The sequence below is a fragment of the Rhizobium sp. P28RR-XV genome, from assembly GCF_012641385.1.
Classification (GTDB): Bacteria; Pseudomonadota; Alphaproteobacteria; order Rhizobiales; family Rhizobiaceae; genus Rhizobium.
Window position 1 is genome coordinate 1 of record NZ_JABAIG010000026.1, and the last position, 42399, is coordinate 42399.

General features: G+C 60.4%; 45 protein-coding genes and 1 pseudogene. 12 read left to right on the forward strand and 34 right to left on the reverse strand.

The features are described 5' to 3' along the window. The first annotated feature begins 188 nt into the window (after window positions 1–188). Both HGP12_RS32310 and HGP12_RS32315 read left to right on the forward strand, forming a co-directional pair. The gene (locus HGP12_RS32310; protein ID WP_409526878.1) at window positions 189–902 is read left to right on the forward strand and encodes a HEPN domain-containing protein; all 714 of its coding nucleotides are present in this window, start codon (window positions 189–191) and stop codon (window positions 900–902) included. Between the two features lie 182 nt (window positions 903–1084). Further along, a complete protein-coding gene (locus HGP12_RS32315) occupies window positions 1085–1300 on the forward strand; it encodes a hypothetical protein (protein WP_168843994.1) in 216 nt (71 codons plus the stop codon). Here the strand turns inward: HGP12_RS32315 and HGP12_RS32320 are convergent. The 13 genes and pseudogenes from HGP12_RS32320 to HGP12_RS32380 form a co-directional block, all read right to left on the reverse strand. Beyond that, window positions 1284–1472: pseudogene (locus tag HGP12_RS32320) on the reverse strand (winged helix-turn-helix domain-containing protein); the annotation flags it as partial. The gene HGP12_RS32315 and the pseudogene HGP12_RS32320 sit on opposite strands and share 17 nt — an antisense overlap. 245 nt (window positions 1473–1717) lie before the next feature. After that, the gene (locus tag HGP12_RS32325; RefSeq protein WP_168843995.1) at window positions 1718–2797 is read right to left on the reverse strand and encodes an ABC transporter ATP-binding protein; all 1080 of its coding nucleotides are present in this window, start codon (window positions 2795–2797) and stop codon (window positions 1718–1720) included. Then, window positions 2794–3594 carry an ABC transporter permease gene (locus HGP12_RS32330; RefSeq protein ID WP_168843996.1) on the reverse strand — a complete coding sequence of 267 codons (801 nt, stop codon included), beginning with the start codon at window positions 3592–3594 and terminating at the stop codon, window positions 2794–2796. Before HGP12_RS32330 ends, HGP12_RS32325 begins: the two co-directional genes overlap by 4 nt. A gap of 1 nt (window position 3595) precedes the next feature. Next, entirely contained in the window at window positions 3596–4468 is an 873-nt protein-coding gene (locus HGP12_RS32335) for an ABC transporter permease (protein WP_168843997.1), read from the reverse strand. Window positions 4469–4575: 107 nt separating this feature from the next. Continuing rightward, window positions 4576–5586 carry an ABC transporter substrate-binding protein gene (locus tag HGP12_RS32340; RefSeq protein ID WP_168843998.1) on the reverse strand — a complete coding sequence of 337 codons (1011 nt, stop codon included), beginning with the start codon at window positions 5584–5586 and terminating at the stop codon, window positions 4576–4578. 54 nt (window positions 5587–5640) lie between these two features. Continuing rightward, window positions 5641–5955 carry an NIPSNAP family protein gene (locus tag HGP12_RS32345; RefSeq protein WP_168843999.1) on the reverse strand — a complete coding sequence of 105 codons (315 nt, stop codon included), beginning with the start codon at window positions 5953–5955 and terminating at the stop codon, window positions 5641–5643. A 5-nt stretch (window positions 5956–5960) separates the two neighbouring features. Continuing rightward, window positions 5961–7424, reverse strand: a complete 1464-nt coding sequence (locus HGP12_RS32350; RefSeq protein WP_168844000.1) for an aldehyde dehydrogenase — start codon at window positions 7422–7424, stop codon at window positions 5961–5963. A 5-nt stretch (window positions 7425–7429) separates the two neighbouring features. Next, window positions 7430–8470: an LLM class flavin-dependent oxidoreductase gene (locus HGP12_RS32355; RefSeq protein WP_168844001.1), complete on the reverse strand. Its 1041-nt coding sequence runs from the start codon at window positions 8468–8470 to the stop codon at window positions 7430–7432. Further along, on the reverse strand, window positions 8467–9402 hold the full coding sequence (locus HGP12_RS32360) for a flavin reductase family protein (protein ID WP_168844002.1): 936 nt from the start codon (window positions 9400–9402) through the stop codon (window positions 8467–8469). Before HGP12_RS32360 ends, HGP12_RS32355 begins: the two co-directional genes overlap by 4 nt. Continuing rightward, window positions 9399–10235, reverse strand: coding sequence for an alpha/beta fold hydrolase (locus tag HGP12_RS32365; protein WP_205926787.1), 837 nt, complete (start codon window positions 10233–10235; stop codon window positions 9399–9401). The genes HGP12_RS32360 and HGP12_RS32365 overlap by 4 nt, the downstream gene beginning before the upstream one ends. Before the next feature lie 25 nt (window positions 10236–10260). After that, the gene (locus HGP12_RS32370; protein ID WP_168844004.1) at window positions 10261–10863 is read right to left on the reverse strand and encodes an amino acid synthesis family protein; all 603 of its coding nucleotides are present in this window, start codon (window positions 10861–10863) and stop codon (window positions 10261–10263) included. A 441-nt stretch (window positions 10864–11304) separates the two neighbouring features. Further along, entirely contained in the window at window positions 11305–12216 is a 912-nt protein-coding gene (locus HGP12_RS32375; RefSeq protein ID WP_168844005.1) for an agmatinase, read from the reverse strand. A 55-nt stretch (window positions 12217–12271) separates the two neighbouring features. Next, window positions 12272–12967 carry a GntR family transcriptional regulator gene (locus HGP12_RS32380; RefSeq protein ID WP_168844006.1) on the reverse strand — a complete coding sequence of 232 codons (696 nt, stop codon included), beginning with the start codon at window positions 12965–12967 and terminating at the stop codon, window positions 12272–12274. Here HGP12_RS32380 and HGP12_RS32385 point away from each other — a divergent pair. Next, entirely contained in the window at window positions 12956–13357 is a 402-nt protein-coding gene (locus HGP12_RS32385; protein WP_168844007.1) for a hypothetical protein, read from the forward strand. The two genes, HGP12_RS32380 and HGP12_RS32385, sit on opposite strands and share 12 nt — an antisense overlap. An 80-nt stretch (window positions 13358–13437) precedes the next feature. Here the strand turns inward: HGP12_RS32385 and HGP12_RS32390 are convergent, their stop codons facing one another. Then, entirely contained in the window at window positions 13438–16512 is a 3075-nt protein-coding gene (locus HGP12_RS32390) for an efflux RND transporter permease subunit (protein ID WP_168880147.1), read from the reverse strand. A 9-nt stretch (window positions 16513–16521) separates the two neighbouring features. Further along, window positions 16522–17643 (reverse strand): efflux RND transporter periplasmic adaptor subunit, encoded by a 1122-nt coding sequence (locus HGP12_RS32395; RefSeq protein WP_246703636.1) that lies wholly within the window; start codon window positions 17641–17643, stop codon window positions 16522–16524. Between HGP12_RS32395 and HGP12_RS32400 the strand changes: the two genes are divergently transcribed. Further along, window positions 17621–17902, forward strand: a complete 282-nt coding sequence (locus HGP12_RS32400) for a hypothetical protein (RefSeq protein ID WP_168880146.1) — start codon at window positions 17621–17623, stop codon at window positions 17900–17902. The two genes, HGP12_RS32395 and HGP12_RS32400, sit on opposite strands and share 23 nt — an antisense overlap. A 266-nt stretch (window positions 17903–18168) precedes the next feature. Here the strand turns inward: HGP12_RS32400 and HGP12_RS32405 are convergent, their stop codons facing one another. From HGP12_RS32405 to HGP12_RS32415, 3 genes are all read right to left on the reverse strand, one after another. Continuing rightward, window positions 18169–18939: an autoinducer binding domain-containing protein gene (locus HGP12_RS32405; protein ID WP_168844011.1), complete on the reverse strand. Its 771-nt coding sequence runs from the start codon at window positions 18937–18939 to the stop codon at window positions 18169–18171. A 286-nt stretch (window positions 18940–19225) separates the two neighbouring features. Continuing rightward, window positions 19226–19825 (reverse strand): acyl-homoserine-lactone synthase, encoded by a 600-nt coding sequence (locus HGP12_RS32410; protein ID WP_168844012.1) that lies wholly within the window; start codon window positions 19823–19825, stop codon window positions 19226–19228. 75 nt (window positions 19826–19900) lie between these two features. Continuing rightward, complete coding sequence (locus tag HGP12_RS32415; protein ID WP_168880148.1) at window positions 19901–20671, reverse strand: LuxR family transcriptional regulator; 771 nt, start codon at window positions 20669–20671, stop codon at window positions 19901–19903. Between the two features lie 542 nt (window positions 20672–21213). Between HGP12_RS32415 and HGP12_RS32420 the strand changes: the two genes are divergently transcribed. Further along, on the forward strand, window positions 21214–21534 hold the full coding sequence (locus HGP12_RS32420) for a chemotaxis protein CheW (RefSeq protein WP_312862966.1): 321 nt from the start codon (window positions 21214–21216) through the stop codon (window positions 21532–21534). A gap of 18 nt (window positions 21535–21552) precedes the next feature. Here HGP12_RS32420 and HGP12_RS32425 read toward each other — a convergent pair whose 3' ends face one another. From HGP12_RS32425 to HGP12_RS32445, 5 genes are all read right to left on the reverse strand, one after another. Further along, entirely contained in the window at window positions 21553–22032 is a 480-nt protein-coding gene (locus HGP12_RS32425; RefSeq protein WP_409526879.1) for an MEKHLA domain-containing protein, read from the reverse strand. 107 nt (window positions 22033–22139) lie between these two features. Beyond that, on the reverse strand, window positions 22140–22739 hold the full coding sequence (locus HGP12_RS32430) for a TetR/AcrR family transcriptional regulator (protein ID WP_312862967.1): 600 nt from the start codon (window positions 22737–22739) through the stop codon (window positions 22140–22142). A 14-nt stretch (window positions 22740–22753) separates the two neighbouring features. Beyond that, on the reverse strand, window positions 22754–23182 hold the full coding sequence (locus HGP12_RS32435; protein ID WP_168844016.1) for a hypothetical protein: 429 nt from the start codon (window positions 23180–23182) through the stop codon (window positions 22754–22756). Further along, window positions 23179–23622 carry a hypothetical protein gene (locus tag HGP12_RS32440; protein ID WP_168880149.1) on the reverse strand — a complete coding sequence of 148 codons (444 nt, stop codon included), beginning with the start codon at window positions 23620–23622 and terminating at the stop codon, window positions 23179–23181. Before HGP12_RS32440 ends, HGP12_RS32435 begins: the two co-directional genes overlap by 4 nt. A 253-nt stretch (window positions 23623–23875) precedes the next feature. Next, the gene (locus HGP12_RS32445; RefSeq protein ID WP_168844018.1) at window positions 23876–24406 is read right to left on the reverse strand and encodes a dihydrofolate reductase family protein; all 531 of its coding nucleotides are present in this window, start codon (window positions 24404–24406) and stop codon (window positions 23876–23878) included. Between the two features lie 229 nt (window positions 24407–24635). Between HGP12_RS32445 and paaG the strand changes: the two genes are divergently transcribed. The 4 genes from paaG to HGP12_RS32465 all read left to right on the forward strand — a co-directional run bounded on the left by paaG (window position 24636) and on the right by HGP12_RS32465 (window position 28021). Beyond that, window positions 24636–25424: a 2-(1,2-epoxy-1,2-dihydrophenyl)acetyl-CoA isomerase PaaG gene (gene paaG / locus HGP12_RS32450; protein ID WP_168844019.1), complete on the forward strand. Its 789-nt coding sequence runs from the start codon at window positions 24636–24638 to the stop codon at window positions 25422–25424. Then, the gene (gene paaI, locus HGP12_RS32455; protein WP_168844020.1) at window positions 25421–25864 is read left to right on the forward strand and encodes a hydroxyphenylacetyl-CoA thioesterase PaaI; all 444 of its coding nucleotides are present in this window, start codon (window positions 25421–25423) and stop codon (window positions 25862–25864) included. The genes paaG and paaI overlap by 4 nt, the downstream gene beginning before the upstream one ends. Window positions 25865–25907: 43 nt before the next feature. Beyond that, window positions 25908–27218, forward strand: coding sequence for a phenylacetate--CoA ligase PaaK (paaK, locus tag HGP12_RS32460; protein ID WP_168844021.1), 1311 nt, complete (start codon window positions 25908–25910; stop codon window positions 27216–27218). A 206-nt stretch (window positions 27219–27424) separates the two neighbouring features. Then, window positions 27425–28021, forward strand: coding sequence for a TetR/AcrR family transcriptional regulator (locus HGP12_RS32465; protein ID WP_168844022.1), 597 nt, complete (start codon window positions 27425–27427; stop codon window positions 28019–28021). Window positions 28022–28041: 20 nt separating this feature from the next. On the opposite strand, the gene HGP12_RS32470 is transcribed toward HGP12_RS32465, so the two are convergent. The 11 genes from HGP12_RS32470 to HGP12_RS32520 form a co-directional block, all read right to left on the reverse strand. Continuing rightward, window positions 28042–28656, reverse strand: a complete 615-nt coding sequence (locus HGP12_RS32470) for a transferase hexapeptide repeat family protein (RefSeq protein WP_168844023.1) — start codon at window positions 28654–28656, stop codon at window positions 28042–28044. Next, window positions 28657–29175, reverse strand: coding sequence for an acyl-CoA thioesterase (locus HGP12_RS32475; protein WP_120668632.1), 519 nt, complete (start codon window positions 29173–29175; stop codon window positions 28657–28659). 4 nt (window positions 29176–29179) lie between these two features. After that, window positions 29180–31237, reverse strand: a complete 2058-nt coding sequence (gene paaZ / locus HGP12_RS32480; RefSeq protein WP_168844024.1) for a phenylacetic acid degradation bifunctional protein PaaZ — start codon at window positions 31235–31237, stop codon at window positions 29180–29182. 71 nt (window positions 31238–31308) lie between these two features. After that, window positions 31309–32064 (reverse strand): Phenylacetic acid catabolic protein, encoded by a 756-nt coding sequence (locus HGP12_RS32485; RefSeq protein WP_168844025.1) that lies wholly within the window; start codon window positions 32062–32064, stop codon window positions 31309–31311. 24 nt (window positions 32065–32088) lie between these two features. Then, complete coding sequence (gene paaE / locus HGP12_RS32490; protein WP_168844026.1) at window positions 32089–33165, reverse strand: 1,2-phenylacetyl-CoA epoxidase subunit PaaE; 1077 nt, start codon at window positions 33163–33165, stop codon at window positions 32089–32091. Window positions 33166–33191: 26 nt separating this feature from the next. Continuing rightward, window positions 33192–33716: a 1,2-phenylacetyl-CoA epoxidase subunit PaaD gene (gene paaD / locus HGP12_RS32495; RefSeq protein ID WP_168844027.1), complete on the reverse strand. Its 525-nt coding sequence runs from the start codon at window positions 33714–33716 to the stop codon at window positions 33192–33194. 9 nt (window positions 33717–33725) lie between these two features. After that, window positions 33726–34508 (reverse strand): 1,2-phenylacetyl-CoA epoxidase subunit PaaC, encoded by a 783-nt coding sequence (paaC, locus tag HGP12_RS32500; RefSeq protein WP_168844028.1) that lies wholly within the window; start codon window positions 34506–34508, stop codon window positions 33726–33728. Continuing rightward, a complete protein-coding gene (paaB, locus tag HGP12_RS32505) occupies window positions 34508–34792 on the reverse strand; it encodes a 1,2-phenylacetyl-CoA epoxidase subunit PaaB (protein WP_168844029.1) in 285 nt (94 codons plus the stop codon). Before paaB ends, paaC begins: the two co-directional genes overlap by 1 nt. Before the next feature lie 25 nt (window positions 34793–34817). Beyond that, window positions 34818–35822, reverse strand: coding sequence for a 1,2-phenylacetyl-CoA epoxidase subunit PaaA (gene paaA, locus HGP12_RS32510; RefSeq protein ID WP_168844030.1), 1005 nt, complete (start codon window positions 35820–35822; stop codon window positions 34818–34820). 294 nt (window positions 35823–36116) lie between these two features. After that, a complete protein-coding gene (gene paaX, locus HGP12_RS32515; RefSeq protein ID WP_246703638.1) occupies window positions 36117–37007 on the reverse strand; it encodes a phenylacetic acid degradation operon negative regulatory protein PaaX in 891 nt (296 codons plus the stop codon). An 85-nt stretch (window positions 37008–37092) separates the two neighbouring features. Then, the gene (locus HGP12_RS32520; protein WP_168844032.1) at window positions 37093–37572 is read right to left on the reverse strand and encodes an Lrp/AsnC family transcriptional regulator; all 480 of its coding nucleotides are present in this window, start codon (window positions 37570–37572) and stop codon (window positions 37093–37095) included. 118 nt (window positions 37573–37690) lie between these two features. Between HGP12_RS32520 and HGP12_RS32525 the strand changes: the two genes are divergently transcribed. From HGP12_RS32525 to HGP12_RS32535, 3 genes are read left to right on the forward strand one after another with little or no spacing between them, the layout of a single operon-like run. Beyond that, window positions 37691–39769: a transketolase C-terminal domain-containing protein gene (locus HGP12_RS32525; protein ID WP_168844033.1), complete on the forward strand. Its 2079-nt coding sequence runs from the start codon at window positions 37691–37693 to the stop codon at window positions 39767–39769. A 2-nt stretch (window positions 39770–39771) separates the two neighbouring features. Then, a complete protein-coding gene (locus HGP12_RS32530) occupies window positions 39772–40986 on the forward strand; it encodes a dihydrolipoamide acetyltransferase family protein (protein ID WP_168844034.1) in 1215 nt (404 codons plus the stop codon). A 16-nt stretch (window positions 40987–41002) separates the two neighbouring features. After that, the gene (locus HGP12_RS32535) at window positions 41003–42193 is read left to right on the forward strand and encodes an aromatic amino acid transaminase (protein WP_168844035.1); all 1191 of its coding nucleotides are present in this window, start codon (window positions 41003–41005) and stop codon (window positions 42191–42193) included. The last annotated feature ends 206 nt before the right edge of the window (window positions 42194–42399 follow it).

The window sequence follows — 42399 nt, forward strand, 5'->3', positions numbered from 1 at the left end:
ACTTGCCTGACTTTGCCACGTCTTCTGGAGAGCTGGATGCATAACGAAAGATGCACGTCCGGTTCGGTGAAAGGCGACTAGAAACCGACTGCCGTGAGGCAGCACGGCGCTAGTCGCCTATTCTACCCCGCGGCGGCTGGGTCGATGAACCCCATACGAAAAAGGGTTATCGTTCCGACTTCGACATATTGATCATCGTCAACGATAAGAGGCTGACCGATTTCGACCGCTACTGGCAAAGGGCGGCCAATCGATTCATGCACGAAGAGGAGTTCAAAACGCCGGTCAATTTCATCGTGCACTCGCTTCGTGAGGTGAATATTCTGCTGGAGCAAGGCCGGTATTTCTTCGTTGACCTGCGCCGCGATGGCATCGTTCTCTATGAATTTGACGACAAGCCGCTGGCCACGCCAGGACTGCTGCCCCCAGCCGACGCTTACAGATTTGCCAAGGAATATTTCGAGGATCGGCTGCCTCACGCGGAGACTTTCGCGGAGGGAGCTGAATTCTTTAAGGAGAAAGGTAGACTCAAAGAAGCGGCCTTCCTTTTGCATCAGTCGATCGAGCAGACCTATGCGACCTTGTTGCTGGTTCTGACCAACTACAGCCCCGCCGCCCACAATATCAAACATTTGCGCAGCCTCGCTGAAAGTCAGTCTCAGCAATTGATTGAGGTATGGCCACGTGATCAGCAGCGCTTCATTGCGTGGTTCAATATCCTTAACGAGGCCTATGTTAAGGCACGCTATTCAAAACACTTTGAAATCAGCCGAGAAGCGCTCGTTTGGCTGCAAGGGCGTACAGCGGACCTGATCGACCGCGTGGCAAAGGCTTGCCTGACGCATCTTGAAGCGTTGAGACAACAAATCGAAGACGCCGAGCGGCGCTCCGGTAACGCGTGAATTCGCCTTGATCGGGAAGGTTCCGAATCGCTTTTTTTCGAACAAGAATTTCTACTCTAAACTACCGCTTGCAAATGCCATGGACTGCCAGAAGTCAGTCGAAAATATCGACTGATGTGCCGCTGAGCACCAAAGTCCGGCTTCGATCTTTGTTCCCTGCGCCGGACGCAGGAGGCTTTTGCATGTCACGAAACTCAACAACCCGCCCGATCGGCGGCGACCATGGTGCCGCATTGGACGTCGCAGACAATAGTCATCAAATTGTCCAGGATATCATTGCACTCCACGGCGATCAGGCGCCGACCGCTGCAGCCTGGTGCGCTTTCACTGCCTGGTGCGAAGGCGACGATGAAGAGTATCGTTTTTGGTCGCGCATCTTCCTTAGACTGCGCAACTAACGTTGGCTTGCTCGCCCTTGATGACCAGAGCTATTTCACTTTCCGCAATCAGATTCGGACCCAAGGCATAGCCTTGCGAGCGAACAGTACGAATAAGATCAGGGCCAAACCTACGAAGCGCTCGGCGGATATGGCCCATATGGATATCGACGGTCCTGGGTTCCACATCCGCGACCGCCGAACGGGATCGAAAGGCCGCAAGAGAACAAAGTCAGCGCCAGTCCCGTCAAACCTGTGATCGGGAAGCACCCGCCGCCGACCAAACCCAAGGCCTGTCGTTATCGCAACGGTTCTGCGCGACACGCAAGAGCGTGATGCCGAAAAGTGTAGGCGGTTTTCGGACGACATCACGCTCTCCTTCTTTGATTCTAAAGCGAATTCAGATTTTAGGTCAATTCGACCTAAAATCGTCCGGCTCTAGCAAAAGACATGGGCAGCGTCTGGATCGAACTCCAGATGCACATTGTCGCCGCGGCTCAAGCCCGAGATGGCCTCGTGGCCGAAAGGCAGCCTAACGGACAGGGTTTCGCCGGCGGCGATCCGGGTCGTCACATGCACGTTGTTGCCGAGGAAGGTGATGTCGTTGACGGTCGCGCTGAGGCCCTTGTTCGCGCTCGCTTTGCGCCCGAGGCGGATGCGTTCCGGCCGCAACATCAATGCCGCTTTGCTGCCCGATGTCGGCCGGCCGTGAACCGGAATGCTTTCGAAGACGGTCTTGTCGCCGAGTGAGATCGTCGCCTGGCCATTGTCCGAAGACAGCAGATGGCAGGAGATGAAATCGCTGTCGCCAATGAATTCGGCCACGAAGCGGGTGCGCGGATTTGCGTAGAGCTCTGGTCCCGTTCCGATTTGGTCGATGACGCCCTTGGAGAAGACGGCGATGCGATCCGACAACCGCAGCGCCTCCTCCTGATCGTGCGTGACATAGAGGATTGTTACTTCCGTCTGCTGGTGGATGCGCCTGATCTCGTGCTGGATCTCCTCGCGCAGCTTCTTGTCAAGCGCCGACAGCGGCTCGTCCATCAGCAGCACCGGCGGATCGTAGGCCAAGGCTCTGGCAAGGGCGACGCGCTGCTGCTGGCCGCCCGACATCTGCGCGGGCTTGCGATCCTCGAAGCCTTCGAGCCGGACGAGACGCAGCATTTCCTTAACGCGGCTGTCGACCTCGGCCTTGGACTTGCGACGGACTTTGAGCGGAAAGGCGATATTTTCTCCGACGGTCAAATGCGGAAACAGCGTATAGCGCTGGAACACCATGCCGATATTGCGCTTGTGCGACGGCGTCGACAGCAGCGTCTCGCCATTCAGCAGAATATCGCCCTTGGTCGGATTCTCGAAACCGGCCAGGATATAGAGCGTCGTGCTCTTGCCCGATCCGGAGGGGCCGAGAAAGGTCAGGAACTCGCCGCGCTTGACTTCGAGATTGACGTCGTGGACTGCGACGACGGGGCCGTATTCCTTGCGGATACCTTTGATCTTCAGGAGGGATTCGCTCATGATTTCAGAACCTTGCGTACGATCGCGGCCAGCGTCATCAACATGACCGTCAACAGAATGAGAAGTGTGGAGGCGGCAGCGACGACCGGGGTCAGATCCTGCCGGAGCGTCGCCCAGACCTTGACCGGAAGCGTCTGCAGCGTCGGGCTTGCCATGAAGATCGCCACGACCACCTCGTCCCAGGATGTCAGGAACGAAAAGACGGCTGCCGAGAATAATCCATGGCTGATGGCGGGCAGCGTGACCCTGATCTTCGCCTCGAGCGGAGATGCGCCGCAGAGCACGGCTGCATCCTCAATGGACTTGTCAAAGCCTTCGAGCGCGCCGGAAATCGACAGGATGGAGAAGGGCAGCGCCAGGACAAGATGCGACAGCACGAAGCCGATCAAGGTGCCCCCCAGCCCGATCCGCAGGAAGAAAGCGTAGAGGGCAACGGCGAAGACGACGACCGGAAGGATCATCGGCGTCAGGAACAGCGCCTTCAATGAGTGGCGAAACAGGAATTTTCCGCGCACGAGGCCGAAGGAGGTCACCAAGCCGAGCAGTACCGAAAGTATCGTGACGATCGTCGCGATCTTGAAGCTCGTCCAGGCGGACGCCAGCCATTGCGGATCGGAAAGCAGTTCCGTGTACCAGCGCCAGGTCCAGCCCGGCGGCGGAAAGATCAGCCATTGCGAGGAGCCGAATGACAAGGCTGCGATGAAGAGGATCGGCAGCAGCAGGAAGGCTGATGTGAGAACCGTGATCGCGAGAAGCACATATTTCCACCAACCAAGGCGGTCGAAATTCAACAGCATCTCAGCGCCCTCCCGTATTCTGGACGCCGAACAGCCGCAGCTGGACGGCATAGAGCGACAAGGTGACGACAAGCAGGACGAAAGCAGCCGCTCCGCCCATGCCCCAGTTGACCAGGGATTGCACGAATTGCGCGATGAGTTCTGCCAGCATCATGTTCGCCGTGCCACCCAAGAGCGAAGGCGTCACGTAGTAGCCGAGCGACATGACGAACACCATCAGGGCGCCCGCCATCATGCCGGGAGCGGCAAGGGGCAAGAGAACACGGATGAGACATTGCAAACGGTTCGCACCGCAAAGTGCCGCCGCCTGCAGCACGGCCGGATCGATCTTCCTGATCATGCCGTAGAGCGGCAGAATGATGAAGGGCAGCATGATATAGGTCATGCCGATCGTCACGCCGGTGAGATTGTTAACGAGAGCGAGCGGTTTGTCGATCAACCCCATGCCGACAAGGATCTTGTTGATCAATCCCGTGCGCTGCAAGAGCACCATCCAGGCATAGGTCCGCGCCAGCAGGTTGGTCCACATCGACAGAAGCAGGATCGCAAAGACTACCGAAGACCAGCGCGTCGGCATGATCGCCAGCGTCCACGCGACGGGAAAGCCGATCAGCAGCGATATGACGGTGACGAGGCCCGACACGATGAACGTGTTGGCAAAGATCTTCAGATAGGTCTCGGATCCCAGCAGTTCGGCATAATTGCCGAAGCCGAATGCCGGTTCCAGCACGCTGCGCAGGAGCAGCGCGATGACCGGAAATATGAAAAAGATCGTCACGAAGGCGAGAGCCGGAGCCACCTGGACAAATCCGTTGGGCTTTGCCGCCTTGCGTGCCGGTGCAGCCTCGTCCGCAACGTCAATATATGTCGACATGGCAATTCCTTCCCACCAGGGGGCCTGCGCGCAGCGATCGCCGCCAGTAGGCCCGGACCTCGCATTGCCCCACCGCGGACCTTAATCCGCGGTGGCGTAGTCGTCCCTTACTTTGCCTGCCAGGCGTACCACCTCTTGCCGATCTCATCGCGGTTTGCGGCCCAGTAGCTCATATCGGCATTGACCTGGCTCGCCGTCTGCTGGTCCGGCAGGGTCTTGGCCGTCTCCGAATCCATCAGTTTCGCCGAGTCGAGATTGATCGGCGCATAGCCCGTGGCCTTTGCCAGATCGGCCTGCGGCTGTGCCGAGGTCGCAAGCGCGATGAATTTCATCGCCGTCTCCAGGTTCTGCGCGCCCTTGGGGATGACGAGAGAATCCGCCGCCGTGATGTTCTGGCTCCAGGAGGTCTCCGTCTTAACGCCGCTATTGGCGAGCGCCGTCATGCGGCCGTTCCAGAGACTGCCGAAGGGTGCTTCCGCCGATGCCAGAAGCTGCTGCGACTGCGCGCCGCTCGACCACCAGACGATATCCGATTTGATCGTATCGAGCTTCTTGAACGCACGGTCGAGATCGAGGGGATAAAGCTTGTCGGTGGGAACGCCGTCAGCCAAGAGCGCCGCTTCGATCACGCCCGGCGCGGACCACTTGTAGAAGGTGCGCTTGCCCGGAAATTTCTTCGTATCGAAGAGATCGGCCCAGGTCTTCGGGCAGGCGCTCACGGCATCGGCATTGCATCCGATGACGAAGGAATAATAGAAACTGCCGACCGAATAGTCGCTGACGAAACGCGGATCGAGCTTGGACTTGTCGATGACGGAGAAGTCCAGCTTTTCGAGCAGGCCGTCTTTCCCAGCCTGCGCGGCATAGTCGCCCTCGACGTCGACAACGTCCCAGCTGACCTGGCCGGCTTCGACCATCGCTTTCAGCTTGCCATAGTCCGTGGGGCCGTCCTGCATGACGCCGATGTTGGTCTTTGCCGTGAACTGGTTGGCCCAGGCGACCTTCTGCGCATCCTGCGTCGTTCCTCCCCAGCTCGTGAAGACCATGGTGTCGGCCTTGGCAGGCATGGATGCGGCCATCATTGCGGCAAAGGCCGCGAGTGCAATTTTTGCTTTCATGTTCCCTTGTCCTTTTTTTCAGTCTTTGGAGGCATGCCTTATGCGGCCGGCCGTTCATCCCGTTGGAGAAAACCCGGCAGGCTTCATAATCTTGTTTTCCGCCACCTCGATCAGGTCGCGGATCTTCGGCAGGAAAGCCTGCCACTGAGGGTCGGCAGCCAGTCGCTGGCGCCGTGCCTCGCGATCGTCAAGGCTTGCATAGGACCAGATGTGGACGATCTCGTTGATCGTGCCGATTTCCGAGTAGAAATAGCCGACGAGATTGCCGAGATGCGCCTTCTGGATGGCAATCCCCTCTTCCTCCACGACCTTTAGATATTGCGGGATCGTGCCGTTCTTCAGCCGGTAGGTGCGGATCTCGTAGAACATCGGCCTCACCTCATGACAAAGGGATCGGGGATCGGATCGTCTGACGTGCGAAGCCAGATGGTCTTGGTGCGGGTGTAATCGAGCGCTGCCGCAAGCCCACCTTCCCGGCCGTGGCCGGAGAGGCCGAAACCGCCGAATGGCGCGATCGGCGATACCGCGCGGTAGGTGTTGACCCAGACGACACCGGCACGAATTCCCTTCATCAGGCGATGGGCGCGCGTGAGGTTCTGGGTGAAAACGCCGGAAGCCAGCCCGTAGCGGGTGTCGTTCGCAAGTCTCAGGGCTTCGGCCTCGGTCTCGAAAGACACGACGGACAAGACCGGCCCGAAGAATTCGTCGGTCAAGGAAGGCGAGCTGACGCCATCGCAATCCAGGATCGTCGGCGGGAAGTAATAGCCCATGCCATCGGGCCTTTGTCCGCCGGTGACGAGCCGGGCGCCGCTCTGGATGGACTTCTCGACAAGAGCCGCTACATGATCCTGCTGGCGCTTCGTGGCAAGCGGGCCGACCTCGGTCGCCATGTCGAGCGGCGAGCCGATGCGGATGGCCTCGGCCTTGCGCTTGAGGATCGACAGGAATGCGTCCTTGACGCTGCGCTCGACGATCAGGCGCGAGCCGGCAACGCAGCTTTGGCCCGTCGCCGCGAAGATCCCGGCAACCTGCGCATTGACGGCACTCTCGAGATCGGCATCGGCAAAGACGATGAAGGGCGACTTGCCACCCAGCTCCAGCGACGTCGAGGCAAGATTTTCGGCCGAGTTGCGGATGACATGGCGTGCCGTCTCCGGTCCGCCGGTAAAGGCGATATGCGCGACTTTGGAGTGGCGCCCGAGTGCCGCGCCGCAGGAAGGGCCGAAACCGGTGACGATATTGACGACGCCGGCCGGGAAGCCGGCCTCATGAACGAGGCGGGCAAACTCCAGGAGCGGTGCCGGCCCATCCTCCGATGCCTTGACGACCATGGTGCAGCCGGCCGCAAGCGCCGGCCCGATCTTGACTGCCGACAGGAACAACTGGCTGTTCCAGGGCACGACCATGGCGACGACGCCGATCGGCTCGCGGCGCAGCCAGACATCCATGTCCGGCTTGTCGATCGGCAGGTAAGAGCCCTCGATCTTGTCGGCGATGCCGGCATAGTAGCGGTAATAGTCGGCGACATAAGCAATCTGCGCCGAGGTCTCGCGAATGATCTTGCCGGTGTCACGCGTTTCCAACTCGGCAAGCCGTTGTGCATTGGCGGCAACGAGATCGGCGAGCTTGTAAAGCAGTTTGCCGCGCTGCGTCGCCGTCGTCTTCGCCCAGGGACCGTCGTAAAGCGCCTTCTCGGCGGCATCGACGGCGCGGTCGACATCGGTCTCGCGCGCTTCCGGCATTTCTGCCCAGACGTTACCGGTCGCGGGATCGATGCTCTGGAAACGGGCCTCCCCGTCCAGGAACTCGCCGTCGATATAATACTGGAAGTGCTGCATGGGGTTCACTCCGCAAATGCCGGCATGACCTCGGCGATGAAGCGTTCGAGCGAAGCTTTCTTGCGTTCGAACGACATGCCGGTGTCGATCCAGAAGGAATATTCGTCGTAGCCCATTGCCTCATAGCTCTTCAGCCGGGCGATCACGGTCGAGGCATCGCCGACGACATTGTTGCTGCACATGACTGCTTCGGACAGCATGGCGTTGGCGCGAATGTCTTCTTCCGGGATGCGCTCGATCAGGCCCTGATGGATGGGCTTCTCGTTCTTGAACCAGGCAAAGAAGTAATTGTAGTAGACGCTAAGCTCATGCGCGGCCCGCGCTATGTCGTCCTCGAACGAGCCGACATAGGTATGGCGCAGAAGCATGATCTTCGGCCGCTCGATGTGAGAGTTCTTCGCGCAGGCATCGTTGAAGCGCCCCATCAGCGCCTCGACCTCGTCATCGCCCTGCCAGAGCGGTGTCACCTGGACATTGCAGCCATTGGCGACGGCAAATTCATGCGAATTCGGGTCGCGCGCCGCAACCCATATCGGTGGGTTCGGCTCTTGCAGCGGCTTCGGCGCCGAGGTGGTCGATGGAAATTTGAAGAACTCGCCCTCATGGGCGTAATCCCCCTTCCAGATGCCTTTGACGGCCGGGATCAGCTCGCGCATGCGCTGGCCGGCACCCCAGGCGTCGAGACCCGGTAGCAGACGTTCATATTCGAAGGAATAGGCGCCGCGGGCAATGCCTATATCGAGCCTGCCGTCGCAGATGATGTCGGCCATGGCGGCTTCGCCGGCGAGTTTGATCGGATGCCAGAACGGCGCGATCACCGTTCCCGTGCCCAGCCTTGCCCGCGACGTCCGCCGCGCCAGATCGGCGATCGTCACGAAAGGGTTGGGCGCGATGGTGAAATCCATCCCGTGATGCTCGCCCGTCCAGATCGCATGCATGCCACCCTTGTCGGCAATCTCGCAGAGCGCGACGAACTCCTCATAGAGGCTCTTATGGGTCTGGCTCGCGTCGAGGCGCTCCATGTGAACGAAGAGAGAAAATTTCATGCTTGCACCGCCTTCCCCGAGACCGGACGCACCATGCCGGAGGTCTCGTCGCCGAAATAGACCCCGAAATTGCCGATCTGGCTTTCCAGCGCGAAGCGGGAAACGATATCGGCTGTCGAGCTCGTCTTGAAGCGCGCAGTCTTCAGCGCATCCGGCTTCAGGAACCTGCCCTGGCGCGGCTCGCCTTGCGAAGCGAAGGCGCGATAGACGATATGATGCTTGCCGTCGCTCTTGCCTTCATAGACCGAATAGAGGAAGCCGACGGTTACCGTGAGACCGGTCAGCGCCTGCAGGTATTGACCGAGAATGTCGGCGGGGCTTCCCTCGCTACCCTCGCAATCCGGAAGAGCAAGGACATCATCCCCAAGCAGCAGGATCTCGCCGTCGCGCTCGAGGACGGCACCCAGCTCGATATTGCCTTCCGCGGCAGCGGAGACCGCCTTGCTCGCCAGGATCGGCGTGAAATAGCCGCCTCGGGCATAGCCCAGGCCATTGCGGCCGCTATTGTCGAACGAGACGATGCGCCCCATCAGGACAACATGGTCGCCGGCTTCGATCACCTGGTTCATGGCGCATTCGAACCAGGCAGCGACATCGGAAAGGATCGGACAGCCATCAGCTCCCGAATTCCATTCGACGGCGGCGAACCTGTCTTCGACGGGCCGCGCAAAGGTGTTGGAGACGGCCTTCTGCGCCTCCGACAGCACGTTGATCGCAAAATGCTTGGCGCCCGTCATGGCCTCGAAATTACGCGAGGTCTTTGCCAGGCAGACAAGAAGAAGCGGCGGGTCAAGCGATACCGAGGTGAAGGAGTTGGCCGTAAAGCCGATCGGCAGGCCCGCCTGATCACGCGCGGTCACGACCGTAACACCGGTCGGAAATGCACCGAAGGCGTCGCGCAACGCCCGTGGATCGAAATCTTGCGTCGTCATCTTGCGTCCTCCCCGCATGAAAGCCACTCGGCGAGCAGCTCATTGACGATTTCAGGTGCCGTAAGGTTCACCATATGGCGGTGCCCCTCGACGATCCGTACCCAGCCTTTGGGCGTCGCCGCCGCCATCTGTTCGGCCATCAGTGGCGTCGAATTCGGATCGTCCGAGCCCGTCAGGAACAGTGCCGGCGCCTGCACTTGCGGCCAGCGATCGGCATAGGTCTCATCACCACCGGCGAAAGCCGCATAGGCCGTCACATATCCTTGCGGATCGACAAGGCTCAGCCAGTTGCGCGTCAGTTCGCGCGCCATCGCGCTTTGAGCATCATCGCCAAACCAGCGCAGCAGCGGGCCTTCCTTGTCGACACCGACAAGCGTTATTGCCGCCGCACGCGCAAGTACGGCCGCCTTGGCCTCGGGATCACGGCGGTAGACGCCGTTGAGATAGGCGATCCGTTTGATCCGTTCGCCGAAGGTGGCGGCCGCCCCGCCGGCAACGAGCGCGCCCATCGAATGGCCGGCGACGCTGACCTCACTGAGCGCCATCTCATCAAGGAAGCCGCCGAACCAGGCGACGAAGGCCTCCAGTTTGCTGCCGACAGACAGGGCAACGCTTTCGCCATGGCCCGGCATATCGACGGCAATGACACGATGGCTCCGGGAAAAAGCCGCGATCTGCGGCAACCAGGCTTCAAGCCGCATGCCGACTCCGTGGATCAGAACCAGCGGCTCGCCTTTGCCCACTTCATGATAGGCAGTACCACGCGCCGTATGCTTGCGGAGCAAGCCTTCCGTATTGAGATGATCCGCCTTGTTCTGGTCTATGGTTTCCATCGCCGGCATCCAGACGCTCGATCTCTCACACGCCGGCCGGATTGGCGACATCCTGTCCCAGATCCTTGAGGTCCTGGTAACGGTCGCCGATGCGATGATGCGGCCGACCGCCGACCGAGGCGCCGAGCGCGACAACGATTTCGTCGGCCGCCGGCGCATCCGGTATCGACGTCTGGATCGTCAGATAGTGCGAGCGACGACCTTCATCATTCTTGTCCATGAGCGGGATCATGACCGGCGCATTGGCCGGTCCGCGCGTATTGCAGAAGGCGAGATAGGACTTGGCGCCGACGGCGTGGCGATAGTGATTGCCGAACCGCAGTGTGTGGATCAGCGCGGATGCATGCTCGATCTCGCCATCGAGACCGACAACGGCCGATTTGCCATAGGCTTCTACCGCTTCACCCGATCCCACCGCATCGATGATCATCTTGGTGAGCAATTCGCCGAGCACAGGAGCGGCGGCGTGAATCTCCGGCTTGAGATCCTCGACAAAACCGCGGCCGGCCCAGGGATTTTTGACGATCGCGCATGCCGAAAAGAGCTTCAAAGGCGCGGCCGCTGCCCTGCCCCCTTCAACAAGCGTCGTTTCGATCTGCAGGACAGTTTTTCGGATCTGAAGGCTCATGGCTCACTCCCGTTTAGGATTAGATGTGATGGTATGCCATAATACCAAACTGTCAAGCAACTTTGAGCAGACGGATCAAAGGTCGCGGTGCATATGAAGAATTAACAGTTACAACAATGACTTATTGATACAAAAAGGAGGCGCTGCCGGTCATCGCATGTCTCCAGCGATCCGTCGTTCCCGCTTTTGTATTCATTATTATGGTATACCGCCACATCGAACGGAAGACGGAGTCAACCGGCGTCGTCAGCCGGACGGCGATTTAATGTGACGTGAGCTCTTCGAGATCGCCCGGGCGTCGTAAGCTAGTCGCGATAGGCCATCGATGCATGGGCACGACCAAGGCCGATGAAGCGAAAGGCTCGGTATCAGCGCTCGCAATCGGATCGACCGCGAACGAGGTCTCGCATGGCCGCTATGCTTGCGGGAAGCCGACTGGGTTCAAACCTGCCGGACGATGGCGCCGATCGCGTTGACGACAATGCGCGACGCCGTCAGGGCCGACAGACCGTCGATATCGGCGGGAGGATAGAGTTCCACCAGATCGAAGCCCGCAATCTTCGCCCGCCTACCGAGGCCGGCGATCAGATCGGTGATCTGTGTGTAGGTGAGGCCACCGGGTGTCCGCGCCGCGACGCCGGGCATGATACCGGGATCGATACTGTCACAATCCAGGGTGACGACGACATGCGCTCCCTCCGGAATATGCCGGAGAGCCGCGTCTACCCCCTGGGCATGGATTTCGCGGGCAGTCACGAAATGGCTGCCGTAGCACCGTGCAGCCTCGATATCGGCAAGACGCGCACTGCCGACGCTGCGAAGGCCGACTTGCACCATTCCGGCGACATGCGGCATCTCGCTCGCCCGGCGCATCGGGCTCGAATAACCGTAGCGCTCGCCATATACTTCGTCGCGCCAGTCGATATGGGCGTCGATCTGCAAAATCCAAACCGGCCCGTGATCCGCAAAGCCGGCGAGGAAAGGCGTGGTTACCGAACAGTCGCCGCCGAGCAGGATCGGCACGACAGGCAATGCCAGCATCTCGCGCGTCTTCGCCTCGATCCGAGCGCGGTTGCCTGCATTGTCATGCATGATGGTCGCGATATCGCCGGCATCGATGCAGCAGGCCGGCTTGCCGTCGAACAGCGGGCCGCCGAGATCGAAATCCCAATGTTCGACGAGTGCGGCGTCATCCTGGCTTGCTGCACGGATCGCGTCAGCGGCAAGGAGATAGCCGCTGCTGTCCTTGCCGGGATAGGTGCTGCCATGACCGGCCCCAAAGATCGCCACGCGCGGCGAAAGGGCATCGTCGAGGCGATATGGAAAGCCGAGAAACGACGGAGAGGCTGTCATTTCGTGATGGCCTTGACGAGGGTTTCGCTGAGGGCTCGATGTGGGCGTGCGGAAATCAATCGGCGGACTGCCGCCCGGAAAGCACGGCCTGAGCGATCGCGCTGGCGCTTGCGACATGATCCATTGCGGCCTTATACGCGCCCTCGCCGTCACCGCGCCGGATGGCATCGACGATGCGAGCCATTTGAGCCGGCCCCTGGACATCGCGATTTTCCGTCTTGATCGTCATGGAACGCAGGTGATTGATGCGCACGGTCAGAAGGTTGACGACGCCCCAGGCCACATGGCGGTCGACCATGCTGAACAGCGTCTGATAGAAGGAAGACGTATGGGCGAGCACGCCGGCCATGTCCCTCTCGCGATAGCTGTGCCTTATATCCTCGAGCGACTTGTCCAGCGCGTCGGCGATTGCGGGATTGTTCTGCTCGGCGCAAAGCCGCGCCGCCATTCCTTCGAGGGCACCGCGGATCTCGTAGATCTGCTTGGCTTCGTCATGATTGAGCTGCGCGACGATCGGCCCCTTGTTCGGGAGATTGGCGACTAGGCCCTCGGATTCGAGATGACGCAGAACCTCGCGCACGATCGTGCGGCTGACGCCGAGCTGGGCGCAGAGATCGCGCTCCACCAGGCGGTCCCCCGGGCGGAAATAGCCGTTGACGATCGCTTCCCGCACCTTGTCGAGGGCAAGCTCACGCAGCGTCTTTGCCGGACGCTCCACGCGAATTGCGGCGCTGTGCGCATGGTCATTCATTCCCGCATCCCTTGCTATCCGGATACCATATTATGGCCTACCAAGATCATTCATTGTCGAAATGAAGTCAATGCAGCAGAGAGCGCCTCAGAGCAAGGCCTGTTGCCGGATGCCGAAATGCTCCTTGAGCCCTTTCCAGCCTTTTGGCGTGACGTCACCGGCACGGGACGATGGCGATCGCCGTATCCAACCCTCCGCAAAGAAGAGATTGGCAAGATGAATACCAAGCGGTCCGGCGAGGTGATGTTGCCGCTCCGTCCAGTCAAGCAATCCGAACGTCTCCGGACAGACACCGAAACATTCGGCTACCGCATCCTGGAACTTGACGGTGCCGAGATCCGAACACAGGTCGTTCTTTTCGCCGGATCCGGCGCATGCGCGAGCGGATGAATGACGCCGCGATCATCGCTTGCCATGCGGTGCAACTGCATCATACATCAACCTGATGACGGCCTTCGGAGCGGCTCCGGTCAATGCACCGGTGCCGGCTCTGCTTCTGACGCAGCCTGCTTGTGGTGGTCGGCGGCGAGCAGCATGTAGACGGCGGGCACCACGAAGAGCGTGAACAATGTCCCGATAGCGAGCCCCGTCGCGATCACCAGGCCCATGTTGAAGCGGGCCGATGCGCCGGCGCCGGTCGCCAGAATCAGCGGCACGACGCCCAGAACCATGGCACCGGTCGTCATCAGGATCGGACGCAGACGAATGCTGCAGGCACCCTCGATCGCCTCCCGCTTGGTCTTTCCCGATGCCTGCAGCGTATTCGCCACCTCGACGATCAGGATGCCGTGCTTGCTGATCAGCCCCATCAGCGTCACCAGGCCGACCTGCGTATAGATGTTCATCGTCGCGCCGCCGATGCCGAGGCTGATGAAGGCGAGCGCGCCCGCGATCGACATCGGCACCGATACCAGGATGATCAGCGGGTCGCGGAAGCTGTTGAACTGCGCCGACAGCGCCAGGAAGACGATGATCAAGGCGAGAGCGAAGGTGGTGGCCATGCCGCTCGATTCCTGCACGTATTGACGTGACTGCCCTCCGTAATCGACCGAGTAGCCCTGTGGCAGCGTGCGCGCTGCGATCGACTTGAGGGTTTCCAGGGCATCACCGACAGCGACGCCCGGCGCCGGCACGCCGGAGACGGTGGCGGAATTCAATTGCTGGAAGTGCGCGACCGAGCGCGGCGTCGCCTCGAGTTTCGCAGTAGCGATCGCCGAAAGCGGGATCTTGGAACCATTCACGCTTGCGATCGGATAGTTCATGATCTGATCGATGGTCTGGCGCGAACGCTGCTCCACCTGCGGAATGACCTGATACGAGCGATTGTCGATACTGAAATAGTTGACGTAGCCGCCGCCCAGCATGGAGGCGAGTGCAGAACCGACATTGCTCATGGACAGGCCAAGCGTCGCCGCCTTGCTGCGGTCGATCTGGATCGAGTATTGCGGATTGTCGACGTAGAGATCCTTCGTCAGAAAGATGAACTCGCCGGATTTCTGCGCTTCCTGCAGGAAGGTGTTGGATACGTCGTTGAGCTGGTCGAAGCTGCCGGTGCTGCCGACGGCGAACTGCACCGGCAAGCCGCTGGCGCCGGGCAGCGGCGGTATCTGGAAGACCACCGCCTGTCCGCCGGCGATCTTCGCGAGGTCCGCCTGCACCAGCGGCTGCAGTTGGTCCGCCGTCCGGTTACGCTGGTCCCACGGCTTCAGCACCATGCCCTCGAAAGACGTGCCCGGCACCTCGACCTGCAAGGTCTTGTCGGTTTCCGGGAAACTACGGAAGATCTTGGTGACCTGGTCGGAATTGAGCAGCTTCTGTTGAAGCGTCGCATTGGGGGCGTTGGTCACCTGTGAGGCAAGGAATCCCTGATCTTCATTGGGAGCCAGCTCGCTCTTGGCACTGGTGTAGAGGAAATAGATGCTGCCGAGGACAATCACGGCAAATACCAGCGTCACCGGCACGGTATTCAGGCTGCCATGCAGCATGCGCACATAGGGCCGATGAATTTCCGAGAAACGACGGTCGATGAAATCGGAAACGCGCTCCTCCCAGCCGCTACGGTCAGTCAGATGCGGTTTCAGGATGCGCGAACACATCATCGGCGTCAGCGTCAGCGCGATGATCATGGAAACGGTGACGGCGCCAACCAGCGTAAAGGCAAACTCCGTAAACAGAGCTCCGGTCAGGCCGCCCTGAAAGCCGATCGGCACATAGACGGCGACAAGCACGACCGTCATGGCAAGGATCGCCCCCACCAGTTCGTGCGCCGCGGCCAGCGCCGCCTGCATCGGCGGCGCCCCCTCCTCGATATGACGGTTGACGTTCTCCACGACAATGATGGCGTCATCAACCACGAGACCGATGGCAAGCACCAAAGCCAACAAAGTCAGAAGATTGATGGAGAAGCCGAAGATCAGCATCATCGCGAAGGTGCCGACCAGCGATAGCGGTATGGCGACGATGGGAATGGCGACCGATCGCGGCGAGCCGAGAAATGCGAACACCACGAAAATGACGATCAGCAGAGCCTCGACCAGGCTCTTGACGACCTCGTCGATCGACTGGGTGACGAAGGTGCTGGAATCGTAGACGATATAGCCCTCAAGCCCCTGCGGCAGTTGTGCCAGAATGGCCGGAAACACCGCACGCACACCGGCAATCACATCGAGCAGATTTGCCGTCGGCGCGATTTGGATACCCATGAACACGCCGTCCTGAGCATCGAATCCGATCTGGACATCGGGGTTTTGCGAGCCGAGCGCAACGGTGGCGACATCCTTCAGGCGAACGATCGTATCGCCGATCTGCTTGACGACCATCTCCCGGAACTCGTCGGCCGAATGCAGATCTGTCTGCGCCGTCAGCACCGTCTGCGTCATCTGGCCGCGCGTCGTGCCGATACCGGAAATAAAATTGTTGTTCGCAAGCGCGGTGCTGACATCGCCGGCCGTCAGCCCATAGGCGGCGAGCTTGTCAGGCTTCAGCCAGGCTCTCAGAGCAAAGGTCCTGCCACCGAGGATTTCAGCCGTCTGAACGCCCGTGACTGCCTGCAGTTTCGGCTGGACCACGCGCGTCAGATAGTCGGTGATCTGGTTGCTGGCCAGAACGTCGCTGCGGAAGCCGATATACATCGCGTCAATCGTCTGGCCTATCGACACCGACATGATGGGTTGCTGCGTGCCCGTGGGCAGCTGGTTGAGAACCGAGGATACCTTGGCGTTGATTTCCGTCATCGCCGCATCGGCATCATAGTTGAGACGCAGGTTGACCGTGATCGTCGAGGTACCGCTGGTGCTCGACGACGTCATGTAGTCGATGCCGTTGGCCTGGGCGATGGCGTTTTCAAGCGGCGTCGTGATGAAACCGGCGATAACGTCGGGCGCGGCACCCGGATAGGTGGTCGTCACGGTCACGACGGCATTCTGGGTCTGCGGGTACTGACGCACCGTCAGCGTACGGAACGACTGGTAGCCGATCACGATAATCAACGCGCTGACCACGAGAGCAAGCACGGGGCGCTTGATGAAGATATCGGTGATATTCATCGCCACACCTCAGTTCGGGTTTGCCGGATTTGCATTGGGATCGTTCGACGCCTGCACCTCGTTATTGATGATAACAGGCGAGCCGTTGTTCAATTTCAGCTGGCCGGAGGTCACCACCACCTCGCCTGCGTTCAACCCCTTGGTCACCGCGATCTGATCGCCACGCGCCTGTCCTGTGCTGACGAATTTCTGATTGGCGACAAGCTGCGGCTTTCCATCCTGTCCGCCGCCCTTGTCGGTCACGACATAGACGACGTTGCCGTAGGGGTTGATGGTGACGGCGGTCTGCGGCAGGGCGATATAATCTTTCGGCTCCCCAACCGTTACCGATACGTTGCCGAACATTCCAGGCAGGAGCTTGCGATCGGAATTCGGGAAAGTCGCCCGGATGGTGATGTTGCGGCTTTGGGTATCCACCAGCGGGCTGATTGCCGTAATCTTGCCCTCGAAGGTCTGGCTCCCATAGGCATCGACCGTTGCCGTCACCGCCTGTCCGACCTTCAGTTGCGACAAAGCCTGCTGCGGCATCGAGAAATCGAACTGGATCGGGTCGAGCGACTGCAATGTGACGACCGCGGTCCCGGCCGCCAAATATTCGCCGAGGCTGACCAGCCGGATGCCGAGGTGCCCGTCGAAGGGCGCGCGGATCGAATATTGATCGATCAGCGCCTGCTGCGACGCGACTTGTGCCTGCGCAGCCTTCCATGTGGCGAGATCACTATCGACCTGGCTTTGCGCGATGGTATTTGCCTTGATCAGCTTGGAATCGCGCTCATAGGCGATCTGCGCGTTCGCCGACGACGCCTGATATTGCTGCAGCGTTGCGATCTGCTGGTCGGCAAGCAGCTGCACGATGAGATCGCCCTTCTTGACATCCTGGCCATCCTGAAAGCCGATCTTCTGGACGATGCCCTGCACCTGGGCGGAGAGATTGGCGCCCTCGACCGCATTGAAGCTGCCTATGGATTGCAGCGTGGTTTGCCACGGGCTCGTCGCCGCCGTAATTGTCGAGACCGTCTGCGGTGGCGCCTTGAGGTTAGCCAGATACGCCGCGATCATGCGGTTCTTGAATGCCTGGAAGCCGAAAATCCCACCCAGGATCAGGCCTATGACGATCAGCATGATCACCATGCGTTTTATCATGACTGGTAACTCTATTTTTCGGGAACAGGTCGCTGGGAATTCTGATGGTGCCGGCTCCGGCGAGGCTTACGAGAGACCCTTCCGCGCCAAAATTGTCTCATCCTTACTGACGCCTGCGATCGGCGCCTGCTTTGAAAGCGATCTTGATCGGGTTTGGCTGGATCGCGGGAAACGGCGCTTTTATATCGGTGGCCGCCGAACAACGTCTTTCGGCCGCCGTAGGCGGCATCGACTTCGCCATGATTGAAGCTGGTGGCGTCCAAATCGGCCGTCCTCAGCAAACAGACCAGTCAAACGTCATTCGCACGCCTCTGCTTCTGATTCAGCACGAGTTTTTACGATCCGAATTACGATAGGCAATTTGCTATGTCCGAAACTTTATTTAGTAGAGTCCTGAATAAAGGCAATAATGGTACAGAAACTATCACCGCTGGGCGAAACGAACTCATTCGCCCGATCAATATTCTGTGCAGTCTGGCGAAGCTTCCCAGCCGGTGCCGCAGAGAGCCGATCCTATCTTATCAGACCGAGCCGAATGGCGATCGCAATGGCGTTGGTTGTGTTTCTCGCCTCGAGCTTGTCGCGAACCGAGCGCAGATGCTTTTCGGCGCCATGATGGGTGATGCCCATCCTCACCGCGATCTCATGATCGCGCAAGCCGTCCGCTGCCAATTGCAGCGCACGTCTTTCCCTTAGCGTGACGCCCTTCAGCAAAGGAAGCTGATCCAGTTCCTGGAGCTGGAGGGCACGATCCACGGCAAAGGTCGCCAGCAATTGCAGACCGCCGCGCTCCTCCTCCCTGATCTCGAGATGCTCACCGCCGATGGAAAAGCCTATTGCGGTCCCATCAAAAGTCTGCAGGGCAATGGTGAACCCCTCGCGCAAGCCAAACTCCCCGGCTTCGCCCATGACATCGCGCGCCATCACATTCTGCAGTCTCTGCCCCTCTATGTCCCGCCAGAAGAACGGCGCATGCTGCTCCTTGACCATGCCTATCGTCGGATCGTGGCGCAGATAGTCATTGCTGAAATAACGGGAGATCCAATCGGTCGGCCACGCATTGAGAAGAATATGGCCGACTTGCTGTCGCTTGGTGTCGCCGATCGGCGGCATCGTGCCCGCCAGCACGTTTGTCGCGCCGAAGCGGCCGATATAGACGAGCACCAGCCGCAGGATGTCGGCTTCGGTCTGCGCTGCCTCCATGGCCGTTATCAAGGCCGTCGTTTCTTCAAGCAGATGCGCTGGCATCGTTTCCGCGGAGGGTGGCGAGGAACGCGTGTTCATACTGATCTCACAGACTATTCGAAGGCAGAGAAGGACTGCTTATATTAAGCATTCCTCATTAATTATGAATGCCCCAGAGAAAGGAAAATTGAAAGGCGAAAACCTCCGTTCGATGCCGCGCAATATCCAACAATTCGCCGCAGAACAGGCGACACCAGTGGGATGCGTCAGGCGCTCCAGCACGGAACTGAGCGACCGTGCTGGAGGGCTGATTATATAGAGGAAGGAGGCTGCATATCGAATAGCAGACGTGCGCATGCCGCTAAAGCATCCGATGGCATTCCATCTAAGCCGCGCGACGGCGCAGGTCTGTCTTCAAGGAACGAAGCTTCGCCAGCGTGCGTTCATCGAACGATGCGGTGACAGCCACGACATCCTCTCCTGAAATCGACTGCGGCAATCCAAGCGCGCTGACCCGGAAATGAAGCTGCAGCAGCCGGAGGATCCAGAGTGGCTGCATTTCGATGATCACGGTATTGATATCGTTTTCCAAGCCCCATTCGACAAAACCCGAAAGCAGCGTGTTGGAAACCGCGCTCAAGGCGCGGCCATGCTCTCTGTAGGCCGGCTCGACACAATAGCGCGTCCATTCCCATATGTGCCAGCCGACGGGCCTTTCCTGCTCGCAGAGTTGCGGCAGCACCTCGGACAGGAGGTGAGGTTTGGTGGAGGGCAGCATTCGCTGATATCCAAGAACCTCGCCTTCATTGATGAAAAGCATGTGCACCGCATCTGCCGTATCGAATTGGTCGGTCTCGCGACCATCGGCACGCGTCAGATCATTCCATCCGCGCTCCTCGACGAATACGCGGTGCCGCAGGCGAAATGCCTGATCCATCTCGTCCTGATAGTCGTGCATGTTCCGGTCGGTGATAATATGAAGCATCTCTACAGCTCTCCTGTTTGGGCAAGCTGATCATCGAGCCGTTTCACGATCACCACAGGTACGGAAAAGCGTACCTCACGAAATCAGACCCTTTCGCAGAGCAAGGGCAATTGCGTGATTAGTATTGCGCGAACCAAGCTTTTCGCGGCAGGAGCGCATGTATTTGTCGATGGCATGATCGGTGGTTCCGAGGCGAGAGGCGATCTGCCGCTCCTTCCAGCCTTCGGCCGCCAGCTGAAGAACCTCACGCTCCCGTGCCGTCAATTTAAGGACGCTGCTGTTTTGCTGAGTGCGCCGGATCCGCAAGGCGCGATAGACTGCAAAATTCGCAACAAGCGCCAGATTCCTCTTGTTTTCCGGCGAGAGCTGAAGCCGCTCGCCGGCGATCGAAAACCCGACATGTTCGTGTTCCTGCCCCAGGCTCGGAAGCGTCATGGTGAAACCCTCGGCAAGGCCGAACTCCTTGGCTTCGCCCATAACACGCAGCCCGGACCGAAATCCGACGACTTCGTCGTCGTTCCAGAAAAAGCTTTCAAGCCCTTTGCGCACCAGCGTGATCGTCGGATCCTTGAAGAGATAGTTCTGAGAAAAATAGCGAGCCGACCAATCATTCGGCCAGGCATTGATCAGGACATGGCCTATCTGCTGGCGTTTAGTCGCGCCAATCTGGGGCATGGTGCCGACCAGAACATTGGTCGCGCCGAAAGGCTCCACATATCGAATGACGACCTCGGCCAGCTCCTCCTGAGTTGTGCAGGCTTCGAGCTCAGCCAGAAAATACTGTGTCTCCTCGAGAGTACGGGTCGGAAAAATTGGATTGCCGGGCAATATCCAGTGGTTTGACATAACAACGATCTTCGAAGTTTCACGATGAAGCAAGAAACATGGCCACGACACCGGCCAGAAACTTCGGGCAGTGCATTGGTGATTATTTGCTCATATATTCAACGATACGGTCTTATCAACGCGACCATACCAGGAAGGCATCACGTAACGCGCCTGACGCGGCAATGCCAAAGTATTTCAGCTAATATACACTTCATACAGTCGTTTGACGACCGGCACGCAGCGTCTCAATCTTCTTTATCGATAGGACGGCCGGCCAGGCTATCGGCAGTGCCCTTCACCGATCCTGCCGAGCGCTGCATGACCGAAAATCGTTCCTCGTTAGAATTTTAAATAAGCCTGCAAGTCGTCAGCAAGACCGCTGCTCTACTATCGGTGTGTCTGGCCGAGCTGATTTCGGCGGCACCATGACAGTGCCAAGGCATCCGCGAGCCGGTTCGCCTCAGACGGCTGCACTTTTGAGCAAGGGGTCCCTCAAGGGGAAAAGTGCTTTCATGGCTCTGTCAGCTTTCCTTCGCCGCCGCGCTGCGATGGCGGTTCGCGTGCACAACACGCTATGTACCTTCGTTGATGGAACGATCGTCGCGCGAGCGGACAATTGGCGACCGCTCGGCAAAGGCCCGGATTCGTGTCGTGCGACACTCGGTCACACGTCGTATCGTGGCGAATTGGTACCGGTTTACGATTTGGCGCCGATGCTCGGCGACATTCCCTCAAAGAGCTGCCAACTCGCCATTGTGAAAATGGCGGCCGGGCATATTGCATTCCTGATCGACGAATTCATCGGACGCACGACTGCAGCGAGCGAAGCCATCAACCTCTCGCAACTCGGGATTTTCCACCGTGAATTTACGGCCGCATGACATGCTTGTCCCACGACTCTAGGCATCCTTCCATTTGGAAAATGTGGCGGCCTGCCCGCGCAAATTCCCGTCGCGATCCACGAGCTGCCAGACAATGCCGTCTTCGATCCAAAAACGACGCCCGGATTTTGCAATCCGCAGCCCGCGATAGTCGGAAATAAAGCCATCGCGCGTCACCGCGTCCAACAGCCGTTGGCGCTCCGCACGATCGGGAAGCTCCGCCGAAAGCCGCGAGGGGAGCGTCACAAACTCATCCCACGGATATTCGAAGCAGTTCTGCGCTGCCTTGTTGGCGTAGACGAAACGGGGATCGGCATCCGTATTATGGGCGACGACCACGAAGGGCGCGTCGCGATAGAGCCAATCCGTCCCGGTTCCTTCATCGACAAGGGCAACGCCTACGATGCGACGAAAACTATCCGTCAGAAGGTCGAAGAACGCATCATCGACCGATAAATCCACAGCCTTGCCTCTAGCTTCGCCTGCCATCAATCCCATCCTGTCACTCGGTGCATCGACGGCGATACTTAGTAAAATGCCATGAAGATCAAGGGGCGACGGCCGGTCCTTTATAGGCCGGCTTGTGGATTGCCGGCGCAGGCAGCTCAGGGACAGACGGAGCGCCGACAGAAATCGGTAACGGCGTCGACCAGTTTCTGCCGATCGACGGTCGGTCCGTCGGCCAGACAGTCATCGACGGCGCTGTGCATGGCATTGAACTGCATGACGGCCGAGAGCCGGGCGTCGATGAAGGAGAAGGCTTTGGCTTCCTGCCCTTCCAGCAGGAAGGATGAAAGGCGTGCTACCAGCGGGTTGGCGCGTTTCATGCCGCGTTTGGCCGGGTGGAACTCATGGAAAACCAGATCGTGCAGCGCGACCTCGTCGAGATAGCCGACCACGCATGACCCTATCCAGACATCGAGCCTATGCATCCAGCTGCCGGAAGACGCCGCCGCGGCTGCCGCGTCTATCTTTTCGCAAAAGCGCTCGATGAAGCGCGCCTTCAGAGCGGCAAGAACATCCTCTTTCGTCTGGAAATAGAGATAGAAAGTGCCCTTGGCGACATCGGCGGCCTCGACGATTTCCGCAACGCTGGTCGCGGCAAAGCCCTTCTCCAGAAACAGGCGCTGCGCGGCGTCCATCAGTTCCTCCCGGCGGATTTCCGGGGGCTTGGTGCGCGGGCGCGGGCGTTCTGCGGCGGTCACGGGCTTTTCCTCATCTACAGCCTATCAATGGCAAGGCCCGCCGGCACGAGAATGGAACTGCGTAGCCATTCCGCCGCGGGCGGAGCCTGGTTGAAGATTTCTAGCGGCATATGAAGCGGAAGACGAGCAAGACTTTGCCGCACGCCGTCAGCCGTCGCCGCCGGAACGACGACGGCAATGCCGAGCAGAAACCGATGAAGCGCGTCGCGGACAATCCCGATCCGCTGCGCCACCATAGCCAGCAAGGCCGCATCGCTGGCAAGCGGCGGTCCGTATGCGGAGATCAACAGAAGAGCAAACGGCTTTTCGTGCGCCAGCCAGCGCTCGATCGTATCGAGGTCCGATCCTATCCCATCGGCGCCCAGCCTTGCCTCCGCGACCACGATCGCCAGCGGCCAGTGCGTCTCGTCGCAATCAGGCAGCAAGGTTTTGAACGCCATCATGACGGCCTGCACAAATCGGTCAGGCTTCGCAGCACATGTCCCATGTGCACCGGCTTTCCGCGCACGGCGGAAACCGAGGCGAGCCACATCGTCGCCTCGTTGGCCTCATCGAAGATCTGCGCCGGGACGCCATACAGCTTTTCGGCATTCATCCGGCTCATCTCTTCCAAGGCACTGGCCGGCACGACGGTCGCCATGCCGATCACGAGCCGCTTGATCCGCTCGCCGTTGGACTGAAGCCAGGCCCTTGCCTCCCTTGCGCTGCCTTCGGGGCGCTCGAGCGCGTCAACATCCGTAAAGACACGCAGGGTTGAAAAGGGTTCGCCGCGGTCCAGCCACGACGTCCAGTCGGAGAGGAAAGCAAGCTGTTCTTCGGGCGACATCGAATCACGAGCGGCGGACAGCACAAGCGGCCATTGGCTAAGATCGTGACGGATCATGATGGGGATTTCTCCTATGCGATGAGATGCGGACAGCAACGGCTCCGCGCTGCTGCGGTCCCCACACCCAAAATAAGGGCGACCATTCGAACGTCTCCAGATTCCGATGATGGCGTTATTTATGACTGACCGTCGGTCATTTGTAAAGAGCGTAGTTGGATGACCGCCGATTTCGTCCGGCATCGCCTTGCTCGGCTCCCCATGCGACGGTGATCGACCGTAGCCGGACCAAGGCCTATTGTATGTCGCGCGACTATGCGGGAACGTATGTCAACCTGATCACGTCCTTGCCAATGCGATCGCTCGCCACCAGGTGGAGCGGCGGCCGCGGACCGGCAAAGAATGGCTTGCCGCGACCAAGCACGACGGGATGGAGATACAGCCGATATTCATCGACAAGACCAAGGTCGGTCAGACTTCGCGCCAACTCAGGCCCGGCAACTTCAATCTCGCCATTCAGTCGAGCCTTCAATTCGCGTATCGTCGCCTCGATGTCATCAGCGACAAGAGTGGCATTCGGGCCGACTAATTTCAGCGAGCGCGACACGACCCATTTCGGCAGGCTCCGCCAGGCTGCTGCATAATCACGTCGCTCCTCGTCCCACTCGGAATGATCGTCGTCCCAATACCGCATCACCTCGTACATGCGGCGACCATACACACTGCCGGCCAGCCCGCGCACGTCGTCGATGAAATGATGAAAGAGCGCGGCATCGGGCGCAAAGTCCGTGTGGTCGACATAGCCGTCCAGCGACTGGTTCAAAGCGAACACAAGCTTCGCCATGTCGCAGGACCTCCCCCCGAGTTTCCCAAAAAGGCGTGAGCCGATGCTACGCGGAAATGGAGTTGGCTACAATCCGGCAGCCGCTTCGCTGGTGAGCCAATAATTGGGCTCCGCTTTCCAGCCTCTACGAAAGGCCTTCTTCCCAATCGCTGCTTTTATAATTGATTGACCGGTCGGTTTATGCAAGAATTTTCCCCAGTCGCCATGGGAAAGGCGACGGGGAGGAAGCATGTCCGATTCCGACACCATTCTGTCGGCACTAGCCGATGGCGTTTTGAGCCTCACGCTCAATCGACCCGACAAACTCAATTCCTTCAACGAGGAAATGCATCTGGCGCTGCGCGCCGGTTTCGAGCGTGCGCACAAGGATGCGGAGGTGCGTGCGGTGCTCCTGACGGGAGCCGGCCGCGGCTTCTCGGCCGGCCAGGATCTCGGCGACCGTGACCCGCGCAAGGGAACGCCGGATCTCGGCCATACGATCGAGACCTTCTACAATCCGTTGCTCCGCCTCATCCGCAGCCTGGAAAAGCCCGTTGTCTGCGCGGTCAACGGCGTGGCGGCCGGCGCCGGCGCCAATATCGCTTTTGCCTGCGACATCACGCTTGCCGCCCGTTCAGCCCGCTTCATCCAGGCCTTTGCGAAAATCGGCCTGGTGCCGGATTCCGGCGGCACCTGGAACCTGCCGCGGCTCATCGGCGAAGCTCGCGCCAAAGCGTTAGCGCTAACGGCCGAGCCGCTCGATGCGGAAACGGCGGCTGGCTGGGGCCTGATCTGGCGCGCGGTGGACGACGACAAGCTGATGGACGAGGCAACGGCCCTTGCCATCAAGCTCGCTGCCGGTCCGACGAAAGGCCTTGGTCTGACGAAGCGCGCCATCCAGGCGGCGGCGACCAACTCGCTTGACGAGCAACTCGATCTTGAGCGCGACCTGCAGCGCGAGGCCGGCCGCAGCGCCGATTATGCCGAAGGCGTCACCGCCTTTCTCGAAAAGCGCAAACCGGAGTTCAAGGGGCGATGAGCACAGTCGAAAACCTTACCACGCAGGCGCTCGCGGAAGCCTGTGCAAGATGCATGTGGGACGAAGACAATGCCAGCCGCCGCCTCGGCATGGAACTGCTTGCCGTCGTCCCCGGCGAAGCAAGCCTTTCGATGGCGATTACCGAGGCAATGACGAACGGTCATGGCACTTGCCATGGCGGCTACATCTTCACTTTAGCCGACTCGGCCTTCGCATTCGCCTGCAATACCTACAATCAGCGCACCGTCGCCCAGCACTGTTCGGTGACCTACATCGCGCCGGCGTTCAAGGGCGACCGGCTGACGGCGACGGCACGGGAGGTGTCGCGCCGCGGACGAGGCGGTATCTACGACATCGCGGTTACCAATCAGGAGGGCGAGCAGATCGCGGAATTCCGCGGCCACTCGCGAACGGTCAAGGGCACGCTTCTGCCGGACTAGCGGTTCACGCCGGCAACATCTGGCATTTCTGGAGGAGACATTCATGGAAAACCTTTCCCCGCGCGCCGGCGAGCTCGAGGCGATCGAGATGGCCTCGCGCGACGAGATTTCCGCGTTGCAACTCGAGCGCATGAAGTGGTCGCTCACACACGCCTATGAGAATTCGCCCTTCTATAGAAAGCGTTTCGATGAAACCGGCGTGCATCCCTTAGACCTGAAGACATTGCCGGACATCGCCAAATTCCCTTTCACCACGAAGAAGGATCTTCGCGACACCTATCCTTTCGGCATGTTCGCCGTGCCGCGCGAGAAGCTCGTCCGCATCCACGCCTCGTCCGGAACGACCGGCAAGCCGACCGTCGTCGGCTATACGGCCAGGGACATCGATACCTGGGCGAGCCTCGTTGCCCGCTCGATCCGCGCCTCCGGCGGTCGCGCCGGCGATATCGTCCATATCGCCTATGGCTACGGCCTCTTCACCGGCGGCCTCGGCGCGCATTATGGCGCGGAGAAACTCGGCTGCACGGTCGTACCGGTCTCCGGCGGCATGACGGAGCGGCAGGTCGCGCTGATACAGGATCTCAAGCCGCGCATCATCATGGTGACCCCTTCCTACATGCTGTCGATCCTCGACGAATTCCGCCGCCAGGGCCTCGACCCGCGCGAAAGCTCGCTCGCCGTCGGTATCTTCGGAGCCGAGCCATGGACCAATGCCATGCGTGCGGAAATCGAGCACGCCTTCGACATGCACGCCGTCGATATTTACGGCCTGTCGGAAGTAATGGGGCCGGGTGTCGCCAGCGAATGCGTCGAGAGCAAGGACGGGCTGCACATCTGGGAAGATCATTTCTATCCGGAGATCATCGATCCGGTCACCGGCGCGGCATTGCCCGATGGCGAGATCGGCGAGCTGGTCTTCACCACGCTCACCAAGGAAGGCCTGCCGGTCATCCGCTATCGCACGCGCGACCTGACGCGACTGCTGCCCGGCACGGCTCGTTCCATGCGCCGCATGGAGAAGGTGACGGGTCGCTCCGACGACATGATGATCCTGCGCGGCGTCAACGTCTTTCCGACCCAGATCGAGGAGCAGATCCTGAAATGCCGCGGGCTCGCGCCGCATTTCCAGATCGAACTGACGCGCGCCGGCCGCATGGACGACATGACCGTTCATGTGGAGTGCACGCCGGAGGCGTCGGACGAAGCGGCGCGAAACGTTTCGGCAAGGGAACTCATCCACCATATCAAGAGCGTGGTCGGCATCACGACCAAGATTACCGTGCATCCGCCGGGCGGCGTGGCACGTTCCGAAGGCAAGGCGAAACGCATTGTCGACAACCGCCCGAAAGAATGATCGGCACCCGGCGGGATAACGCATGTCGCGCAAAAGTGTGCAGCGGTTTTGCGGCAACGACATGCGCGACATCAAAGGCCTAATGCACGAGAAGCGAATCTGAAAGATCGCGACGCGCTTTAGTCTGGCAAGCATTTGATTGTATATAGGAAGAACGGCCGCCAGGTACGGTTAAGGTCAATCGGGAATGAGCAGAGCAGGATCACATGGCACGCACGCGCGCAGTTGATTTCGAGGAAAAGCAGCGTGGCATCTTGGCAAGCGCAGCGGCAGTCTTCGCCGATATGGGCATGGAGAAGGCATCCATGTCGATGATCGCCTCGCATGGCAACATCTCGAAAGCCCTGCTTTATCACTACTATCCCGGCAAGGACGCGCTGATCTTCGACATCGTGCAAACACATCTGACGGAGCTGGAAAGCGCGATCGAAACAGCGGATCGCACTGATGTTGCGCCGCAGGAACGCCTGCGCCTGCTCGTGAAAGCGGTGCTGAAGAACTATGAAGGCGCCGACAACGAACACAAGGTTCAGCTGAACGGCACGCATGCCCTATCGCAGGAGCAGCTAGCGGAATTGCGGACGATCGAACGGCGGATCGTCAAACGCTTTTCCAGCGTCATCGAGGATCTCAACCCGGACCTCAACAAGAACAGGCCGTTGCTGATGCCGGTGACCATGTCGCTCTTCGGCATGATGAACTGGGTCTATATGTGGTTCCGGCCCAATGGACCGATCACCCGTGACGAATATGCTGACATTGCCACCACCCTCATCCTCGAAGGGGTCAAGGCCGTCCGTTGAGGCGGCGTTGACGCCGCCGGTCAGTCGCCGAGCTTCATCCTTTCAAGGATAAGCGGATCGTATTCCGGCGCCCGAATGCGGCGTCGATCCGGCTCGGGCGCGGTCAATGGCTCGACGGCCACCAGCTTCTCCTTCGCCTCCAGCGCCAGGCGCTGATAGATGGCGGTACCCTGGCGCTTCCAGGCGATCTCCTCCGGCGTCAACTCGCGCACGACACGCGCCGGCGAACCGACGGCGAGGCTGTTTGCCGGGATTTCGGCGCCGGCCTTGACGAAGGCCATGGCGGCCACGATGGCGTTCTCGCCGATGACGGCCTCATCCATAATGACAGCATTCATGCCGACCATGGCATTGACGCCGATGCGACAGCCATGCAGCACCGCGCCATGGCCGATATGCCCCGCCTCGCCGATCGTCACTTCCAGATTCGGGAAACTATGGACAACGCAGGTCTCCTGTACGTTCGAACCGCGCTCGAGCACGATGCGCCCGAAATCTCCGCGCAGCACGGCACCCGGCCCGACATAACAGGCGGGACCGACGATGACATCGCCGATGACGGTTGCGGCAGGATGCACGAAGGCTGCGGCATCGATGACCGGGATCACGCCGTCATAGGAATAGATCTGCGCCATTCAGTCGCCTCCCAATCCTTCCACGTCGCGTCCGGTCTCGGCCACCGCATCAAGCCGCTGCGCGAATTCGCGGCGCAACGTCCGGCGAAGCTGGGCGGCCTTGTGCCGGCGGATATCGGCCGGCGTTACCGGCACCAGCTCGGGCACGCGAACCGGGCGGCCGGCCTCGTCGACGGCGACCATGGTGAAATAACAGGAATTGGTGTGGCGGCGCTGGCCGGACCGGATGTTTTCCGCCTCGACCCGGATGCCGACTTCCATGGAGGTACGGCCCGTGTCGTTGATCGAGGCGCGGAAGGTGACCAATTCGCCCACCTGAATCGCCTCCTTGAACAAGACCTGGTCGACCGACAGCGTCACCGCATATTGTTTGGAATAGCGCGACGCGCAGGAAAAGGCGACGCGATCGAGCAGGTTCAGAAGGGCGCCGCCATGCACCTTGCCGCTGAAATTCGCCATGTCCGGCGTCATCAGCACGGTCATTTCCAGGCGATGCGGGTCTTGCTCGATTGTCGTCATGCGCTCACTCTCTCGTTTTCGCCACCATCGTCAGAACGTCATATTGCGCGACGACGGCATCCAGCTGGTTGGTTACCTTGCAATCCCAACGCACCTCGCCATGCTCGGCATTGATGCGGGGATTGATCTCCTTGCAGGTCAACTGCACCTTAAGCGTATCACCCGGATTGACCGGTGTCAGGAAGCGCAGATTATCGACACCGTAATTTGCAAGGACCGGGCCAGGAGCCGGATCGACGAAAAGGCCGGCCGCGAACGAAACAATGAGATAGCCATGCGCCACGCGGCCGTCGAAGAACGGATTGGCCTTGGCAGCCTCATCGTCCATATGGGCATAGAAGGTATCGCCGGTAAAACTGGCGAAGTGCTCGATATCGTCGAGCGTGACCGTGCGCTTCGCGGTTATGAGCTGGTCGCCGATCTTGAGCTCGGCGAGCGACTTGCGGAAAGGATGTTCGCTGCCGGTGCGGGCATCCGCGCCATCCATCCAGCGTCCGGTAACGGCCGAAAGCAGGCGCGGCGTGCCCTGAACGGCGGTGCGTTGCATATAGTGCTTCACGCCGCGGATGCCGCCGAGCTCTTCGCCGCCGCCGGCGCGGCCGGGACCGCCGTGGACGAGGCCAGGCAGTGGCGAGCCGTGGCCGGTGGAGCTCCTGGCGCTGGCGCGGTTGCCGATCATCACACGGCCATGGAACGGCGCGAGCCCGAGAACCACGTCCTCGGCGAAATGCGGATCATTGGTGAAGACCGAGGCAACGAGGCTGCCCTTGCCGCGTCGCGCCAGATCGACCGCCTCTTCCGCCGTGTCATAGGGCATGACGGTGCTGACCGGACCGAAGGCCTCGACCTCGTGAACGGCACGCGCCGAGCCCGGCTTGTCGCAATAGAGCAAGACGGGATTGAGGAAGGCGCCGACATTCGCATCGCCAGACACGACACTCGGATTATCGGGATCACCGCCGACGATCTCGGCATCGGCAGCAAGATCCCGGATACGCGCCCGCACCTCCTCGCGCTGGCCGAGGCTCGCAAGCGGCCCCATGCGAACCGTCTCGTCGGCCGGATTGCCGATCGCCGTCTTGCCGAGGCGATCGTTCAAGGCGGCAATCAGCGCCTCGCTATAGGCGCGGGGAGCGATGACACGACGGATGGCGGTGCATTTCTGGCCGGCTTTCACGGTCATCTCACGGGCGACTTCCGTGACGAAGAGGTCGAACTCCTCTGTGCCGGGTGCCGCATCGAGGCCGAAGATAGCCGCGTTTAGGCTGTCGGCCTCCATGGTGAAGCGCACGGAATTTTCGATGAGCGCCTTATGCGTCTTCAGACGTTGGCCGGTTGCAGCGGAACCGGTGAAGGTCACCACATCCTGGCCCTCGACGTGATCGAGGAGATCACCAACCGAGCCGCAAACGAGTTGCAGCGCGCCTTCCGGCAGCAGGCCGGTCTCGATGATGCGGCGAACCATGAGTTCGGTGAGATAGGCCGTCTGGCTCGCCGGCTTGACGATGGCGGGAACGCCTGCAAGCAAGGTCGGCGCCACCTTTTCCAGCATTCCCCAACAAGGGAAGTTGAAAGCATTGATGTGAACGGCGACGCCCTGGAGCGGGCTCAATATATGCTGCGCGGAAAAGCTCTGATCCTTGGAGAGTGGCTCCACATCGCCGTCGAGCAGCACGCGTGCATTCGGCAACTCGCGCCGGCCCTTGGAGGCGTAGGAAAGCAGGGTGCCGATACCGCCTTCGATATCGACCCAACTATCGGCGCGCGTGGCGCCGGTCGCCGTCGAGAGCGCGTAGAATTCTTCCTTCCTGTCGAGCAGCGCCTGGCCGAGCGCCTTCAGCATGGCGGCGCGCTCATGGAAGGACATGCGCCTGAGCGCTGGGCCACCCTTGTCGCGACCATGCGCCAGGGTCTGCTTGAAATCGATGCCCGAGGAATCGATTAAGGCGACGGGCGCACCGGTCGACGCATCGAGCAGCGGCACGCCTTGCTTGGCGCCGGCGACCCAGGCGCCGCCGACATAGCTTTCAAGCCGCCGCGGCTGGTTTGCCATGATGTTCATCCGAATTTCCTTCCTTCGTCTTTTCCGGCAATCCCGAACGGAAAACCGCTGCACGCTTTTCCTGGGATTGCTTAGATCAATCCAAGCGCAGACATCTGCGCATCGACCTCGGCCTGCCATTCGGCAAGCAGGGTCTCGTTAGGCGTATGGCGCAAGCCGAAGCGCGACAGTGTCTCGAAGCGAGCCGAGCCGGCATGGCCGAAACTCGCCGCAACGCGGGGATACCAATAGGCGACCGAAGCGCGCGCCTTCGCCCGCCCCTCGTCATCGGCGACGATGCGGGCTAGACCGGCAGCGCCGAGCTCCGCATGGCGCTTTTCGCGCGGCAGGATTGCGCGAAAGACTTCGGCGACCGGCTGATAGGAAACGCGTGCGAGCTCCTTCAGCTGCACAACGCTGGCAGCGCCCATCAACACGTTCATGACAACCGCATCCACCCAGCCTTCCAGCGGATAGTGGAAGACGGAAAGCCGCATGTCGCCGCCCTGCCTGACGGCACCGATATCGGCCTCACGAGAAAGCCGCACCGCCCAGGGGTGGTGCACGGCATACCGGCCGCCGTCGACACCGAAGGTCTCCATGATCTTCAGGACCTGGCCGGCATGATCGGTCTTTTCCAGCACGATGCGCGCTGCGGAAATCCTTTCCTGAATGCCAGGCGCATCGTTGATAATATCGGCAAAGCCAGCTGAACCGGCCAGTTCGCTGTCGACGAAGCTCGCCATCAATCGCAGCAATTCGCCGCGATAGCGGGGAGGCGCATTGTCGGGAGAGGACAGGATGCCGCCCTCCTCCAGATATTGCTCGATCGGCATCGTCTCGGACATCTTATTCCTCCCTTCGATGCGACCCTACTGGTCGTAGCTGACGACGATGCGGTCAGTGAGCGGATAGCACTGACAGGTCAGCACATAGCCCTGGCGCACCTCATAATCCTCAAGCGCGTGATTGACCTCCATCTCGACCTCGCCTTCGAGAAGCTTGGCGCGGCAGGTGGAGCAGACCCCGGCCTTGCAGGCATAGGGCACGTCCATCGCGTTTTCGAGCGCGGCATCGAGCAGGCACTGGCCATGCTTGGGAAACTTGAAGACACGCGTTGCCCCGTCGAGCGTAACGGTCGCCTCGCAGCTCGTTCCATGATCCGCGGCGGCTGCGCTCTCCACCTTGCGGCGGGCGCGGCCCGGCTGGGAGGAGGCGAAGAGCTCGAACTTGATCTGGTCGTCGCGCATGCCGTGCTCGCGCAGCGCCGAAGCGATCGCCAGCATCATGGGCTCGGGGCCGCAGATGAAAGCGGTCGCAACCGACGTCAGATCGATCCAGCTCTTGAAGAGCGCCTTGCATTTTTCCGCGTCGATCCGACCGGTGAAAAGATCGATCTCCTGCGCTTCGCTTTCGAGAAAATGCAGCACCGACAGGCGGCCGAGATAGAGGTTCTTCAGATCATCGAGCTCTTCGCGGAACATGATCGAGCTGATCTGCCTGTTGGCGTAGACCAGGGTGAAGACCGAGCGTGGCTCGCGCGCCAGCACGGTCTTGATGATCGAGAGAAGCGGCGTGACGCCGCTGCCGCCGGCGAAGCCGATATAGTGCCTTGCGAGATCGGGCTCGATCGCCGTGAAGAAAGCGCCCATCGGCGGCATGGCTTCCAGCGTGTCGCCGGCTTTGAGGTTTTCATTGATCCAGGTCGAGAAGCAGCCGCCATCCACGCGCTTGATGCCGACCTTCAGCACGCCTTCGTCCTTGCCGGCGCAGATCGAATAGGAGCGACGCAGTTCCTCGTCGTCGAACTTGCGGCGGAAGGTGAGATATTGCCCTTGCGTGAAATCGAAGACGGCCCGATCCTCCTCGGATGGCGCAAGCGTGACGACGACCGCATCGCGCGTCTCGCGACGCACATCGGTGACGGTCAGGGGATGGAAACGTGCCATGGATGCGGGGCCTCGTCCTATTGGGGTCAAATGCACTTGAAGTAATCGAACGGCTCGAGACAGTCGGTGCAGCGATAGCTCGCCTTGCATGGCGTCGAACCGAACTGGCTGATCTTTTCCGTAGTTGTCGATCCGCAGCGCGGACAGGCGATGGTAAGGTTGGAGCGGCCGGAAAGCCGGTCGATACGCTTCATCAGCACGCCGTCGGCAGCCGTGCCATCGATCGGCGGGGCGATGCCGTAGGCGCGCAGCTTCTCGCGCCCCTCGGCACTGATCCAATCCGTCGTCCATGCAGGCGACAGCTGGCGCTCGAGGCGCACCCGGTCGAGGCCCTTTTCGGCCAATGCCCGCTCGATATCGAGGTTGATCACCGTCGTGGCGGGGCAGCCCGAATAGGTCGGCGTCACCGTGACAACAATCGTATCGTCCTGCCAGCCGACGTCGCGGATGATGCCGAGATCGGTCAGCGAAATCACCGGAATTTCCGGGTCCGGCACCTCCGACAGCCAGTGCCAGACCTCGTCGACCGAAGGATGAAGTGCGGTCGCCATGCCAGCCTCCTACCAGGTCGCGCCCGGATAGGCGCGCTGCAGGAATTGCATCTCGGCAAGCAGATAGCCAAGATGCTCGGTGTGAACGCCGCGCCGGCCGCCCTTGTGCATGTAGCCATCCGCCGGGCGAGCGAGGGTCGCATCGGCGAGCGCATCGGAAACGATCTCGTCCCAGCCGGGTTTGAGGCTTTGCGGTTCCGGGATCACCCCGGCCTGCGCCAGCGCGACATCGGCGGCGTCGCCGACGAACATTTCGCCGGTGAAGGGCCAGAGATCGTCCAGGGCATCCTGCATGCGGCGATGGCTTTCGGCCGTGCCGTCGCCCAGGCGGATGATCAGGTCACGGCTGCGATCGAGGTGGTAGGAAACTTCCTTGAAGGCCTTTTCGGCAATCTCGGCGATGCGACGGTCGCTCGAACCCTTCAACGCTTTCAGCAGCAGATAATGCCAGGCGTCAAAGAGGAATTGCCGCATCAGTGTCTTGCCGAAATCGCCGTTGGGGCGCTCGACGAGCAATATATTGCGGAACTCGAAACCGTCTCGCAGATAGGCGAGATCATCAGCCAAGCGGCCCTTGCCTTCCACCTCGCCCGCCAGACCGAGCCAGAGCTGCGTCTGGCCGATGAGGTCGAGCGCCGTGTTGGCAAGCGCGATATCCTCCTCCAGCGCCGGCCCGCGGCCACACCATTCGGAAACGCGATGGCCGAGGACCAGCGCATTGTCACCGATGCGAACCAGGAATTCGACGAGAGCGGCTCGATCGACTGTCGGCTCAAAGGTAGCGGTCGCCATCACATGTGCCCCACTTCATCGGGAATGTCGAAGAAGGTCGGGTGACGATAGACCTTCGAATTGGAGGGGTCGAAGAGCGGGCCTTTTTCCGAAGGCGCGCTGGCGGTGATCTCGGCAGACCGCACCACCCAAATGCTGACGCCCTCGTTGCGGCGGGTATAGACATCGCGCGCATTGTTGATCGCCATTTCGGCATCGGGCGCGTGCAGGCTGCCGACATGGCGATGGTTGAGGCCGTGCTGACCACGGATGAAGACTTCCCAAAGCGGCCACTCGCTGGACATGTTCTCACTCCCTATCCTGCCGGCTTTATTCGGCGGCGACCTTTGCGGCGGCCCGGCGCTCCGCCGCCTTTTCGGCATGGGCCGTCAAGCCGTCGCGGAACCATGCACCATCATCCCAGGCCTGCTTGCGGGCATTGAGACGCTCCGCATTGCAGGGGCCGTTGCCGGCGATCACGTTGAAGAACTCTTCCCAATCCGGCTCGCCGAAATCGTAGCCACCCTTTTCCTCGTTCCATTTGAGAGCCGGATCGGGAACGGTAAGGCCGAGATATTCGGCTTGCGGCACGGTCTGGTCGACGAATTTCTGCCGCAGCTCGTCGTTGGAATTCTGCTTGATCTTCCAGGCCATCGACTGAGCCGAATGCACGGAGGCGTCATCTGAAGGGCCGAACATCATCAGCGAAGGCCACCACCAGCGGTTCAACGCATCCTGCACCATGGCCTTCTGAGCCGGCGTGCCCTTCACCATCTTCATCAGGATGTCGAAGCCCTGGCGCTGATGGAAGCTTTCTTCCTTGCAGATACGGATCATGGCCCGCGAATAAGGGCCGTAGGAACAGCGCTGCAAGGGAACCTGGTTCATGATGGCAGCGCCATCGACCAGCCAGCCGATCGCGCCGATATCGGCCCAGGTCAACGTCGGATAGTTGAAGATCGAGGAATATTTGGCCTTGCCGCAATGCAGCTGCTCATACATCTCGTCGCGGCTGATGCCGAGCGTCTCGGCGGCACAATAGAGATAGAGGCCGTGGCCGGCTTCATCCTGGACCTTGGCGAGCAGGATCGCCTTGCGCTCCAGTGTCGGCGCGCGGGTAATCCAGTTACCTTCCGGAAGCTGGCCGACAATTTCGGAATGGGCGTGCTGGCTGATCTGACGGATCAAGGTCTTGCGGTAGCCTTCCGGCATCCACTCCTTCGGCTCTATCTTCTGGCCGGCATCGATGCGTTCCTGAAAGGCGCGCTCCTCAGGGTCCATCTCGTCGAGGGAACGGATGCGGGCGCCATCGGTTTTCACCATCTGTGCGTACATTGATCTTTCCTCCGTCCTAGCGCGTCCGGCGCGCTCATGAGCGCGCAGACCTGCCGTAGTCTTGAACCTCAGCCGAGCTGAAGCTTCAACGCACGTCAGTATAGGCCTGTTTCACGCTCTCCTCCATGAAACGCCTACTTGGCGGCATATGCATTAACCGACCGATCGGTCATTGTATTAGCACGCGATATGTCACAATACAAATCAATTTTCCGAGTTTTCTGTGACATTTAACGTCGTGAAAGCACGCTACGGGGAGGACCCACACGCCATGTGACTGAGAGAACTGATCTTTCAGCGGAACTTGAGGCGATCGAGCCGGTTTTGGCTTGCCGGCGTCGCCTCTTTCAGCTTTCCGGCCTCGTTGACAAAACGGCGGCCGACATAGGCATCGGCCTTCTTCGACAACAGCAGATAGAGATCGGCAAACAGGCGCCTAGCCTCCTTGCCCGGCCAGTTGCCCGGCAGGGCCGATTTCGGAAGATGCGGCTCGCGCAGCATGATCAGCCGGTATTGGTGGACAAGCAGCAGCCGCGCGATCAGGCAATCGAATGATGATAAAGCCGCACAATCTCCGACTCGCTGCGAAAACGCGCCAAATCGCGCGGTAAACTCGCTATAGGCTTCCGCGAAGTGCTGCAGGTTCCAGGCCTCTTCTGCAAACTCCCTCAAGGCGCCGTTCTCGGTTGCGAGCTGAGCATCGAAGACGACAACGCGACCCGGCAAGGGCAGCGCGGGATGCGTTCCCATCGCAAGACGGGGGCCCAATCGGGCGAAGCCGTCCCGCTCGAGGCCCTGCATGATCTCTTCGGGAGCGGGGCCATTGATCAGGACGAATTGCCACCGGACGGCAGGCTCCGGCCCATAGAAGAGACTGGCGGCTTCGGCGAATTCCGCTTGGGCCGCGTCCGTCAGTCGATAGTAGCTGCGGCGCCCTTCCCGCTCTCCGGCAAGCTGGCCGGCCGTAACCAGTCGCGACACGGCGGTGCGCACCAGCGTCTCGGTGATCCCAACGCTCTTGCATGTCTCGATGAGGTTGCCGATCCAGACGACTCCGCCCCGCGGCTCGACGACATCGCCGTAGATCGTGACGATGAAACTCGCGGCCTTGATGGGCAGATCGACGAGAAGCGCCGTAACCGCTTCGCTCAAATCATCGCCGAGTTTGACGTTATCAGCCGACAATCCAACTCTGCTCCGCATCCGCAATCGTTAGGATCTATTAGCGTGAGATGCTCATAATGTTCAAGGTGAGCGCAGCCAGAGGCTTCTATCGTGTGACATTCGTCGGCAACGCCGTCGTGTATTTGACGCATTTCAGCGAGAAGTGCGACGACGAGCTCAACACGGCTTCATGGGTCAGGATACCGCGCATCAGCAGTCCTTCATATTCCCGGACATCGGCAACCACCGCGCGGATCAGATAATCCCACTCACCCGACATGGAATAGCATTCGAGCACTTCGCGATAGCTCGCGATGAATTGTTCGAAATCGCGGCGGGTCGCGGGATCATGGGTCTTCATCTTGACCTGGCAGAAGACATTGAGACCCTTGCCGATCTTGTCGGGATCGACCAGGCGGACCGTCCTGCCGAGCACGCCGGCGCTTTCCAGTGCCTTGATCCTTCGCCAGCAGGAGGCAGGCGACGCGCCCACCTTCTCGGCCAGCGCCGCCTGGCTGATATCGCCTTCTTCCTGCAGCACGCGAAGGATCGCTCTGTCGATATGATCAAGGTCGAAATCTTCCATTCAAAAATCTGCCATTTATGAATTAAAACCATCAAATACTAGGTCAATTTCCATGAGATTGAAAGGAATAACGCGGCCACTTGAATTAGAATCATGCGACCAGATGCAGGAGGAGCAAATGGCCCAACTGGCGATAAAAAAGCATGAGAGCAACGCGCCCGACCACCGTATCGACTGGCGCAGGGTCGCCCGCCTCATCCATCTCTCAAGAGCCCTCGATGAGCTGGAAGAGACGCGCCTGGTTCCGGAAAAAAAGGTGCTCTACCAGTTTTCGGCGCGCGGCCACGACATGGCGCAAATCCTTCTCGGCACGCAGCTGACCGGCCTGCACGACGCGACCTGCGGCTATTACCGCTCAAGGCCGCTTCTGCTCTCGCTCGGCGTCGATCCGGCCGATGCGCTCGGCTCGGCCATGGGGCGCGCCGGCGGCTATTCCGACGGGCGCGATATTGGCGTCGTGTTCAATTATCCGAACCTCTCCGGTGCCTCGGCCCTGCCCATGTGCGGTGGCGTCGGTGCGCAATACACGCCGACTGCCGGCTGGGCGCAGGCGATGAAATACTACGCGACCACATTGGGCCACGAAGAGTATGCGCGGGATATCGGCGTCGTCCTCGGGGGCGACGGCTCCGTCGCCTCGAACGGCTTCTGGGCCGCACTGAGTGCCGCAACGACGCAGGCATTGCCGATGCTGTTTTTCATCGAGGATAATGGCTTCGGCATTTCGGTGCCGTCGACGGTTCAGACACCCGGCGGGAATATTGCAGCCAATCTCGCCAGCTGGAAGAACCTTGCGATATTCGATGGCGACGGCTGCGACCCGGCCGAGGCCGCACACCTCGTACAGGATGCGGTCTCCTTCGTTCGCGAAGCGCGCAAGCCCGCTCTTTTGCGGCTGACGGTTCCCCGGCTCGAGGGCCACAGTTTTCAGGACACGCAGACCTATAAGAGCGAGGAAACCGTGAGGCGTGAGTGGGAGCGCGATCCGCTACCGCGCCTGAAGGAATTTCTCGTCCCCGCCGTTATGTCGATGGAGGAATGGACCGCCTGTGAAAGCGAAGCGCGCGAGGTAGCCGAAAGCGCCCGCGCAGCAGCTGAGGAACGGCCGGTCGCCGATCCCACTTCGGTGACCCGCCATGTGTTCTTCGATGGCGACATGCAGACGATGGGGGGCCAGCATCCAGCCGGATATGTGCCTCCGGCGACAACGAACGAACCGGCGACCTCCGGCCCGCGCATCAACATGGTCACCGCCATCCGCAGAACGCTCGAACACGAGATGTCGATCAACGAGCGCGTCGTCATGTTCGGCGAGGATATCGGCCTGAAGGGCGGCGTCCATGCCGTAACCCTTGGGATGCAGGAAAAATTCGGCAACGAGCGCGTTTTCGATACCTCATTGTCCGAGGAGGGGATCATCGGCCGCGCGGTTGGCATGGCACTTGCCGGGCTCGTGCCCATCCCGGAAATCCAGTTCCGGAAATATGCGGAACCAGCCACCGAACAGCTGAACGACTGCGGCACCATTCGCTGGCGCACCAACAATCGCTTCGCCGCCCCGGTCGTGGTGCGCATGCCCGGCGGCTTCTTCAAATGCGGCGACCCCTGGCACAGCCAGACCAACGAGGTGGCCTTCGTTCATCAGCCCGGATGGAAGGTCGCCGTTCCCTCAAATGCTGAGGATGCCGTCGGCCTGTTGCGTACCTCGATCCGCGGCAACGACCCGGTTATCTTCTTCGAGCACAGGGCAATGCTCGATCACGCATGGGCACGCCGCGCCTATCCCGGCGACGATTTCGCGCTGCCCTTCGGTAAGGCGAAGCTGACACGGACCGGCAACGACATCACCATCGTCACCTGGGGTGCGATGGTGCACCGCTGCGAGGAGGCAGCCGAAGGCATCTCCGCCGATGTCATCGATCTTCGCACGCTGATGCCCTGGGACCAGGAGGCTGTGCTTGCCTCGGTCGCCAAGACGCATCGCTGCCTGATCGTTCATGAAGATCTCGAGACCGGTGGCTTTGGCGCCGAAATTGCCGCCGTCATTGCGGACAAGGCGTTCATGGATCTCGATGCGCCGGTCTCCCGCCTGACCATGCCCGATATCCCGAGCCCACATAACCCCGTCCTATTGGAATGGGCCGTGCCTTCGACGGAACGGATCGCCAAACGCATCGCCGAAATCCTGGAGTTTTGAGCATGACGAATACCATCGAGATCACGGCTCCGCTCGAACAGGAAGGCACGAAAGCGATCGTCCGTAACTGGTTGAAGCAGATCGGCGATCATGTGAAAGAGGGCGATGCCCTCGTCGAACTCGAAACCGACAAGGTGACCCAGGAGATAGCGGCGCCATGCGACGGCATCCTGAGCGAGATCGCCATGGAAGACGGCGATGACGCAGCGCCGGGGGCGATCCTCGGGCGAATGAGCACCAAAGCGAACAGCGTTGCAATGGAAGCACCCTCTGCTCCCTCGCAGGTGCAGCCAGTCCCGACCACAGCCGCAATAGCCTCCAACTATTATTCGCCGGCCGTTCGCAAGGCCGCCGAAGAATACGAGATCGATCCGGCGACGCTGAAAGGCAGCGGCAAGGGCGGGCGCGTCACGCGCGCCGATATGGATCACGCGCTCGAAGCCGGTAAGCCCCATCCGGCCGCTCCGGTACCGCAACAGGTCGGCGGCGAGCAGCCTTTCGCGGCAACTCCGGTTGACGGCAAATCCCGGACCGTACCCCATTCGGCCATGCGGCTTGCGATCGCAAGACACATGGCCGAATCCTTCACGACGGCACCGCAAGTCACGGCGGTTTTTGAAGCGGATTTCATGGCGATCATGCGCCATCGCGATCACCATAAGGAGCGCCTGAAAGCCGAAGGCGTGAACTTGTCCTATACCGCCTATTTCGTGGCGGCGTCTGTCGCGGCCATGAAGGTCGTACCAGAGGTGAATAGTCAGTGGCACGATGACAGCCTTGAGATATTCGAGGACGTCAATATCGGCGTCGGGATCGCATTGGGCGACAAAGGCCTGGTCGCACCGGTGATCCGGCACGCGCAGGATCTTTCGCTTGAGGCAATCGCCGCCCGGCTGCAGGATCTGACGAACAGGGCCCGATCCAATACCCTCAAGGGTGACGAGCTGAAGGGCGGAACATTCACCATTTCCAATCACGGGGTTTCCGGCTCGCTGCTGGCATCCCCGATCATCATCAACCAGCCGCAGTCGGCCATTCTCGGTATCGGCAAGCTGGAAAAGCGTGTCGTCGTTCGGGAGGCCGACGGAGTCGATACGATCCAGATCCGCCCGATGGCCTATGTCTCCCTGACGATCGACCACCGTTCCCTGGACGGCCACCAGACGAACGCATGGTTGACCGAATTCGTGCGGGTCCTGCAGGATTGGCCTCAATAAATGGAGGGAGGCACCAATGAACAAGACGGCGTTTTTCGATAGTCTGACAGAGCAGAAGCCCGATCCTCTGCTGGAATTGATTGCCAAGTTCGCGGCCGATCCGAGACCCGGGAAAGTCGATCTCGGGGTCGGCGTCTATCGCGATGAAACGGGCCGCACGCCGGTCATGAAAGCCGTCAAGACGGCCGAGCATTATCTCTGGGAAACGCAAGAATCCAAATCCTACATCGGCCCCGAGGGCGATCCTCTCTTCCTGCGGACATTGGCACACGAAGTCTTCGGCGGGCGCCATTGCGGCAGGCTGCTCGCCGGAATTCAGACGCCGGGCGGCACCGGCGCCCTGCGCCTGGCCGCTGAGCTGCTTGCTCTCGACAAGCGGCGCAAGATCTGGATCGGTACGCCGACATGGGTCAACCATCAGGCGATCTTTGCCGCCGTCGGCCTTCAGGCCGGAACCTATCGTTTCTTCGATATCGGCAAGCAGGCCGTTCTGATCGACGACATGCTGACGGCCCTGCAGAACGCCGCTCCCGGCGACGCGGTGCTGTTGCAGACGAGCTGCCATAACCCGACCGGCGCAGCTTTATCGCAACAGAACTGGCGAGATATTGCCGACATCGCCGCCGCCCGGGGATTGCTCCCCCTCTTCGACAATGCCTATCAGGGCCTGGGGCACGGCCGGGCCGAAGATGCAGCCGGCATGATGATGGTCATCGAAGCGGTCGGCGAAGCCATGGTTGCCGTCTCCTGCTCGAAATCCTTTTCGCTCTATCGGGAGCGTACCGGCGCGGTCTATTTGGTCGGAGACCGGCAGGCATCGTTGAACAAGGCGATCGGCAATCTCGCAGGCTATGCCCGCGCGAGCTACTCCATGCCGCCCGCGCACGGAGCGGCCATCGTCGCGGCAATCCTCCAGGATGCGTCACGCCGCCAGGCCTGGATGGATGAGTTGAATGACATGCGCATCCGCATAACGGAGATCCGCCGCGCGGCCGGAGAGGCCTTTGGTCGATTTCGTTCCGAGCTCGCCCATATAGGCGCCCAGGAGGGCATGTTTTCCCTGCTGCCGATCTCCCCCGAAAATGTCCGGAAACTCCGGGCCGAACACGGCATCTACATGCCGGACTCCGGACGGATCAATGTCGCGGGCATGCGGGTCGAGGACGTGGCGTCCGTGACCGAATGCATCGGTCCGTATCTGGCTTGAAGACGGGCCGAAGTGGTCAAGCGTTTCAGGCGAGCGCTTGACTGCAATGCACTATTGAACCGCGACGTTGGAACTGCGCTAGAGCCTGCTGCTTTCATACGGAAGCATATCCTGAGTTTGTGAGGTAGTTTGCGCATTCGGCTGGCGAGAAGCAGTCGAGCATTTCACCAGCCTTGCGCCATGTCGCTTCGACTGTGCGAGGCTGT

Bases quoted from the DNA above. Each gene is read 5' to 3' on its own strand.
- HGP12_RS32385 (WP_168844007.1), top strand. From the start codon at position 12,956: ATGGTCATTCATTCCCGCATCCCTTGCTATCCGGATACCATATTATGG.
- HGP12_RS32440 (WP_168880149.1), bottom strand. From the start codon at position 23,622: ATGATCCGTCACGATCTTAGCCAATGGCCGCTTGTGCTGTCCGCCGCT.
- HGP12_RS32465 (WP_168844022.1), top strand. From the start codon at position 27,425: ATGGCACGCACGCGCGCAGTTGATTTCGAGGAAAAGCAGCGTGGCATC.
- HGP12_RS32370 (WP_168844004.1), bottom strand. From the start codon at position 10,863: ATGAGCCTTCAGATCCGAAAAACTGTCCTGCAGATCGAAACGACGCTT.
- HGP12_RS32525 (WP_168844033.1), top strand. From the start codon at position 37,691: ATGGCCCAACTGGCGATAAAAAAGCATGAGAGCAACGCGCCCGACCAC.
- paaE (WP_168844026.1), bottom strand. From the start codon at position 33,165: ATGGCACGTTTCCATCCCCTGACCGTCACCGATGTGCGTCGCGAGACG.
- HGP12_RS32390 (WP_168880147.1), bottom strand. From the start codon at position 16,512: ATGAATATCACCGATATCTTCATCAAGCGCCCCGTGCTTGCTCTCGTG.
- HGP12_RS32395 (WP_246703636.1), bottom strand. From the start codon at position 17,643: ATGGTGATCATGCTGATCGTCATAGGCCTGATCCTGGGTGGGATTTTC.
- HGP12_RS32470 (WP_168844023.1), bottom strand. From the start codon at position 28,656: ATGGCGCAGATCTATTCCTATGACGGCGTGATCCCGGTCATCGATGCC.
- HGP12_RS32375 (WP_168844005.1), bottom strand. From the start codon at position 12,216: ATGACAGCCTCTCCGTCGTTTCTCGGCTTTCCATATCGCCTCGACGAT.
- HGP12_RS32475 (WP_120668632.1), bottom strand. From the start codon at position 29,175: ATGACGACAATCGAGCAAGACCCGCATCGCCTGGAAATGACCGTGCTG.
- HGP12_RS32325 (WP_168843995.1), bottom strand. From the start codon at position 2,797: ATGAGCGAATCCCTCCTGAAGATCAAAGGTATCCGCAAGGAATACGGC.
- HGP12_RS32485 (WP_168844025.1), bottom strand. From the start codon at position 32,064: ATGTCCGAGACGATGCCGATCGAGCAATATCTGGAGGAGGGCGGCATC.
- HGP12_RS32335 (WP_168843997.1), bottom strand. From the start codon at position 4,468: ATGTCGACATATATTGACGTTGCGGACGAGGCTGCACCGGCACGCAAG.
- HGP12_RS32520 (WP_168844032.1), bottom strand. From the start codon at position 37,572: ATGGAAGATTTCGACCTTGATCATATCGACAGAGCGATCCTTCGCGTG.
- paaK (WP_168844021.1), top strand. From the start codon at position 25,908: ATGGAAAACCTTTCCCCGCGCGCCGGCGAGCTCGAGGCGATCGAGATG.
- HGP12_RS32405 (WP_168844011.1), bottom strand. From the start codon at position 18,939: ATGAACACGCGTTCCTCGCCACCCTCCGCGGAAACGATGCCAGCGCAT.
- HGP12_RS32445 (WP_168844018.1), bottom strand. From the start codon at position 24,406: ATGGCGAAGCTTGTGTTCGCTTTGAACCAGTCGCTGGACGGCTATGTC.
- HGP12_RS32410 (WP_168844012.1), bottom strand. From the start codon at position 19,825: ATGCTTCATATTATCACCGACCGGAACATGCACGACTATCAGGACGAG.
- HGP12_RS32360 (WP_168844002.1), bottom strand. From the start codon at position 9,402: ATGACGACGCAAGATTTCGATCCACGGGCGTTGCGCGACGCCTTCGGT.
- HGP12_RS32400 (WP_168880146.1), top strand. From the start codon at position 17,621: ATGACGATCAGCATGATCACCATGCGTTTTATCATGACTGGTAACTCT.
- HGP12_RS32365 (WP_205926787.1), bottom strand. From the start codon at position 10,235: ATGGAAACCATAGACCAGAACAAGGCGGATCATCTCAATACGGAAGGC.
- HGP12_RS32330 (WP_168843996.1), bottom strand. From the start codon at position 3,594: ATGCTGTTGAATTTCGACCGCCTTGGTTGGTGGAAATATGTGCTTCTC.
- paaI (WP_168844020.1), top strand. From the start codon at position 25,421: ATGAGCACAGTCGAAAACCTTACCACGCAGGCGCTCGCGGAAGCCTGT.
- HGP12_RS32435 (WP_168844016.1), bottom strand. From the start codon at position 23,182: ATGATGGCGTTCAAAACCTTGCTGCCTGATTGCGACGAGACGCACTGG.
- HGP12_RS32380 (WP_168844006.1), bottom strand. From the start codon at position 12,967: ATGAATGACCATGCGCACAGCGCCGCAATTCGCGTGGAGCGTCCGGCA.
- HGP12_RS32535 (WP_168844035.1), top strand. From the start codon at position 41,003: ATGAACAAGACGGCGTTTTTCGATAGTCTGACAGAGCAGAAGCCCGAT.
- paaG (WP_168844019.1), top strand. From the start codon at position 24,636: ATGTCCGATTCCGACACCATTCTGTCGGCACTAGCCGATGGCGTTTTG.
- HGP12_RS32530 (WP_168844034.1), top strand. From the start codon at position 39,772: ATGACGAATACCATCGAGATCACGGCTCCGCTCGAACAGGAAGGCACG.
- HGP12_RS32340 (WP_168843998.1), bottom strand. From the start codon at position 5,586: ATGAAAGCAAAAATTGCACTCGCGGCCTTTGCCGCAATGATGGCCGCA.
- HGP12_RS32315 (WP_168843994.1), top strand. From the start codon at position 1,085: ATGTCACGAAACTCAACAACCCGCCCGATCGGCGGCGACCATGGTGCC.
- HGP12_RS32350 (WP_168844000.1), bottom strand. From the start codon at position 7,424: ATGCAGCACTTCCAGTATTATATCGACGGCGAGTTCCTGGACGGGGAG.
- HGP12_RS32355 (WP_168844001.1), bottom strand. From the start codon at position 8,470: ATGAAATTTTCTCTCTTCGTTCACATGGAGCGCCTCGACGCGAGCCAG.
- HGP12_RS32415 (WP_168880148.1), bottom strand. From the start codon at position 20,671: ATGTCAAACCACTGGATATTGCCCGGCAATCCAATTTTTCCGACCCGT.
- paaD (WP_168844027.1), bottom strand. From the start codon at position 33,716: ATGGCGACCGCACTTCATCCTTCGGTCGACGAGGTCTGGCACTGGCTG.
- paaA (WP_168844030.1), bottom strand. From the start codon at position 35,822: ATGTACGCACAGATGGTGAAAACCGATGGCGCCCGCATCCGTTCCCTC.
- paaC (WP_168844028.1), bottom strand. From the start codon at position 34,508: ATGGCGACCGCTACCTTTGAGCCGACAGTCGATCGAGCCGCTCTCGTC.
- paaB (WP_168844029.1), bottom strand. From the start codon at position 34,792: ATGTCCAGCGAGTGGCCGCTTTGGGAAGTCTTCATCCGTGGTCAGCAC.
- paaZ (WP_168844024.1), bottom strand. From the start codon at position 31,237: ATGAACATCATGGCAAACCAGCCGCGGCGGCTTGAAAGCTATGTCGGC.
- HGP12_RS32425 (WP_409526879.1), bottom strand. From the start codon at position 22,032: ATGGGATTGATGGCAGGCGAAGCTAGAGGCAAGGCTGTGGATTTATCG.
- HGP12_RS32345 (WP_168843999.1), bottom strand. From the start codon at position 5,955: ATGTTCTACGAGATCCGCACCTACCGGCTGAAGAACGGCACGATCCCG.